Below are 57671 nucleotides of genomic sequence, written 5' to 3'. Positions count from 1 at the left end.
ACGATGATCCCCTCATCGGTCTCGCGTACCACGTGGACGTTGACATCGCGGACGTCGTCGGCGGCCCGGTTGCGGTCGATCGGCGGGTTGACGATCGCGTGGTTGAAGTACAGGCACTTCTCCTGCGCCTCGCGGTACCAGCGGCGGGCGTTGGCGTCGTACGGGGCGTAGAAGTCGGTGTTGGAGCCCAGTGTGGACAGGAAGCTGGCCTTGTAGTCGGGGCTGCGCCCCAGCCAGCCGTAGGTGAGCCGGGAGAACTCCGCGATGGCGTCGGCGGAGGCGCGCAGATCGGCGGAGCTGTACGGGGCCTTGAAGAACGCGTGGGTGTAGCCGTTGCCGCTGTCGGTGGGCACCACGATCTTCTGGTTGCGCTCGGGGTCGTGCAGCGCGTCGTACATCCGCGCGATCATCCGGGCGCTGTTGCGGAACGCCGGGTGGGTGGTGACATCCTCGACGCGCTCGCCGTAGATCCAGACCTCGCGGCCGTCGCGGATGCTCTCCAGGTACTCCTCGCCGGTCAGCGGCCGCGTCGCCGCGCCCGTACCGGTCTGCGCCGGCGCCGTATCGGTCGACATGGTTCCTCCTAGATGGGTGTGGGCGGCCACCGGCGCCGCCGCGGGGTGCGGCACCGGGAGCGGTGGACGGTGGGTCAGCTATGCCTGGCGCAGCAGCTGGGCAGGTTGAACTGGTGGGCCTCGCCCAGCCAGCCGGGATCGCCGACGAAGGTGGGCTGCAACAGCGCCTCGGCGAACCCGCCGACGGAGCGGAAGCGGCCGCCGTAGAAGATCAGCGGTTCGCTGTCCTCGTTGACGTCGACGGTCTCGACCTCTCCGAGGAACAGCACGTGGTCGCCGCCGTCGTAGCAGCGCCACGGGCGGCAGTCGAAGTACGCCGCGCAGCCGGCCAGCCGGGGCGGCCGCCCGGGTATCGCATCGCCCCAGCCGACGACCAGGTCGCGCTGCGGCCGGCCGGCGAAGTGCAGGGCGAGCTCGTGCTGGCCGGCGGCGAGGATGTTGACCGCGAAAGGCCGGTCCTCGAGCTTGCCGCAGGCCCGGCTGCGGCGGTCCAGCGAGACCAGGACCAGGGACGGCTCCAGCGACACCGCCGTGAACGCGTTGACGGTCAGGCCGTGGACCTCACCGTCGGCCTCGTAGGTCACCACCGTGACCCCGGTGGCGAAGCGACCCAGACAGTTGCGCAACATACGACCGTCGATCGTCATGCGGTCGCCTCCTCGCTCCGATTTGTACGGCCAAACCGTTGCGAGAAAGGTAGGGTGACCGGCGTCACTCGGAAATCCGTGACGCGCAGGTTTCATCCGGATTACGCGCCGACCTCACGCCGTACCCGATCGGGTCGCGCCCCTACCCCCTACATCGTGGAGGGCTCTCCGTGCTCGGAGCACGGAGAGCCCTCCACGATCACGGAAAACGGGACCGTCACATGGCGCGTGTGCGCGACGGGGACACCCCGTACCGGCGGCGGTAGTCGGCCGCGAAGCGACCCAGGTGGTGGAAGCCCCACCGGTACGCGACCTCGGCGACCGACGCGGTGCCGTCCGCGGCGGACAGGTCCTCGTGCACCCGCTGCAGGCGCACATCGCGCAGGTACGTCATCGGCGGCACCCCGACGTACCGGCGGAACGCCTCCTGCAGGCTGCGCACACTGCAACCGACCAGCTCGGCCAGCTCGGGCAGGGTGAACGGCCGCTCCGGATTCGCCTCCATCGCGTCGATCGCGCGCTTGACCGTACGCGGACGCACCGGCGCCGTCCGCCCCCGCAGCAGCTCCTGGTACTCGTGCCCGGTGGCGAGCAGCAGCCCGGTGGTGACCGCCCGGGCCAGCTGGTCGGCCATCAGGGGGTCGTACAGCATGCTGGTGTCGAGGTCCAGGTCGGCGGCGAGGGTCTGGACCAGCCGCAGCCACTCGGCGGCCGCGCCGTCGGTGACGTCGAAGGTGAACGGGAACCTCACCGGCGAGCGGACCGGACGACCGATCATGGATTCGAGCACCGACTCCAGGTACTCGCGCTCGATCTTCACCCCGTACTGGACGCAGTCGGCGCTCCACCGGGTGATGGTGGTACGGCCGGCGGGCAGGTAGACCGCCGCGCGCTTGCAGGTCGAGACGCTGGTCTCGCCGCCGCACACCGCCTCCACCCGGCCCGAGAGCGGGATGCTGACATGGTAGGCGTTGCCCAGCTCCCCGAAGTCGAGGCTGACGTCCGCACCGTACCCGAGCCGGCCGAGCATGATGGGGCCGAGCTGGACGGTCCGCAGCGACATGCTCAGATCCGGCGCCCGCTCCAGCGGGGCGAGGCGGTGCGGGTAGAAGGTCGTCCCGACGGCCGCACGGGCCTCGTCGAGGTGGGATGCCTGATAACGCGTGACATGCCGGGTGCCCGGCTTACTCGCCACGTCGGCCATTCGCCGATCACCTCCAACACGAGGGAACAACGAGACGCCCGTCGGCGCAGTTTGTACGGCCAAACGGTACGGGAGGATGCCGGAACGGTCTAGTGCCCGCTTCGGCGCAGCCTCACCCGGTAGGAGTACCGCTCCGGCACGAAGTAGCTCACGGCCAGCTCGACCGGCTGGCCCGCCGTCGAGTAGTACACCCGGTCGATCCGCAGCAGCGGCTGGTCGGGCTCGCAGCCGAGGTGGGCGGCGACAGCCGGCGGCGCCAGCACCACGGTGATGCTCTGCTCGGCCTCGGCGATCGGGTCCGCCAGCCGGGTGTCGAGCAGGCCGATGACGGTCAGCCGGCTGCTCGACCCGGTCGCGGACAGCTCCGGGACCTCCTCGACCAGCTTGCCGACGGCCGGCGGGAGGTAGACGGTCGTCAGGCAGAACGGCACCCCGTCGTGCAGCCGCCGGAACGCCAGGCTGTGGACGATGTCGGCGCCCAGCCGCAGCCGCCCGGCGGCGTCCACGTGGACCGTCCGGTGCAGCCCCGTCACCAGCTCCATGCTGGTGTCGATGGACAGTCCCATCAGGTCCTCCACGGACCCGAACTGCCGCAGGTACTGGTCGGAGCGCGGGGCCGCGAAGGTGCCCCGGCCGGGAACGCGGTAGACCATGCCCTCGGCCACCAGGTCCTGGAACGCCCGACGCACGGTCTGTCGGCTGACCCGGTGCCGCTCCGCCAGCTCGGCCTCGGTCGGCAGCCGGACGCCCTCCGGGTACTCCCTGCGCAGGAGGGCCGTGCGTAGCTCGCGGGCGAGGGACTGGTACGCGCTCTGCTCGCCGCCCGGCTTACGGATCGCCGCAGCCCCCGCGGTGCGCTCCGGCATGACCCTCCCTCTGGCAAGACACTGCCGGCAATAGTAACGGTGGTGTGCCGTTTACAGCCCGCCCCGCGCGATGAGCTGGCGCACGATCACATTGCGCTGGATCTCGTTCGTGCCCTCACCCACGATCATCAGCGGGGCGTCACGGAAGTAGCGCTCCACGTCGAACTCGGTGGAGTACCCGTACCCGCCGTGGATGCGCACGGCGTTGAGCGCCATCTCCATGGCCGTCTCGGAGGCGAACAGCTTGGCCATGCCGGCCTCCATGTCGACCCGCTCCCCCGCGTCGAACAGGCGGGCCGCGTACAGGGTGAGCTGGCGCGCCGCGGTCAACTTGGTCGCCATGTCGGCGAGGTAGTTGCCGATCGACTGGTGCATCCAGATCGGCTTGCCGAAGCTCTCCCGCTCCTGCGCGTAGCGCAGCGAGTCCTCCAGCGCCGCCCGCCCGACGCCGAGGGCCCGGGACGCGACCTGGATCCGGCCCGTCTCCAGCCCCTTCATCATCTGGGCGAAGCCCCTGCCCTCCACGCCGCCGAGCAGCGCGGTGGCCGGCACCCGGTGGTCGTCGAAGGACAGCTCGCAGCTCTCCACGCCCTTGTAGCCGAGCTTGGGCAGGTCGCGGGAGACGGTCAGCCCCGGCCCGTGCTCGACGAGCAGGATGCTCATCCCCTTGTGCGTCGGGTCGGCCTGCGGGTCGGTCTTGCACAGCAGCGCGATGAGCTGGGACCGGCGCGAGTTCGTGATCCAGGTCTTGGCGCCGTTGACCACGTACCCGTCGCCGTCGCGCACGGCGCGGGTGCGCATGGCCTGCAGATCCGAGCCGCCACCGGGCTCGGTCAACGCCATCGTGGCCCGGACCTCGCCGGTCGCCATCTTCGGCAGGTACCGCTGCTTCTGCTCCTCGGTGCCGAACGCCAGCAGCAGCTTGGCGACGACGGTGTGGCCGCCCATCGCGCCGGCCAGGCTCATCCAGCCGCGGGCGAGCTCCTCGGTGACCAGCACGTAGCACGGGGTGGAGACGGGTGCCTCGCCGTACGGCTCGGGAATGGCCAGCCCGAAGATGCCGAGCTGCTTCATCTTCTCGATGAACCGCTCCGGGTACTCGTTGGCGTGCTCGATCTCCCGTACCGCCGGCTTGACGTCGGTGTCGACGAAGTCGCGGACGGTCTCGACGACGGCACGCTCTTCCTCGCTGAGGTCTGCCAGGATGCTCACTGTTGTGTTCACTCTCTTCGACGAAGGGTCAGATCACGCCGGCGGCGCGCAGGGTGTCGATGTCGTGGGCGGACCGGCCCAGCTCGGCGAGGATGGCGTCGGTGTGCTCGCCGGCCGCCGGGACGGGGTCCATGCGGGGGTCGACGCCGCTCAGCGTGGCCGGCGGCAGCAGCGCCGGCACGGTGGCACCGGGGATCGTCACCGGCCGCCACCGGTCACGGCCGGCCAGGACCGGGTGGTCGACGAACTCCGGGATCGACCGCACCCGCGCGTTGGCGACGCCGGCGGCGTCCAGCAGGGCATGCGCCTGCTCCCCGGTCAGCTCGGTGAACCGCTCGGCGACGATCGCGTTGAGAGCTGCGCGGTTGGACACCCGGGCGGAGCCGGTCGCGAAGCGGGGGTCCGTGGCGATGCGGGCGTCGCCCAGGAAGCTCGCGCACAGCGACCGCCACTCGCGCTCGTTCTGGATCGCGAGCAGGACCACCGCGCCGTCGGCGGCGGTGAAGGGACCGTACGGGGCGATCGTCGCGTGCTGCGCGCCCAGCCTCGGCGGCTGCACGCCACCGTGGGCGGTGTAGTACGCCGGTTGGCTCATCCACTCGGCGAGCGACTCGAACAGGGAGATCTCGACCGCCGGTGCGCGGCCCGTGGTCGCGCGGGTGTAGAGCGCGGTCAGGATGCCGGAGTACGCGTACATGCCGGCGGAGATGTCCGCGACGGAGATGCCCACCTTGACCATCTCGTCGGGCAGCCCGGTCACCGACAGCAGCCCGGCCTCGCACTGCACCAGCAGGTCGTACGCCTTGCGGTCGGACCACGGCCCCTCGTTGCCGTAACCGCTGATGTCGCAGACCACGAGCCGCGGGTACCGCTCGTTGAGGGTCGGGGCGTCCAGCCCGAGGCGCCGCGCCGCGCCGGGGGCGAGGTTCTGGACGAACACGTCGGCGCCGGCGAGAAGCTCCGCGACGATCTCCCGGCCGGCCGGCGACTTGACGTCGAGCGTCACCGACTCCTTGGAGCGGTTGAGCCAGACGAAGTAGCTGGCCTGGCCGTGGACGGTCTCGTCGTAGCGGCGGGCGAAGTCCCCGCCGCCGGGACGCTCCACTTTGATCACACGGGCCCCGAGGTCGGCCAGCTGCCGGGTGGCGAACGGCGCCGCCACGGCCTGTTCGAGGCTGACCACGGTGATGCCGTCGAGCGGCCGCGGGTTTCCGCTCATGCGTGGCTCCTCAGCTGTTCGCTGAGCAGCTTGCCGGCCGTGGACCAGTCCGGTGTGGACAGCAGGTCCGGCACGCCGGGGCCGCAGTCCGCGAGCTTTGCCGCCAGCTCGGCGTCCGCGGGCGGGCGCGCCGGCGAGCCGGGCGGGTGCTTCATCGACCCGGTCACCACCTCGCCGGAGTCCAGCGCGATCTCGATACCGACGTCTCCGTCCAGCAGCCAGTCGCCACCGGGGGCCGGGTCCACCCGTACCTTCTCCATGAGCGCCCGTGCCGCCGGGCGCCGGACCGCCCCGTCGGTGAAGGCGGCGAAGCCCGGATAGTCGTCCAGCAGCGCGGTGGCGACGGAGTACGGCAGGCTGAACTTCCCCTCCAGCCCCGTGTCCGGCCGGTCATGGATCAACGGGTGGATGGTGCCCGCCGGGGTGCGCACCGTGATCGCCGTGATCCGGTCCGGATCGATGTCCGCGCGCTCGCGCATCTCGCGTACGGTCGCGATCGGCCGCTGCATGGCGTAGCAGCACGGAAAGACCTTGATCGCGAGCCCGCCGGGCACCGCGGGGCCGGACAGGCCGACGGCCTGCGGGTCGCCGCCCACCAGGCCCATCCACTGGTCGAGCGCGGTTGGGTCGGCGCTGGCCCCACGGGCGGCGAGCCGGGCGGCCCGCACTCCCGCCTCGGCCGCGAACCCCACCTGCAACGACTTGCCGTGGGTGCCGAAGGACCGCTGCACGCCGCCGGCCGCCGGTACCGCCAGCGCGATGGCCGAGGCCAGAGCCCGCTCGGACAGGCCGAGCGCGATCCCGGCGGCGACCGCCGCCGCCGGCGCCCCGGCGGTGCAGGTGGCGTGCCAGCCGGCCGTGTAGTGCCGCCAGCCGAGCGCCGCACCCAGCCGCGCCATCACCCCGGCCCCCGCCAGGTAGGCGCGCGCGTCCCCACCGGCGGCCAGCACGGCCGGGACGATGACGACGCTGATGTGCGTGGTGGACTCCATGTGCAGATCGTCGAAGTCCAGTACATGCCCCATGGCCGCCCAGCGCGCGGCGTCGGGCAGCTCGGCCGCGATCGGACCCAGCGGGTGGGCGCGCGCGGCCAGGGTGACGGCGACGGTGTCGGTCAGCGAACGCTGCGCCAGCGCCAGGTCGTCGTCGGTCGGTGTCAGGGTCGAGGCCCACCTGGCCAGGGATTCCGCGGTGCTGGGCATGACGCCTCCGAGGTCCGGCGTGGATCGTCGTAACGCGCTCCATCGGGCTCGCTGCACCTCGACGTCAGCTACGACTCAGATTTGTACGGCCATATTAGGGAGGCCGGTGGTGCCGGTCAATGGAGTCGATTTCTAGCCCCTGAAGGGGTTACGAGCCGCATGATGACGATTGACACCGGACCAACGGAGCACCATGATTCCGACATTGGCAGGCCAAATTGAGGGCCCGCCACGGCCACCTCCCGCGGCACCGCCATGTCCATGCGCCGCCACGCCCGCGCCCCGCGGATGGAAGCGAGGTCTCCCATGACCCGGTTCGACCACCCCCCTCCTCCCCGCCGATCCTGCCTGTCCGTACCCGCCTCGGACCACCGCAAGCTGTCCAAGGCCTGGACCTCGGGCGCGGACGAACTGGTCTGGGACCTGGAGGACGCCGTCGCGCCGGCACACAAGGACGAGGCCCGGCGCGCGGTGCTGGCCGCCCTGCGCGAGGCCGGCCGGCACGGCGCGCGGATCGCGATACGGGTGAACGCGCCCCGGACGAAGTGGTGCCACCGTGACCTCCAGGAGCTGGCGGCCTCGCCGGTACCGCCGTCGTCCATCGTGGTGCCCAAGGTGGAGAGCGCCGGCGACCTCGCCTTCGTCGACCGCCTCCTCGACGGCGTGCGGGCCGAGGCGGGGACGAACGCGCCCATCGGCGTACAGGCGCTCATCGAATCGGCGTCCGGGGTGGCGAACCTGCGCGAGATCGCCACCGCGACGCCCCGCCTGGAGTCGCTGATCCTGGGCTACGCCGACCTCGCCGCCTCGCTCGGCCGCTCCGGCGCCACGGCCGGCGAGCCGGCGTCCTGGCTCGCGATCCAGGACGCGGTACTGGTGGCGGCGCGCACCAACGAGCTGCAGGCGATCGACGGCCCCTACCTCGGCGTCGACACCGGCTCCGACTTCGCCGCCGCAGTCGGCCACGCCCGCGACCTGGGGTTCGACGGCAAGTGGGCGATCCACCCGCGTCAGGTGGCGGCGGTGAACGAGGCCTTCTCCCCCACCGAGGAAGAACTGGACTGGGCCGCCGCCGTCCTGGACGCCCTGAGTGGGGCCGGCGCCGTCGCCCTCGACGGGCAGATGCTCGACGAGGCGGTGGCGGTGCGGGCCCGCCGGCTGCTGGCCAGGAAGGTGGGTGCGCGGCCATGACCGCCGAACTCGTCGTCGGTGGACCGTACCTCGACGACCTGCGGGTCGGGGACGTCTTCGACACCGCCCCAGCCGTGACGCTGACCGACGGGCTCGCCGCCGCGCACCACGCGATCGTGGGGAGCCGGCTGCGGCTCGCCCTGGACGAGCGGCTGTCGCGACGGGTGACCGGTGGCGACCAACGGTTCGCCGACCCCGCCCTCGTCTGGGACATCGCGATCGGACAGTCCACCCTGGCCACCCAGCGGGTGCTGGCGAACCTCTTCTACCGGGGTTTCGCCTTCGGACGGGCCCCCTCGATCGGCGACACCCTGTACACCAGGACCGAGGTGGTGGGGCTCAAGCAGAACCGGTCGCGCCCGACCGGCCTGGCGGCGCTGCGGATCACGACCACCGACCAGGACGGCCGCACCGTCCTGGACTTCTGGCGCTGTGCGATGCTGCCGCTGCGGGATGCCCGGGCGCAGACCGGCCACGCCGACGACCTGTCCGGCATCGGGACGCCGCCGGGCCCGGCGGTGCTGGCCGGTGTCACGGCGGGCTGGGATCTCGCCGGCTTCCGCGACCACGTCGCCGGCCCGCACTTCGCCGATCTCCACGCCGGTACCACCTGGCGGATCGACGGCGGTGACGTGGTCTCCTCGGCGCCGGAGCTGGCCCGGCTGACCGGCAACCTCGCCGCCGTCCACCACGACCGGACCGCCGCCGAGGGCGACCGGCGGCTCGTCTACGGCGGGCACACCATCGGGCTCGCCCTGACCCAGGCGACCCGGGCGCTGCCGAACCTCGTGACCGTCGTCGGCTGGCACGGCTGCGACCACACCGGCCCGGTCCACGAGGGCGACACGCTGTTCTCCACCGTCACGGTGGAGAACACCGAGCCGCTGCCCGGCGGGGGCGGGCTGGTCCACCTGTGGTCGCTGGTACGGGCCAGGGAGTCGGCCACCGACCATGCCCGCGACGTACTCGACTGGCGCTACGTCGCCGTGCTCGCCTGAGGAGGATCACCATGCAGCATTGGCACGGGTACGAGGCGACGCCGACCGGGTGGGGGCGCTCGGTGGCTACCATCGGCATGTTCGACGGGGTGCACCGCGGCCACCAGGCGCTCATCGGGCAGGCGGTGGAGCGCGCCCGCCACCTGGGGCTGCGGTCGGTCGTCGTGACCTTCGACCCGCACCCCGCCGCGGTAGCGCGCCCCGGCTCGTACCCGGCGATCCTCACCCACCTGGAGCGCAAGGCCGAACTGATCGCGGCGCTGGGCGCGGACGGGCTGTGCGTCATCCCGTTCACGCCGGAGTTCTCCCGGCTGCCCGCCGAGGAGTTCGTCCGCGACGTGCTCGTCGGACACCTGCGCGCAGCCTGGGTGGTGGTGGGCGAGAACTTCCGGTTCGGGCACCGGGCGGCCGGAGACGTGGCCCTGCTCGACCGGCTGGGCCGGACGTTCCGGGTGGAGGGCGCGCCGCTGGTGGTGGCGGACCGGACGACCTTCTCCTCCACGTACGTCCGGTCGTGCCTCGCCGCGGGCGACGTCGCCGGGGCGGCGGCCGCGCTCGGCCGGCCGCACCGGATCGAGGGCATCCTCGCCCCGAGCGGCCGGGCGAACTGCCACCCCACGGCGGTCCTGCGGTGCGACCCCCGCGCGGCGATGCCGGCCGACGGCGTCTACGCCGCCCGGCTGGCCGGCCCGAGCGAGAACCTCCCGGCGGTCGTGTCGATCGACACCCGATCGGACCTGTCGGGGCCGGAACGCCGGATCGAGGTGCGGCTGCCGGATGTCGGCGGTCACCTGCACGGCGAACGGCTGGGCCTGGACTTCGTCGCACGGCTACGGCAGACGACCCAACGTGGCGCGGTCGGGTCACCGATTCACCAGTCGGGACAGGATGCGGTGGGCATGCGCGCCGTGCTCTCGTGATCAGATGCGTCCGGCGCGGTGCTGGGGGATCGTCGCGCCGGGGGTGGCCGGGCGTACGCTGACCTGCGTGGATCAAGAAGAGCGTATCGCCCTGTTCCTCGACTATGAGAATCTGGCGATCGGTGCGCGCGAACACCTTGGTGGTATGACGTTCGACCTGCGGCCCATCGCGGATGCGCTCGCCGAGCGGGGGCGGGTGGTGGTGCGTCGGGCGTACGCCGACTGGTCGTACTTCGATGAGGACCGCCGGATGCTCACCCGGTCACACGTCGAACTCATCGACATACCGCAGCGCATGGGCGCTTCGCGTAAGAACGCCGCCGACATCAAGATGGCCGTGGACGCCTTGGAGCTGGCCTTCGAGCGTGACTACATCTCGACGTTCGTCTTCGGTACCGGCGACAGCGACTTCACTCCGCTGGTGCAAAAGCTTCGCGAACTCAACAAGCGCGTCATCGGCGTCGGCGTGGAGAATTCGACCTCGGCACTGCTACCGCCGGCGTGTGACGAGTTCCTCTACTACGACCGTCTGGAGGGTGTCGAGGTCCCATCGGCGCCTATCCGGCGAGGCCGTCCGGCCCGTGTCCCGCAGGCAGAACCACAATTGCCGGAGCAGGAATCCCAACCCCAGGCGGCCGCGGACGGATCCGGCCGCGATGCCGACGGGCTCGCCGCCCTCGTCGCCCAGACCGTGGCCGGTCTCCAGGGCAGTTCCAGCGGTGCGGTGACCGCCTCGACGCTCAAGCGGACCCTGCTCAGGAAGGACCCGACATTCAACGAAGCCGACTATGGGTTCCGCGCCTTCGGGGAGCTCTTGCGCCACCTCGCCGCGCAGAACGTGGTCGAGCTGAGCGAAGGCCCCGCCAGGGGCGACCTTGAGGTGACGCTCCCCGAGCAGGGCGACCGGGAGGAGGCGTTCAACCTGCTGCGCTCGGTGATCCTCGACCTGGCCGGCCGCGATGGCTCGGTGCCGCTGTCCGGCCTCAAGAATCAGCTGCGCAAGGTACGGCCCGACTTCGGCGAGAAGAAGCTCGGCTACCGCAGCTTTCTCCAGTTCTGCAGGGCGGCGGCGACCACCGGAGCTGTCGACCTACGGTGGAGTGCCGACGCCGACGACTACCTGCTCACCGCCGAGACAGGAAGCTAGGTGCTGCCCCGCATCACCCCGCAGCCGTCTCCGACCGATCGGGCGTTGCCGCCTACCCGGCCGAGCTGTCCGCCCGGCCACCTGGAGTCGAGTGCGCTCCCGTGCGATTGGGTGGCTGGCAACGCTGAGTCGCCGCCACCTCAGGGCAGCGGGACGACGTAGGAATCCACGCGGGCGATAAGCCCGTCGCGGAACGTGAACAGGTCGTTGAAGGCGAACCGGAACCGCCCGTGGTCGACGCTGACGCCGCGGCCTTCGCCGGTGGTGACGACGACCGGGCCGTCCTCGTGGATACGCTGGACGTCGAGTTCGGGGCTGCCGGTGAACGCCGGATTCTCGATCTCGCCGTCGAACTCCGCCTTGCCGCAGGTGGTCCGGTGGCCGTGGATGACCCACTCGACGTCGTCGGTGAGGGTCGCGAGGATTCGCTGGTGGTCGCTCGTCCGGAATCCTTCGAAGTACTCCGCGACGAGATCGCGCTGGGTCTGCTGCGTCATGGCGTTCTCCATCCGAGCGTGGCATCGCAATGCCGCAGGTGTGCGGCGAGAGCGTCGAGGATCGAGGCGAGCCCGTCGGCCGCTTGGGCGGTCCGGAGCTCAGGGGGAAGCCGACGCTGGTGGACCGTGAGATCCGTGCCGCCGCCGGCGGGGCGGACGTTGACGGTTGTGCGGAGGCCGGTGACGGGCTCGTCGAACACGAGTTCATGCGGGGCGGCGACGCTGACGTAGACGAACCGGAGCCGGCGGGTCGCGCCGTCCGGCGCGCGGGTGTCGAGCGTGAACTCGCCGCCGGGACGCAGGTCGACGGTCACGGACTCAGCGGGCACGGTGGCGTGCGAACCGCCCCAGAACGCCGCGATGCTTGCCGGCGAGATGAAGGCGGCCCAGACGAGTTCGGGTTCGGCCGGGAGGTGGCGCTGAGCGATCAGTTCGTCGCCGCGGAGCTCTGAGCTGGCGGTCAACGGACCGCTCCGTCGTCAGTGAGGTGCTGCTCAAGGGCGTCGAGCCGGTCGTCCCAGGCGCGGCGCTGGTCGTCGATCCACGTGCCTAGCAGCGCCAGCTGATCGGCCCTCAGCCGGCAGGGGCGCCTGGTGCCCTCGCGCCGCTGCTCGACCAGGCCGCACCGCCGCAGCACGCCGACGTGGTGGGAGATCGCCTGTGGGGTCAGGTCGAACGGTTCAGCGAGCTCTCCCACCGTGGCGTCACCCCGCGCGAGACGAGTCACCAAGGCGCGACGGACGGGGTCGCCGAGAGCAGCGAAGGCCGAGTCGAGGTCTGGGGCGGGTGCCACGAGCGAGGGAGGCATGGCTTCATGCTAACGCAAATTGTCATTTGCGCAAGCCGTCTTTTTCAAAGGTAAGCTTGTGCCAGCCTGCGCCGAGCAGCACCGGTGCACTGCGACGAGGCGGCGCAGCGGGGGAATTGGAGCCGGTGGGCCTGTGCCCGGCCCGAAGCTCCCGTGATCAGAGTGCAGCAGACGCCGCAGCGACCAGTACCACGCCTGGGCAACGCATCCACGCCGGCATCGCCTACGCCGGCCGCACCGTCACCGTCGAGACCGCCGACGCCACCTTCCGCGCCCACGACCGCGACGAGCTGATCATCGAGGTCCCGCGCACGACACGCTTCAAGGCCCACAAACCCGAACCCCGACGGCGACCGGCACCAGCCGCCACTGCATCAGGGACACTGCCAATCGTGAACCGCCTCAGCCCCAGCACGATCGAAGAGATCGAGGGCGTTCGGGAACCCGATCCAGGTCCCGACGCCACTGCCCTCGTTCGGCGTTGCCTGACACTTCGACGAAAGCCGCTATCCGAGTTCACCACCGAGGACCTGCGGATCTTGCTCGGTCAGCAGATCGCCGTACCGATCCTGGTTCCGATGGCCGCGGCGGTCCTGGCCGACGATCCCCTTGCCGAGGGCGACTACTACCCCGGCGACCTGCTCTACACCGTGCTCCGGCTCCCGGACAAGCAATGGCACGGCGCCGAGCGTCACCGTGAACGACTGGTCGAGGTACTGCGCACGACGCCGCTATCGAGCGAAGGCGCTCCCGCCGACCTGCGTCGTGCCGTCGCCGCGTTCATCGGAATCCCCCAGACCGAGCGTCACGAACCGTCGGCCTGAAGTCGGTACAGGCACCTCACCATCCCAAGAACTCAAGATCGTCCAGCCGGACGTGTTGGGGATCAATCGACGCTGATCAGGAACGCATCAACCGGAGCCCGACCCTCAACGTCGGAATCATGGGGTCGTCAATGGACGAAGCTCTATATTGTGAACCGTCGATGCATTGTCACGCCTGACGGCAACCATGACGGCAACGCAGACGAACGGCCACGCCCTTCAGCACCCACCGCAACGGCGGAGACACACTCCGCAACGAGAATCACCACGGTGACACCAGCCCTTTTTCACACTCGGTCGATGTTGGCACCGTAAGTCTGACCCAATTCTTCAACCAGACGCACGCCAGCGTAACTCACGATTCCACGATTCCACCATTCCTGCCCGGAAGCTCCCAGAAAGACATCGGGGCGCAGGATCTTACGGAACTTTGCATCTATCTCTAGAACTGCTCGCCGCAGGTCATCCAGCTCAGGAAAACGAGCAAGTATAGGCTCTCGCAACGCGCGCTCCAGGCCATCACGCGCAGTCAAGTCGTTGAAGTAATCCTCAGCGTCACCTTCATAGCTACGGATACAGGACTCCACGAATATCGACCATCGCGCCAGAAGCGCCTCGGGCTCGCAGTCCCGCCAGCGTCCCGTGTCGCGCATGAACTGCGCGAACACCCGAGCGAAGCTCGCATCACCTGCCGTCATCGAGCGGCCTCTCGTGCGAAGTATGCCGCTGGGTCGTCAGGACACAGCAAGGAGGAACCCGAACAGCTCCCAGGAGAAGACGCTACGCGGGCAGCTGGTCCAAAACTGCTTCACGAAATCAAGGCGGCCCGGAACGGGCCGCACGCGCCGCCGGCTGGGCGCCTGGCCGCCGCTGCCGCTGTCGCTCCGCGGCGGTACGCCGAACGCCCGCCGTCTGGCGCGGATAGCAGAAAGCCCTCAGGGCCGCCGACGGATGGGCAGCGCCGAGGGCAGCTGATCTGGGTGGGCCGGCAGCCGGCCGGTGGCAAGCTGAACGCGCGGCGCAACTGGCACGCCGGGCCGTAGCGCGAGTCGCGGACCGTCGGCGCGGTGGTTGCGATGGGCGTCCCCCGACGCCTGACTCTCCTCGCCACTCGGCCGGCGTCAAGGGCGCTTCGCGTCGGCTACGCCGATGGCCTACGGCCACCCTTGACCCCGGCCGGGCAACGAGGACCTCAGCACCTATCCGGGGACGGGGCAGTCCGACCCCGCCGCACTTTGACGGCCACGGCGACGGCAACGGAGGCAAACAACGAGCACCTTGCACAAGTGCCCGCCACCCTCCGTAGCCACGACACCAACCCCACCTTATGCAAGCCCCCGAACGGTGGATCGCATTATCAATCGGAGAAACTAAGCCCGAATAGCCGCAACAGCCGATCCGGACACTATCCGTAATAGCCGGGAACGGCAACAAGAGCCGCCTCGAAATATCTACCATCCTCGTCATCTGGCCCCTCTGGCAGCACCGACCGCCACAACGAGAGGAGGAGTTCCGGCGCGAGCACCCGCATGCCGTCGTCTTCGACTTGGATCGGCGCAATCTCCGAAAGTCGACGTATTACCTCTTCAGCCGGAAAGTCGAAAACTGCGATGTCACGGTAAAGAACGGTGACATCGCGGCTCGGCCCGTACACCTCCACGGCCTCCACATTTCCGTCTCGGCCACGCCCCACAGATACCGACAGCCCCGACTCGAAGTCGGCAAAGCCAGCATTAACACGCTCGCCTGGCGCGGGTGGCCGATATCCCTCGAGCGAGTGGAGTACGCGTTCAGCCTCCGCGAAGGGCATGCCAATCCTGATGGGACCGGCCGCACGGAGTGGGCCGAGGACCAAATCCATCCCTACTCCTTGCACCCATGCAACGTAGCCATTTCGGAGCAAGTCACGAAACGACTATTACATTAGAATCCAGAAATAGTCGGTACTTCCTCAGCCCGCCCCCACGTCACTACCCTCGGGAACACCTCACCAAATCGGCGAAGCGAGTCGTCATCAACTTGCAGGTCAACTTCGATGTCCCGATCGAGGCCTAGGATGTCAGCAGCGCCCGGCTTCAGTTTGATGCTCAGTCGAGCACCTTCCAGCGCTACAGCCTCCAAACCACCGTAGTGGGTCTTTCCATCACCGGTAGTGAGACAGTAGGTGTCCCATCCCAGCTCGGTTTCTTGTTCATTTGGCTCATAGGTTGGGCGCTGAAAGAGCAGGGCAAATCCGGTGCCGTCTTCAAATTCCGAGAATCCAGCTTCCAGGACTTCGTCATCATCGTCCTGTTCACCGCCCATTGCACGTGCGGTCAGTTGAGTTGTCATCGACTACCGCCCCCTTCGCCCAGTAGCGTTCCAAGTGCCAGAACCCTTCGGCCCATCATATTCATATGTGACACTCACCCCAAGCTCGTCGACCATTCGGTTCATCGCCCCCCTGCACCGCGAACATGGGGGAAGTTGGCCGCTGATGGTAACATTCTCCCCTCGTTCAACTGGAATGAGACCGGAGTAGGGGTCATCCGGAATGGGGTTTCGACCTGCGGATGCACCGGACATCCGGGAAACGCGGTTCTCAGTGTGAGTCGCAGCCTGGGAGTTATAGCCCTTTCCCAACGATGCTTCTTCTGGAGTCATCTGACCACTACGGACGGAGTACTCGACACGAGGTCCCTCGGAATTCGAGACCGCGACATCGACGGTATGCCCTGGCCCGTCGTCACCGCAGTTGTGTACGAGTACCGGCTCGTCGCCGGCGAGTACATAGTACGTATGGATGTCCGCGACGGTGAGGTTGTAGACGGTCGCCGCCTGCGACCAGGTCCGGATCTCGAGGATCCGCACCACCTCGCCGCTGGAGGTCCTGAGCGACTGGCCGGCCTTCAGGTCGACCGCGTCGACCCACTTCTGCTGCTCGGGAAGCCAGAAAGGGTGCTTGTCGGTGGACGTCACGACGCCGGTCCGGTCGCCGCTGTCACCGTCGGTGTCGACGGTGATCTCGACGAGGTTCTTCGAGCCCTTGCCGATGATGGTGGCCACGACCGTCTTCGGCACGGTGTGGCCGGTCACGGGATCCGTCGCGAGGACCACGTCGCCCACGTCGACGTCGTCGATCCTCTTCTTCTCCCCGCTCGCGAGGACGACCAGAGCGCCGGGCACGAAGCTGTTGCAGCCCTTGCTCAGTGCTTTGACGAGCTTGGTGTTCTTGAACCAGTCCCGGATGCCGTCGACGAGCTTGGCACCGAGGTCCCAGATCTTCTGGCCGAGCTCGTACGCCTTCTTCCACTTCCACGGCGCGCCGTACTTGGAGGCGAGCTTGCCGGCCAGGCCGCCGACAAAGCTGCTGGCGATGTTGAGGACCGTCTCGCCGCACGCGCCGAGGTCGCCGGTGGTGAGGCAGTCCAGGGCCGCGGTGATGCCCAGCTCGTCCATGGCGACCTTGCCGAGCGCCTTCGCCGCGTTGATGAGCTGCTGCTTGGCATGCTCGGCCTTCGCCCGCGCCTCTTTCAGCCGCAGGTCCTCGGCCGGTGGCTGCGGCGTGGTCGGCGCTGCCGTCCGCAACGGGTTGCCGTAGCGGTCGTAGCCGGCCGCTCGCATCGCGATGACGTCCTCGTCCGGCAGGCGGGTACCGGTCGGGTCGCTGTAGGTCGCTGGGTTGTTGCGCCCGTACTGGTAGCCGTTGAACTGCGTCGGGTCGTCGGACACGAACACCGGATCCGGTGACATGAACCGGCCGAGCGTCGGGTCGTACTCGCGGGCGCCGAGCCGGGTCAGGCCGGTGACGGCGTCCTGCGTACCGCCGACGAAGCCCTTGTCCGCGGGCCAGCTCGACGGCGTGGTGCCGCGTGGCGCGCCGAACGGTGTCATCCGTCGACGGGTGATCGTGCCGGTCGTCGCGTCCACCACGGCGCTCTGGGTGCCCTGGTGATCGGAGGCGAGGAACTTCACCTCTCCCGCCTCGCGGACCGCCACGGTCTGCCCGCCGAACGAGTAGAACCGGGTCCCCCGCACCGTGTCGGTGGCGCGGTCGAGCTTCAGCTCGTGGTCGCCCATGTAGAGGGTGATGCTGTTGGCGTCCTTGCGCAGCAGCCGGGCCCCGTCGGCGTCGTACGTGTACTGCGCCGACGTGGATCCCTCGGTGACCGTGGCGAGGTGCCCTTCGGCATCCCAGGAGAGCGTCTGCTTCACGCCCACCCGGTCCCGCTCGATCGTGTTGCCGGCCTCGTCGTACTTGTAGGTGTGGAGCCGGTCGCCGCCCGCGGTGTGCTCGACGACGCCGGACAGGTCGTGCCCGCGCGCCGCGCCGGTCGGGTACTGGTAGTCGCGGACGACGTCCGCCGCGCCGTTTACGCCGTGGACCGTCTCCTTGCTGCGGCCGCCGGTCACGTCGTACTCGTAGCTGTGGTGGTACGGCGCGGGACCCGACACGCCCGTGACCTCCGGGCCGCCGGCGCACTCGTCGTCGGCAACCCGGTCGGTGGTCCAGGCCTGGGCCATCCGCCGTGACGCGTCGTAGTCGAAGCACTGGATGTCGCGCTGCCCGCCGGCCGGGGTGTCCTTGATGGACAGGACGTTGCCTGCCGGGTCATAGCTGTACCGCGCGTGGATGTCGATCGCCGCCGCGCCTTCCCGGTCGAGCCGGGAGCTGGACAGGCGCTTCGTGCCCTTCTCGTACGTCCAGGTCAGCCAGGCCTTCTTGGCCCCGGTGCTCAGCTCCACCTGCAGCAGGTCGCCGGTCTGGCCGTACTTGGCGTCGGTGACGACCGACGTCTGCCCGGCCAGCGTCTTCGGTCGCTGCAGGTCGTCGTATTTGTAGACGAGGCCCTCGGCCGGTAGCCCGCCGATGGCCGGCAGTCCCCGGCCCTGGAGCGAGCCGTCCCGGTTGTACGTGGTGGTGAACTCGTACTGTCCGGCCAGTTTCTCCATTCCGGACACCGATGGGATGGAGTAGACCACGGACTTGACCCGGTAGGCGTCGTCGAGGCTCTTGTAGACGACGCCGTACGTCTTACCGTCCACATACCGGGCCGCCGAGTAGAGCTGTCCCTTGGCGACGGTGTCGTAGCGCCAGTTGGCGAGCTTGGTACCGGTCGCGGCCGTGCCGGCGTACAGGTCGGTCTTGCGGCCGATCTTGTCGTAGACGGTGGTGAGCAGCTGGCCGCGCGCGTCGGTCGACGTCTCCTGCCGGTCCAGGTCGTCGTACGTGGAAGTGGTCGTGCCGGCGTCCGGATCGTTGGTGACCACCTTGCGGCCCCGGACGTCGTACTTCCAGCTCCACTGGTTGCCGGCCGGGTCGGTCAGCGTGGCCATCTGCCCGGCCGGCGTCCAGCTGTACGTGGTCTCCTCGTACTCGCCGGTCGGGCTGCCGCTCTTGTACCGGCGCAGCGCCGTGGTCCTGCCGCGCGCATCGATGATGGTGGTGGTGGCCACGCCGCCGGCCGGCGGGTCGACGTGCGTACGGTCGCCGCTGTAGGTGGTGGTGGTCCGCCAGCGCTCGTCGCCGGCGACGGCGAAGATCTCCGTTACCGGCCGGTCGGCGCCGTCGTACTCGTGGACGGTCTGCCCGTTGACGTCGCCGTTGTTGACCGTGAGCAGGATGTCACTCGGTGCGCCGGCGGCGTAATACGTGTCGTTGGTCTTCTTGATCTGGCCGGTCGGCGTGTAGAACGTGTCGGCGACCAGCCGGCCGCCCTCCGGCCCCTCGCTCTGCACCTGGCGCGGGCGCAGGTGGCCGTCGTAGAGCTCCCACTGCACACCGTACGTGCCGTCGTCGCGGATCTTCTCTGTCTTCACCGCGACCGGATCACCGGCGTTGCGCATCACGTACGTGTACTTGATGCTGGGCGTGACACCGCCGGACTTGGAGCGGTCCGGCAGCCACACGCTGACGAGCCGGCCCAGCGGGTCGTAGACCATGTCGCCGCGCTTGCTGTTCGGGTCGATCTGCGCGGTCGGCTGGCCCCAGGCCGGGGCGTACTCGGTGGTGGTCGTCCAGGCGCTGCCCATCGGGCCGGTCTCCACCTTCTTGGTGGTCAGCCCGTAGGTCTGGGTGTAGACGGTCGTGGTCGCCGACCCCTTGGCGTCCTTGACCGTCAGCGGCCGTCCCCACTCGTCGTAGGTCGTCTCCGCCGTGGCCACATAGCTCGCGGTGGTGCCGTTGTGGGCGGCGAGCTTCTCGGTACGGGTCGCGTCGCCCTTCGCCGGTGCGACGCCGTACGCCTGCCCGTCGTACCAGGACCGGGTGTCGCTGACCACCTGGGTGGCGCGGTCCGGCGTGCCGGCGCAGTTCACCGACACCGTCTCGGCCCGCTGCGGCAGCGACCAGATCCACTTCGCCGGGTTGTCGGCGTACTCGGTGCGGGTGCACAGGTCGTCCGCGGCGGTGCCGACGTCGCCCAGGTCGTCCGCGGCGATGAGCCGCCCGTGGGCGGTGTCGTAGGTGTTGACCATCTTGGTCTCGCGCCAGCCGCCGCTTGAGAGCGCGGTGAAGCTGCGCGTGGTACCGGGCTTGACGTACGTCGAGGTGATGGTGCCCCAGCTGCGGGCCTGCGAGCCGGTCTGGTGCCGCCACGGCACCGCGATCGACTTGGCGACCACGGCGTCGCCGTTGTAGGTGGTGGTCTCGAGCTCCTGCCCGGCGAAGTCGTCGAGGTCGGTGTGCACTCCGCCGGTCGAGTCGGTGACGGTCGCGTTCTGCGTGCCGCCGGACGGCAGGGGGTTGTCGTGCATGCCGCGGAAGAACGTGTGCTCGTCGCGGGTGGTCATGGTCTGGCCGTTGCCGCGGGTGACCCGGACCTTCCCGTAGCCGCGCCACTGCGACCAGGTCAGGTACTTCGTGTTGGTCAGCCCGTCCGGCTCGGCCTTGCGCCAGGCGGTGTCGCCCAGGTACTCGTACCGGGTCACCATGTCGTCGGCCTTCGTGGTGCGGTCGGTCTCGATGACCTCCGCGACCACGTACTTGTGGAACCAGTCGGTGACAGGGTCACCGCTGGACGGATTCCACATAACCGGGTAGCACCGCTTCGTCGACGCGCCGGGCTTCGGCAGGCTGTCCGCGGCACAGTCGACCGGGCCGTAGTTGACCTGGATGGTCGCGCCGGAATCGGTGTTGACCGCGGCCACCCGGAACCGGTTGAGCTGAGCGATGCTGTCGTTGGGCCGGTCGATGCGGTTGGGTAGCTGCCGGCCGACCAGTTCGACCGCCGGCATCGCGGACTCGCCGCCGACGTGACCCCTGTGCGTGATCTTGTTGAGCCACAGCGTCTTGCTGCCGTCGCCGTTGTCGGTGAACCAGTGGTCCAGCGTCCACGAGTCCACCGGCGCCCAAGCGCTCGCCTGCCGGATCTCGGTGGTGACCTTCGTCAGTCGCTTGCGGGTGAAGAACGACGGGGCCGCCTGGTCGAGCTTGCACTTGGTGTTCTCGGCGCAGAGGCGGTCGAACGGCACGTCTGGCCAGCTCGGCGCGGTGTCCTTGTTGAGGTCCTGCGGGTCGCAGTCCACGCTTCCGGAGGGCAGGCATCGTTCGGCCACGTCGAACCGGACCCGGGCCGGCGCGTCGGTGGTGTAGACAGCGTTGTGCCGCTCGCCGTAGTCGATCCTGGTGAGGTAGCCGCCCGCGTGGTACCTGGTGCCGTTGACGTCGGTCTTGGCGCTGCGGGCGTACCAGTTGTCCTCGCGCCCGTAGTAGTAGGACACGACGTTGTCGCGCACGTCTCGGACGTAGTCGAGGTTCCAGCGCCAGGCCTGCGTGCAGTACGCGTTCTCGAACGTGGCGTTGTAGCACGGCTCGTCGGCGTCGTCACCGAAGACCGGCAGCGACCAGGTGGAGTTGGTCTCCTCGTTGCCGCCGGCCCAGCCGGGCAGGCGGTTGAGGCCGAAGTAGTACTCGGTGCCGTCCGTCGTGGTGATCTTCCAGTGCTCGCCGTCGTTGTCGCCGTTGGCGGCTCCGGTGAGCGGCTCGATCTTCCAGTCCTGGTCGTTGTCCATCCGCCAGCGGCCGGACGCGTCCTTGATCAGCTCGCCGGAGCTGCCGGCCAGCATGATCGTGGCGTTGTCGTGGGACCAGCACATGTCGGCACTGCTGTCGTGGCCGTCCTCGGTGCAGGGCTTGTAGCGGCGCTCGATGTAGCCGGTCTCGTAGCTGAAGCCCTCGCCGATCCACGATCCCTGGTTGTTCGTCGCCGCCGTGCGGCCGTCGACGGTCTGCGACGAGTAGCCCAGCGTCACCTGCGGCAGCTGGCCACCGGGGACCGGCGGTACGCGCAGCGGGTACGACCAGTTGAACGCGCCCGACGACGGCGCGACGTTCCACTTCGACGACGGGGCCAGCTTGGTGGCGCCGTAGCTGCCCTGCGACGACGATTCCTCGGCGGCCATCGCAAAGACCGCGTCGCCGCCGCCGGCCGGCGGCGCGTCGACGTCGGCGCGCAGCACGTCAGCCTCGGTGTCGTTGACCGACGGAACCGGCGTCCACTTCGTACACCCAGGCTGGTTCGGCGTCGTCAGGGCGCAGTCGGGCAGCCGGACCAGCCGCAGCCGGGAGCCGAAGTCACCGCCGTACGCCTCGGCGAACTGCCGGTAGCTCAGGCTCACGTTCACCCGGCCGTTCGCGCTACCGGTGTCCGACCGGCGCAGCTTCAGCACCGGACCGTCGACCCGCGCGGCGGACGACGCCGAGCGGGGCAGCACCTCCACCCGTACCTTCGCCGGTACGTCGACGGCGCGGGCGGCGCTGTCGGCAGTAGGCGCGGGGGCACTGCCGCCCGGCGCGGCAACGGCACGGCTACCGGCCTCGGGGACCCGGACCCCGAGAGCGAGGCCACCCGCGGTGGTCGGGGTCTGCGCGGGCGCCGCGCCGGCCCTCGCCGCCTTCTTGTCGACGGTCACCTCGGCCGCGCCGGCCTTGGGCCACGCCACCGCCGCCGGCGCTTTGACCCTCGCCTTGACCGCCGGGTTTTCGAGCTTGGGCCGGCCGGTACCGTTGCGCCCCTTGACCGGTTCCTCGGTCTGCACCCCGGGTCGGCCCCGGCCATGGGTCGTTTGCCCGGGGGTGCAGGCCACCAGGAGGCTGGCCAGGAGCGCGAGGGCGGCGCCGAAGGCGACCGGCCGCCTGGCGGAACGGCGACGGGTACGCGTCGGAAGGACGACTGGCGAGAACATGTGCACTCCACCGGGCGAGGCGAATGGGGGTTGTCTTCGATTGGGGGGCGGCGGGGCGCTGGCCCCGCCGCCGCGCCCGTTACAGGTCGGGCAGCTCGACGATCTGGTTGAGTTGCTGGATGGTGGTGGGGTCGAGCACGCCGGAGTAGACGCGCACTTCGTCGATGGCGCCGGCGAACGGTTCCCGCCACTGCCCGTCGATGAATGCCCGGCCGACCTGCAGGCCACCGTTTGCGTCCCAGGGCGTGACGCGGGTGGCGCGGGCGGACTGGGCGAGCTGACCGTCGACGTAGAGCCGCAGCTCGCCGGTGAGCGCGTTGTAGGTCAGCGCCAGCAGCTGGCCTGACTGCTCACCGGTCGGCGGGGCCTGGTCGTCGACCGCCCGCGTCTCCACTGCGCCGACGGTGTCGGAGGCTGGCATAGCCAGCTCCCACCGGTTCGCGGCGTTGCGCCGGACGATGAAGCCGCTCGCCTGGTTGGTGCCCTTCTGGGACAGCATCGTCATGGCCGGGCCACCGGCGTCGGGTGAGGCTACCCGGGCCCGTACCGTCACCGTGAAGCTGCGATCGGTGTCGATGAGCGGCGCGGCGGTGGCGGCGTGGTCGTCAACTCCGTCGAGGCGTAGTTCGCCGTCGCCGACCATGGGCAATACCGGAGGATCGGCGAACAGGTCGGACACCGCGACGGTCGCACCGCCGCCGAGGGCCAGACCCTGGCCGCCGCCGACCTCCGGACTCACTCCGCCGGTCTGGGTGTTCAGCTGCCAGTACCCCCGCCGGGTCGGCTTGAGCTCGGCCAGCTTGGCGGCCTCGGCGGCGACGACCAGCCGGTTGAACATCGTGACTTCGGCGACGTCGCCGTCGAGGTAGTCGTAGTACCAGGCCTTGTCCAGGCTCTGGCCGATCTGGATCGCTCCGTGGGATGTCCAGGCCCCTCGCCGCGGCGCCGACGTCGTGGCCGTCCCGTTCACGTACAGCGTGATCTTCTGGGCCTTGGCGTCGTACACCGCGGTCAGGTGGGTCCAGACGCCCACCTGGGCGTCGACGTCGCTGGTGACTCTCCATTTGCCCAGCGTGTCGACGTCGTTTTTGGGCAGGCTGAAGAGCCACTTGGCTTCCGTGGCGTCGAAGCCGAGCGTGAAGCCCGGCTCGCCGGTGCCGTCCTGGGTCACCAGGGTCTGGTTGCGGTCGGCGCTTGCCAGGCGGACCCAGGCGGCGACGGCGAAGCTCTTCGCCGTGTCGATCAGGCCGGCCGTACCGGTCTGCAGGTAGGTGTCGCCGGTGCCGTCGAACCGGGCCGCCTTGTCCGACGGACCGCCGGGCCCGGGCACGCCGAACCTCACGTCACCGTGGACGGTGGCGGGCGCTACGCCGCGCTCGTCGGCGGCGGTCTTCGAGCCCGCACCGTCGCTGAGGTTCCACAGCGCCACCGGCGCCTTACCCGCGCCGACCCGGAACGCGCAGTTGGCGATCGCGCTGGCCTTGCCGGCCCGGTCGACGGCCTGCACCGTGACGAAGTTCGGCCCGTCCCGCTCGGCTAGCCATGTCACCTGGGCGGGCCCGCCCGCCGTCGCCGGCCGCACGACGTTGGACGGCGACGGATTGGTGTTGAAGCCGTAGCGGTACTCGACCACGTCGGTGGCGGCCGAGTCGAAGGTGAACGTGGTGTAGACGCCGACGCCGTCACGCCAGGTCGCGTCGGTGTAGGCGGCGCAGTCGACCAGCTCGTCGTCGAGGAACTCGGGCGAGCTGACCAATGGTGGCGTCGGTGTGGTGTTGTCGTAGACGAACTCGCACCGGCCACGTCCGCCGTCCGAGCTCCACGCCCCCCAAGCCGTGCCGTCGTACGCGCGCACGTCCCACGAGATGGTGACGTTTTGCGGGATGGTGGACGGGACCGTGTAGTCGAACCGGGAACCGCTGACCTTCCACGACGACTGCCACGTCACCGTCTGCAGCGACCCGCCGGGCGGGGTCCACTGGACCCGGAACTCGGCGATCAGGTCCTCGACGTCACCGGCCTCGGCGAGGTGGTCGGGGTCGTGGAGCACGGCGGACAGGCGGGGCGGAGTGTCCACATAGGGCGCACTCGCACCGGTGACACAGCTGCCGCCGGGCGACAGGGTCAGGTCCTGCCGGAGCGGCTGCCCCGGCGTGCGGTTCCAGTTGACCACCAGGATCGCGTTGTTGCAGAACCGCTTCCAGTACTGGTTGTTGCTCTCATTCGCCGCTTTGATGCCGAACGTGGTGGTGGTCCATCCACTCGCGGCGGCCAGGCGGGCCTCCGAGGTGGCGTCGAAGACAGAGTTGCGCGCCGACGAGGTACAGGCCTGCTCGGCGCCGAGGCTCTTCGTCTGGATGAGTCGCGACCAGGCCGGCATGTTGCCCCAGTTGGTGGCGCCGTTGATACCACCGCCCATGCCGTACAGCTGGATGTCGCGCGCGGTCGTGTTCCAGCCGCGGACCAGCGAGACCTGGAACTGTGCGCTGATGATGTCCTTGCCGGCGAGGTTGGTCGGCAGCGAGTACAACAGGCGCTTGATCTTCGATTGGTTGCAGGTCGAATCCGGCGGGCAGTAGCCGGCCCGCTCGTCGGTCTTGCCAGCGAAGTTCGGGTACTCCTCGGCCGGGTAGCCGGAGTCCACCATCGTCCAGAAACTCCGGGTGGAGGTGGTCCACACCGGGTCGATGAACAGCGGCAGGCGCGTCGATGAGTCGGCGAGCAGCGCCGCGTCAGTGGTCAGGCGCAGCGCACCGTCACCGGCGTGGACCTTCAGCTTCGCCTTGCGGGCCGTCTCCGGGGCGACCCGGCTCGGCTGGGCCGGTGACTTGCCCTGCTCGGCCGCCAGCCGCCGCTCCGCGGCCTCGTCACCGGCGTCCCACATCATCGGCTGCGGCGCCTCGAACACGCGCCCGCCGGTGGCCGTGTCGACCGCGGCCGTCCGGCCGTTGCCGGCGTCGCGCAGCGTCAGCCCACTCGTCTTGAGTCCCAGGGCCAGTTCGCGCAGCTCGGGCCGCTGCGTCGCCTCCCGCGTCTTGACGACCAGGACGTGGGAGAACGTCTCGACCCCGGCGTTGACGACCAGGTCGACACCGGGCAGCACCTCCGGGTAGGTGGCCGTGGCGCCGTCGAGTACCGGTGCAGGCAGCAGACCCGGCCAGGTGAGGCTCATCACCCGGCCGCCGCGCGTGGCGGTGACCAGCGGCCCGGAGCCGCCGCCGGACAGCCGCAGGCCGAAGGTCGCCGCGTTCGGCGTGACGCTGCCGTCGGGGTTGCGCACCAGCGTGGCGTCCGGCGTGACCCACTTGTTGTTCTTGACCGTACGGGCCGGCTGCTGGTGGATGTACTCGGTGTACGAGCCGTCCGGGTTGGCCCAGATGTCCTGCCGTTCACCGCGGAAGGCACCGATCTCGATCGGCCGGCCGACCGCCTTCGCCGTGGCCCGGGCCTCGGCCTCGGTCTGCTTCATGGTCTCCTGCTGGCCGACCCGCTGGTCCGGCCGGGCCGGGACGTCCGACCGCGCCGAGAGTCCGACGCCCATCGCCAGCACGGCCACCAGGCCGAGCCGGGTCATCAATTGCCGCCGCATCCGTGGCCCCATCCCCCGCCGTGTCGTGCCCGTCCGTACCGCTGTCGACTGCGTGGTCACCGCACTCACCCGACCTGCAGGCCGAAGGCCATCGCGTCGGCCGGGAAGCCACCCTCGCCGGGCGTCCAGGTCCGGGTCGGCGTGGCGCTACCCGCGGCCAGTGACGACCACGGGATGGCGTACACCGCCCGCTGGCCGTAGGGCGAGGCGACGAAGAGCTCGCCGGGTGTAGCGCTCAACGCCGACCCGATCAGCTCGAGCCGCCCCGGGTCGCGGGGAAGGCCGTCGTCGTCGCCGTACACGGAGGTGTCGACCAGCGCCGTCGTGGTGCCGGCGGCGAACACCCGTACCTGGCCGGCGTCCAGCACGTCACCCAGGTCCTCGCCGGGCGAGCCGACCGCGACGAGCAGGGTCTTCGCCGTCGGCGCCGCGGTCGGGTTCGTGTTGACCACCGCCACCTTCTGTCCGAACAGGTCGCCCGCCTCGTCGCCGCCGGAGATGCCGGGGGTGCCCTGCGTCACCATGGCCAGGTGGGTGACGGCGGTGTTGGTGACCCGGAACTGGTGCACCGAGCCGGCGTCCGCGATGCCGTTGGGGTCGTCACCCGGCACGCCGACCACGAGGATCGAATCGCCGGCCGGCCAGTACGGCGCCATCGCGACCGAAGCGCCGAACAGGTCGCCGGCCTCGGCGACATCCGGCACGCCGGGCGAGTCCTGGTCGATGCAGCCGGCCGCGACCGGCAGGGCGGTGCCGACGGGATGGACGAACGCGCACACCGACCCGGCGTAGGAGGTACCCGGGGCGGAACTCTCGCCCGGCTGGCTCACCGCGAAGTGCGAGCCGGTGGCAGCCATCGCCGACCCGAAGCGGTCATCGGCCTCGACCGGGCCGGCGCCGACCTGGCTCTGGTCGAACATGAGCTTCTGCGTGCCGCGGAAGTAGTGCACCACCCCGGCCTCGTTCTGACCGTTGATCTCCTCACCGGGCGCGCCGACGATGAGGAACGGTTCACCGCGGGTCGTCTCGCCGGCCGCCAACGCGTAGCCGAACCAGTCGAACGAGTCGGGGCTGCCGGGCACGCCGTTGCGGCCCTGGGCGTACAGGATCGCAGCCGGGCCCTTGCCCAACCCGGCCGGCGATCCGAACAGGACGAACACCTCACCGGCGTCCATCACGCCGTCGACGTCCCGGTTCGGCGCCCCCACCGCCACGTCGGCGCAGCCGTCGCGGTTGGCGTCGTAGACGGCCATGGACTGGCCGAACCGGTCGTCCGACTCCGCGTCCCCAGGGATCTCCGGCAGGTCCTGGTGGACCGTCGTGACCGCCCCGCCGGCGCCGTCGACGACGTACAGCGCACCGGCGTCGTAGTTGTCGTTGACCCTGGCCCGCGGGTCGGCGATGGCGACGTCGCGGACGCCGTCGCCGTTGATGTCGCCGGCCACGCCCTTCTCGCAGCCGGGCACGGGCGGTGCGGTGAGGTAGACGGAGAACTCGCACGGCGCCGTCGCGGTGGTCGCCGTGCCGTCGTCGGCCAGCACCCGCCACGAGTATCTGCCGCCCTCTGCCAGGTCGCCCGGGGCGAACGTGTGGGACGTGGACGCGCCGGAGGCGACCGACGTCTTGACCGCGGTGCCCAGCGGCGCGTCGGCACCGACGGTGCGCCACTCGAAGGTGACCGTCATGGCCGAGCCCTCGCCGTCGGACACCGTCGCCGACAGCGTCGGGGTCAGGGTCTGCAGGCCTGGTCGGCTGTTGCCGGTGACGCAGGTCGTCGCCGGAGTGGTGGAGCGCGCCGTCACCGTCGGGTAGGCGTTGTAAGTGACGTCGACGTACGGCCGGTGGGCGGTGTTCGACGTCCAGTTCAGGGAACGGACCTGCTTCCAACCCATCGACGGATCGGTCGTCTCGTCCGAGGCCCGCAGACCCATGTGCGCGGTGTTGTCACCGGCGTCCGCGGCGAGCTGGAAGAACCTGGTCGCCGGGCCTTGGATCCAGTTGTCGTCGCACGTCGAGTCGAAGCCGCGGGTCTCGGTGGAGGTCCCGGCCGGCTGGTCACCTGGCGTCTGCGGATCGGCGTCGTACCAGACCGGTTGGCTGTCCCACCGGGTACTCGTCGACGCCGGGCCGGTGCGCCAGATCTCCCACGGTGCGGGGGTACAGCTGACCGAGTAGAAGTTGAAGAAGTGCACCGACGCCGACACGATCTGCTTGCCCACGAACGTGCTCGCCGGCCAGTCGACGAACGCGCGCGCGACCCGCAGGTCGCTGCCTCGGCTCCGGCCGAACCACAGGTCGCCCTGCGTCGACATGTCGGTGGTGGTGCCCTGGGCGACCGTGGTGGAGAACGTCGAGGCCGCACCGTTGAGCACCGGGTCGACGATGACCGGGAACTGCGTCTTCGGGTCGAGCATCCACGCCGTGTCGGGCGTGAGCGACAGCAGGCCGCCGACGCCCGGGGCGATCCGGGCCGCGTCCTGCTCGACCGTCACCGGCACACGCTTGGTCCGCACCGGCATGCCCGGCACCGCCGGGTCGACGGTCGAGTCCCACATGACCGGCACCGGCACCCGAGCCAGCACCGCACCGGCGGCGCTGCGCAGCGAGACACCGCCGTCCGGCTCGACCCGCCGCTCGACGGCGCCGTCGGCGCGCACCGGCACCGTCAACCTCCCGATGTGCGCGACGGCGGCCCGGTGCTTGACGACGAAGAACTGCTCCACGCCCTCGGACGTCGACTGCAGGACCAGGTCGACCCCGGGCCACACCTCCGGGTACGTCGCCCGAGGCCCGTCCAGTACCGGCGCCGGCAACGGGCCCGCCCACTCGAACGCCGCGCGGCCGCCAGGCGTCGTGATCGACGCGATTTCGTGCGTACCGTTCGGCTTGCTACCGGCGAGGACGAGGTCGCGGGGGTGTGCCTTGGGTGCGATCCGCCCGTCGGAGCGCACGACGAGCGTGTGGTCGACGTCGACCCAGGCTCCGTCGCGCTTGAACCGCTCGACGGCGGGCGACACCCGAGCCTGGAATCCGCCGCCGGGCAGGGCCCAGACCAGCGTCTGCTCGGTGGTGAGCTCGTCGACGGGGACGCGCTGCCCGGACCGCTTCGCCAGGATGGCGGCCTGCTTCTCCGCCGGGGAGAGGTCGGTCCGCTTGGCGTCCGCCGCCGGAGCGGCCGCGGCGGCGCGCCCCTCACCCGGGTCCGCGACCGACGGGCCGCCCCACACGGCCGCCGACATCGCCATCGTGGCGGTCAGCGCCCCGGCGACTCGGGCACGACGCCGGCCCTCGAATCGTGCTCTGATCCACTTCGCCGACCAGCATTGCGCCCGCATCGATCCCCTCCCCAGGCAAGATCATTGGCGGGGGAACGGTATGGCGCACGGGTGGAAGGAGTCAACGCGTCGGCGACCCACCCGTTGATCACCGCCCGTAAGCTATGCAGATAAATCTATGGATGGCCCCCCGGTCGGCTGATAATTAATAACCGTTCGGCCGACCGCACAGCGCGACTGTCCAGTGTGTCCATGACCGGGGACCGCATCCTGAATGCCATGCCGCATCGCAGCGCCCGAACCGGCCCTGATCGTCGTTGATGGCTGATCGTCGTTGTGGCGCTGATCCAACCGGCGGAGCGCTGGTCTTCCATTGTGGACGATGAGATCATCGCCGGATGGGCGCCCGACTCGCTGCGGCAGACAGCTGCCCATCATGCTCTACGGCCGGCTCACCCTCACTAACCAGAACGGCTTCCTCATGGTGTGGGACTTCTCCCGACCGGACACCTCGGAAGCGTTCGCGGCCAACCTGCACCGAACGACCGGGCCCCCTGCCGTTCATGGGCGACAAGGGGAACCGCCCGTGCCCACCACGGACAACACCATTGTGGGACGGACTCACAGGGGCATGCCGCCACAGGTAGCGACTTCGCCAGCCGGAGATCATTCGGAACACGCGGCACAGGCGGAACAGCCGTCACCGGCGAGCCCCACGGCGGAACACCATCCGGTCGCGGCAGCGCTTGACCACGTCGTCGGCGGCCCGGTCGTGCCGGCCGTCAGCCGCTCGACCGGGCGAACAGTGCATTGACCTCCGGGTACGTCAAAGCCTGCTCCATCGAGCCGTACGCCCCCGTGTCCAGCAGTTCGCGGGCGGCGCGGTCGGCCAGCCCGTACGCCGCCTGGGCGATCGCCGTACCGACGCTGATGCGCCGCACCCCAACGGCGGTGAACTCGGCGACGCTCGGTCCGCCCGGACCGGCCATCGCGTTGACCGGCAATGGAACGGCGGCGGTCAACGCCGCAAGGACATCGAGGTCGAGCAGGCCGGGCACGAACAGGCAGTCCGCCCCCGCCTTGGCGTAGCTCTCCGCACGGGCCACCACGTCGTCCATGCGGCCCGCCGCCTCGCCGATCTGCAGGAGATACACGTCGGTCCGCGCGTTGATGACGAAGTCGGGCACGCCCGCCGCGTCCGCGGCCTCCCGCCCTGCCCGGATCCGCGCCGCCTGCTGCTGAGGCGACAGCAGCGCCCCGTCGGTGGCCCGCGAGTCCTCGAGGTTGATGCCCACGGCGCCGGCTTCGATCGTCGCCCGGACGGTCTGCGCGACGTCCTCGGGCTCGGGACCGTAACCGCCCTCCACGTCCGCGGTCACCGGTACGTCAACCGCCGCCGAGATGCGGCGCACCGCTTCGACCATCTGCGCACGGGTCAACCCCTCGCCGTCCGAGCGCCCCAGCGACCAGGCCACGCCGCCGCTGGTTGTCGCGATCGCGGCAGCACCCGCTCGTACGATCACGGCCGCACTCGCGGCGTCCCAAGCGTTCGGCAATACCAGAATCGGGGCATTGCTCAACTCACGGAACCGACGTGCCTTCGCGTTCAGCGCTGCACTGGTCATACCGTCACTCCTCAGGTGGCGTAGTAGTGGTGCCCACGTCGTTGGTTCGTCTGCGTGCTGCCGCTTCATCGGCTCGTCCGTGGTGCCGGACGGCGCTGCCGCACCGGTCGGCGCCGCCGCGGACGGCTACAGAGAGAGGGTCAGCTGCTCCGAAGCGGGCCGCTCAGCGTCGGCATGGTCGCGGCGGGTGCGGCCTCGACGACGGGAGCGAGCCCGGCACCTCCGACATGGGCACCACCGGGCACCCCCAGAGTGCCCGACAACCGGGCGGTATCGGCGGTGAATCCGGCGGCTCGCAGCACGCCGTCTGCCACAACGATGCTGTGCGGCCCGATCGGCGTCTCGATCGTCTCGCAGGCCATCCAGCCGATTTCCGCATCGCCCTGTTCCGACACCCGCATTCGCACCGGATCAGTATTCGGCCCCGAGCGAAGCTCGGCTGGCGGTAATCGGACGTAACCGTTAAGGGCCGCGCCATGCGAGCGGGTGGTCTCGGGATAGTTACCGGTCCGCGGCCCTCGCCGCGTCCGCGACGATCCGCGCCACCTCGGCCCGCAGCCGGGCCGAATCGGATCCATCCAACGTGGACACATTCCGGGCTGCCGCGCCGCCGACGGCGTAGAAGCGTGCGCCCGGGAACCGCCCGGCGATCGTCGGTACGGCCGCGATGGGCCCCTCCCCCGCGACGAAGACGAGGTCGCAACGGCCCTGCGCGAGGCTTGCGAGGAAGGGCGCGGCGTTGTCCGCGGTCTGCGGTCCCACCACGGCCAGGTACTGCACCTTCGCCCGGGTGGCCCGGGACGCTTCCTGCATCCCACCCCAGACCGGACCGGCGGCGGGCTCGGCGATTCCCCGCGCCCCGGCCAGAAGGCACGCCGTGAACTCCAGGTACTGCCGGGCGCGGGGCGGCGGTTCGGTGGGCCACAGCGCCCACACGCCCAACAGCGCCACCACGCAGACCCCACCGGCCACCGGCCAGCGGTGCCGGCGTATGGCGCTCCGTAGCTGGGCCCACCGCGCCGCGATCCCGTCCCGCTTCGCCATCACGCCCCACTCCGGACCTCGCGGCGCGCCCGGCCGCGTTCAGCGACGATAGCGCGACCGCCACGCCGGCGGTACCCGGCCGACCGGCTACGTCGAATTTGCGTGCTGCGGCAACGGATTGCGCATTATCCACATCGGACTTTCGGCTCGCCGACGCACCATCCTTTCGGCTCATGCTTACCACCGTCGATATATGAAACCCTCTTGCTCAAACAGTCAATTCCGACCGGGGAGGCCGGCCATGGGTCGTACCAGGACGAGAAGATCAACCGGTATGACTCGGGCGGTCCGCCGGGTCGCCCTGGCCACGGCCGTGGTGTTCGTACTGAGTGTGGCGGTGCCGCCGGGCGCCGTTCCGGCCGGCCGGCCCTTCCCGTTGTCCTGGCTGTGGTCGTGGTTGCCGCCGTCGATCGCGTCGGCGAGACCGCTGCCGGACTCGCCGGTGCAGCCCTCGGGCACGGCCGCGGGCAAGCAGCACTATGCGCCGACGGCACAGACCACCGCCGGCGGGGGCGCGGGCCGGGCACCGGACCTGCCGACCGGGGCACTGGCACCGGCCACCCGCTCGGCGCCGGGCCGGCCGAACAGGACGGTCCCGCCGGCCACCCCTTCGGGGCCGGAGGCGAAGCAGGACCGGACCCGGCAGATCACCAACGGCGACAGTTTCCGGCCTGGGCAGAGCCGCCGGATCGCCGCGGCCGCCTCGGCCAACTCGGACGTGTACGAGAACCCGGACGGCTCGTACAGCCGCAAGATCTTCCAGAACCCGGTCAACTTCCGGGCGGCCGACGGGACCTGGCAGCCGATTGACCGCACCCTTGTCGCGGGGGCGGACGGGAGGCTGCGGCAGAAGGCGAACTCGCCGGGCGCGGAGTTCGCCGGCCGGGCCGACGACCCGAAACTGGCGCAGCTGAGCCTGGGTGACGGCCGGTCGATGGCGTACTCGCTGGCCGGCGCGGCGCCGGTCACCGCCCGCGCGCAGGGCGCCGCGGTCACCTACCCGGGCGTGCGGCCGGGCGTCGACCTGCGCCTGTCAAGCGTGCCCACGGGGGTCAAGGAGTCACTGGTCCTGCACTCGCCCCCGGCCGAGTCCTCCTGGGTGTTCCCGCTGCGGTTGGAGGGGCTCACCCCGCGCCTGGAGAGCAACGGATCGGTGACCCTGGTGGATGGGGCGGGTGCGGTGCAGGGCCGGATACCGGCCGGCTACATGGAGGACTCCGCGTTCAACCCGCGCTCAGGCGGGTTCGCCCGTTCCGAGGCCGTGAAGTACGAGTTGACCAGCGTCGACGGGGCGCCCGCGCTGCGGGTGAGCGCCGACCAGGCCTGGCTGCGGGACCCGGCCCGGAAGTACCCGGTGACGGTGGACCCGACGACGCTGATCGCGAAGATGCTCACCACCGGCGACACGTACGTGATCAGCACGTCCATCATGGACAAGTCATACGAGAACGACCTGCAGACGGGTACCTGGAACGCGGGCGGCGAGAAGGCGTACAGCTTCCTGAAGTTCTCCGGGTTCGACTCCGTGTTCCAGGGCGCGAAGATCGCCTCGACGTCGCTGAACCTGTACCTGTCCTGGGCCTACACCTGCACCCCGAAGCCGTTCAACGTCAACCCGGTGACTCAACCGTGGACGATCTGGGACATCACGTACCCCGGTCCGACGTTCGGGGCCTCGATCGGCTCGCTGACCCCGGACCCCGGGGTGGCGTGCACCAACACGGCCGGCGACCGCACCGTCGGCAAGTGGGTGCGGGTGCCGCTGACCACCACGACTTTCCAGAACTGGGCGCTGGGCGACAGCAACTACGGCCTGGCCGTCACCGCGTCGCAGACCGACTCCACCCAGTGGAAGAAGTTCACCGCTTACGACCAGATCGGCCCGTACGAGCCGTACCTGCAGGTGGAGTACACGCCGAACGTCCTCCCGCAGGTGGACGAGCAGTACCCGACCGACGCCTACTCGGCCACGTCGCTGACCCCGGAGCTCATGGCCACCTCCCGTGACCCCGACGCCTGGCCGGAGCCGATGCAGTACTACTTCCGCGTCATGAACAAGGACGCCACGGCGATCGTGGTGGACTCGGGCTGGCAGACGGCCCGCAACTGGACGGTCCCGGCGGGGAACCTGAAATGGGGCCAGGCCTACACGTGGACCGTCTGGGCCTATGACGGCGGCCACCTGAGCACCTCCCAGACCGTCAACACCCTCGCCACGCCGGTGCCGCAGCCGCTGATCACCTCGGCCCTGGCCCAGAACGGCGGCAAGGGCTTCGAACCGAGCGTCGCGAACTACACCACCTCCGCGACCGACGCCGTGGTGCCTACGGTGGGCCCGAAGCTGGCCGTGCAGCGCTCGTACAACAGCCAGGACCCACGGGTGAGCGGGGCATTCGGCGCCGCCTGGTCGACCGTCTTCGACGCAGCCGCGACGGAGCAGAAGGACGCGGCCGGGGCGCTGCACAGCGTCGTCGTGACGTACCCGGGCGGGCAGGAGCTGGCGTTCGGCCGCAACGGCGACGGCACGTTCGCACCGCCCGCCGGTCGGTTCGCGACGTTCACGCCGGTCTCCGGCGGCGGCTACACGCTGGCCGACAAGGACGGCACCACCTACAAGTTCACGGCCGCGACGTCGACGGCCGGCCGGTTCGGCATCACGTCGGTCGCGGACGCGCAGGGGCGTGCCCAGACGTTCAGCTACGACGCGTCCGGGCGGCCGACCAAGGCCACCTCCGCCGCGGGCCGGTCGCTGAGCCTGGCCTGGTCGACGCCGTCCGGCGCGACCGCGGCGCACGTGGCAACGGTGACCACCGACCCGGTCACGCCGGGGACCGCCGGCACGACGTTGACCTGGTCGTACTCCTACGACGGCGACCACCTGGCCAAGGTGTGTCCGCCGACCTCGGCCACCGCGTGCACCACGTACACGTACGGCACCAACTCCCGATACGCCAGTGCCGTGATGAACGCGGGCCCGCGCTCCTACTGGCGACTGGGTGAGAGCGGCGGCGCCACCGCGGCCAGCGCGGTCCTGGACCAGCAGGGCGTCGACAACGGCGCGTACGCGAACGTGAGCCTGGGGCAGCCCGGCCCGCTGCCGGGCTCGGCGGGGACGGCAGCCGGCTTCAACGGCACCTCCTCGTCGGTGCGCCTGCCGGCGAAGCTGATCTCGACGGTCAGCTACCAGTCGATCAGCATGTGGTTCAAGGCGAACGCCGGTGACCAGGGCGTGCTCTTCAGCTACCAGGCCGACCCGGTCACGAACACCACCACCCCGCGCAACTACACGCCCGCCCTCTACGTGGGCACCAGCGGCAAGCTGTACGGCAAGTTCTGGGACGGCAACACCACACCGATCGCCACGAGTGGTTCGGTGACGGATGGGAGCTGGCACCACCTGACGCTCTCCGGCGCGGGCAACTCCCAGGCGCTGTACCTGGACGGGGCCCTGGTGGGCAGCCGCACCGGCCAGCTGCAGATCTGGGCCCCGGACGGCACCAACAACGAGTACATCGGGGCCGGGTTCATCGGCGGCTCGTGGCCGGACAACCCGTACTACAACGGCGGCGGCAGCGACCACACCGGGCACGCCTCGTTCTTCAAGGGCTCCATCGCCGAGGTGGGCTTCTTCGACCGGCCGTTGACCGCGCCGCAGGTGGCGGCCATCCACCGGACCGGCACAGCCGCCGCCCGGCCGCTGACCTCAGTGGTCCGCCCCTCCGGGAACCCCTCGGCGAAGGTCGCCTACGACCCGGCCGACGGTACGGTCACCCAGGTGACCGACACCGACGGCGGGGTCTGGAAGCTGAACAAGCCGTCGGTCTCCGGCTCCAGTCAGGCGTACGTCGGCGCGGTGCTGGGCGGCGGCCCGGTGGACTACTGGCGGCTGGCCGAATCCGGCACCACGTACGCGATCAACGAGGTCAATGGCAACACCGCCACCTACAACGCTGTGACGCTGGGCGCCGCGGGCGGCCCGTTCGGCGACCGGACGGTGGCTGACTTCGACGGCGCCTCCTCGTTCCTGCAACTGCCCACGGCGGATATTCCGGCCACCGGTCCGCACTCGGTGAGCATGTGGTTCAAGGTGCCGGCCGGCGCCGCCACCGGCGGGGTTCTGTTCAGCTACGAAACGGAGGCGATCACCGCCGCGAACCCGGCGACCGGGAGCTGGACGCCGGCGCTGTACGTGGGCGCCGACGGCAAGCTGCGCGGCCAGTTCTGGGCCGGCAGTGTCAGTAACTCGATCACCACGGCCGGGAAGGTCAACGACGGCAACTGGCACCAGGTCGTGCTGGCCGCCGCCACCAACACGCAGACGATGTACCTGGACGGGGCGCAGGTGGGCACCCTGTCCGGCGCGCTGGTCAAGACGACCGCCGCGTACGCGTACGTGGGGGCGGGCAACGTCACCGGCGGCTGGCCGTCACCGCCCACCAACACCCGCGGTTACTTCAAGGGCCAGATCGCCGAGGTCGCGTACTACAACGCACAGCTGTCCGCGGCGCAGGCGGCGGCACAGTTCGCGGCGCGCGACCGCTCGGCCGGCACGCCGGTGCGTACGGTGAAGCTGACCGACCCGACCGGCAAGACCATCACGCACGTCTACGACGTGGCGACCGGACAGGAGTTGGCCGAGACCGACGCGCTGGGCAACAAGACGCAGTACGGGTACGACACCGGCGGATTCCTGCGGACGGTCACCGACCCGAACGGCAACGTCACCACCACCGAGCACGACGTCCGCGGCAACGACCTGTCCACAACCACCTGTCAGGACCGGTCGGCGAACAAGTGCTCCACTGTGTACTACACGTACTACCCGGACGCCACGACCGCGGTCCTGACCCCGGACCCGCGCAACGACCAGTTGCTGACCGTGCGCGACGGCCGGTCGGCCTCGGCCACCGACAACACGTACCTGACCAGGTACACGTACGACGCCAAGGGCAACCGGACCGCGGTGACCGACCCGCTGGGTCGGGTGACCCGGACCGACTACACCGACGGCACCAGCGTGGCGGCGGCCGACGGCGGGTACGCGCCCGCGGGCCTGCCGATGACGCTGACCACGGCGGGCGGCGCGGTGCAGCGGGTCACCTACCTCCGCAGCGGCGATGTGGCCTCGGTCACCGACCCGGTCGGCAAGGTCACCAGCTACGGCTATGACGGCGTGGGGCGGGTGACGACGCAGAAGGAGGTCACCGACAGCTACCCGGCCGGGCTGGTCACCTCGAGAAGCTACGACGGCCAGAGCCGGCAGGTGTCGCAGACCGACCCGCCGGTCACCAACCGCGTGACCGGCGCGGTGCACACCCCGCTGACCACCGTCGTCTACGACGCCGACGGTCTGGTCACGTCGCAGACCATCGCCGACACCACCGGCGGGGACGCCTCGCGCACGGAGTCCTCGACCTACAACACGTACGGCCAGCAGGTCAGCACGACGGACGAGGCCGGCAAGGTCACCCGGTTCGAGTACGACGCGTACGGCAACGTGGTACGGGAGGTGGAGGCCGACGGCGGCGAGACCCGCAGCGCGTACGACGCCGAGGGCCAACTGCTGACCACCACCCTCGTCGGCTACACCGGGGACCCCAACGCCCCCTCGCCGGCCAAGGACGTGGTGCTGGAGTCACAGGCCTACGACCCGGCGGGGCGGCTCGCCTCCGAGACCGACGCGATGGGGTGGGTGACCTCCTACAGGTACACCGACAACGGGCTGACCGCGAAGGTCACCCGCAGCGACCCGGCGACCGGCGCGAGCTTCGTGCTCGAGGAGAACGGCTACGACGCGGCCGGGAACCTGATCTCGCAGGTGACGAACAACGGCGCGACGACAACCACCGCGGTCTACGACGCCGCCGGGCGCACCACGTCCAGCACGCTGGACCCGGCGGGCCTCAAGCGGACCACCAGCGTGACCTACTCGGCCGACGACCACGTGGTCAACGAGACGCTCTCCGACCCGGCCGGCACGGTGTCCAACACCGACACCATGTACGACCCGCTGGGCCGGGTCCTGGCCACCACCGAGAACAACGGCTCGTTCACGCCGGTCAACCGCTGGCGGCTGGCGGAGTCCAGCGGCAGCATCGCGGCCGACTCCGCCGGGAACAACCCTGGCACCACCGGCAGCGGCGTCTCCTGGTCGGCCGACCGGGGCGGTTCGGCGGTCCTCACCGGCAGCGGCGCGATCACCAGCGCCGGACCGACCGTCGACACCGCGCGCAGCTTCACCGTCGCCGGCTGGGTAAACCTGGGCGACAACGGCGCGGTGCGCAAGGCGTTCGCCGCCACCGGAGCGCAGCAGAGCTCGTTCGACGTGCGCTACGACAAGACCGCCAACCGGTGGCAGTTCACCATGCGGCCGAGCGACAGCGCCGGCGAGACAGGCCTGACGACGGCGACCTCGACGAGCACGCCGGCGTTGAACACCTGGACCCATCTGGCCGGCGTGTACGACGCGGCGGCGGGCACGATGACCCTCTACGTCAACGGCGCCGCCGAGGGCAGCGCCACCTTCGCCGCGGGCTGGACCGCGCGTCGGTCGCTGCTCATCGGCGCCGGCCTCACCGGTGGCGCCCAGGACGGCTACTGGAACGGCCGGATCAGCGACGTCCAGGTCTACTCCCGGGTCCTGAGCGCGAGCGAGATCGGCAGCGTCCGGTCCGGTACCGCCCCGGAGGCCGGCGTCGGGGTGGTCCGCACCACCTACGCCCTCGACCAGGACGGCCTGGCCACCGCGGTCATCGATCCCGGTGGCAACACCACGAACTACGAGTACGACGAGGCCGGCCAGCAGGTGGTCAGCGTGGAGCCGGCGGTGTCCACGGAGAGCGGCGGCGGCGCCGTGCTGACCCGGCCGGTGACCTACGTCGGCTACAACACCTTCGGCGAGCAGGTGGAGGTCAAGGATCCCAACGGCAACGTGACCACGGACGAGTACGACGCGGCCGGCCGGGTGGTCGCCACGCGGCGGCCGCCGTACACCCCGCCCGGCTCGTCCACGCGGATCGACGCGGTGGAGCGCGACAGCTACGACGAGCGCGGCCAGCTCGTCTCCGAGACCGACCCGCTCGGCAACACCACCACCTACACCTACGACCAGATGGGCCGGCTGGCCAAGGTGACCGACCCGAACGCCGCGGTCACCACGTACACCTACGACCTGCTCGGTCACGAGCTGTCGCAGACCGACCCGACCGGAGCGGTGTCCCGCTCCACGTACGACTTCCTCGACCGCGAGGTCACCTCCACCGAGGTGGTACGCCAGACCAGCAGCAACCACACCACCACCAGCACGTACGGCGCCGGCGGGTGGCTGACCTCCACCAAGTCCCCCGCGGGCGTGGTCGAGTCGCGCACGTACAACGCGGCCGGCGAGGTCGTGACCTCGACCGACGGGGCGGGCAACGTCACGAAGTTCGCCTACGACGGTGCGGGGCGGGAGATCCGGGAGACCGCGCCGGACGGGACCTACACCACCACCACCTACGACGCCGTCGGGCGCCCGGTGGCGACGAAGGTGTACGACGCGGCCGACACGCTGCTGAGCACCGACACCAACGCGTACGACAACGAGGGCAAGCTGACCGCCGCGACCGACCCGCGCGGCACCACCACGAGGTTCGGCTACGACGCGACCGGGCTGCTCATCTCCCAGGTCGAGCCGGTCAGCGCCACCGATTCCATCACCACCACCTTCGGCTACGACCAGTCCGGCCACCGGACCCGGATGACCGACGGGCGCGGAAACGCGTTCCTGACCACGTACAACAGCTGGGGACTGCCGGAGTCGCAGATCGAGCCGGCCACCACGGCGTTCCCGGACGCGGCGGACCGCACGTTCACGGTCTCCTACGACGCGGCGGCCCAGCCGGTCACGCTGCGCTCCCCCGGCGGGGTCAGCGTGAGCAACACCTTCGATTCGGTAGGCAACCTGACGCGGCAGGCCGGCACGGGCGCCGAGGCGGCCACCACCGACCGTACCTTCGGCTATGACGCTGCCCGGCGGATGACCTCCGCGTCCGGTTCGGCAGGGGCCACGACGTTCAGCTACGACGACCGCGACGACCTGCTGAGCGCCTCCGGAGCCGCCGGGAACTCGTCGTTCACCTACAACCCGGACGGCGAGATCGCCTCCCGTACCGACGCGGCGGGCACCACGACCTACGGCTACGACAGCGCGGGCCGGGTGGCGAGCGCGGCCAACCCGACCACCGGAGTCCAGGCCACGTACGCGTACAACAGCCTGTCGCAGGTGGCGAGGATCGGATACGCGGGCAGCGGCGGCAACACCCGCTCCTTCGGCTACGACGCCCAGCACCGGCTCGTCTCCGACGAACTGAAGTCCTCCGGCGGTACCTCGATAGCCAAGATCACCTACGGCTACGACGCCAACGGCAACGAGATCTCGAAGGCCGTCACCGGCTTCACCGGCTCCACCACCAACACCTACACCTACGACCTGGCCGACCGGTTGACCTCGTGGAACAACGGCTCCAACACCGTGACGTACGGATACGACCGGTCCGGTAACCGGGTGCAGGTCGGCGGCCGGTACTTCAGTTACGACCAGCGCAATCAGCTCACCGGCGACGGCACCACCGGGTACAAGTACACCGCCCGGGGCACCCTCGCCTCCACCAGCGGCAACGCGGGCACGCTGACCACGAAGTCCGACGCGTTCGGGCAGGTGGTGTCGCAGGACGCGTCGACGACGCAGACGCAGCAGTACACGTACGACGGGCTCGGCCGCCTCATCCGCCCCGGCTTCGCCTACAGCGGGCTGGAGAACACCCTGGCGTCCGACGGGTCCGCCACGTACACCCGCGACGCCGAGGACGACCTGCTCGGCGTCGCCTCGGGCAGCACCCAGGCATACGCCTGGACCGACCTGCACACCGACCTGATCGGCCAGTTCACCGCCACCGGCACCGCGCTGACCGGGTCCACCAGCTACGACCCGCTCGGCAACGTACTGGCAAGGACCGGCATGCTCGGCCAGCTCGGCTACCAGTCGGAGTGGACTGACCCGACCACCGGCCGGGTGAACATGCTGGCCCGCTGGTACAACCCCGACACCGGGCAGTTCGACAGCCGCGACTCCGCCACCCTCGACCCGACCCCGGACTCGGTCGACGCCAACCGGTTCGTCTACGCCAACCAGAACCCGCTGACGGAGATCGACCCGACCGGGCACTGGGGCATGCCGAGCTTCGTCAAGAAGGCGGTGAAGAGCGTCAGTTCGGCGGCTCGGAAGGTGGTCTCCAAGGCCTCCAACACGGTGCGCAAGGTCGCGTCGACCGCCAAGCGCGTGGTCAAGACGGCCGTCAAGAAGGTGACGACGACCGTCAAGAAGACGTACCACGCTGCCAAGCGGGTGGCCAGCAAGGTCTACAGCACCGCCAAGCGGGTCGCGAAGAAGGCGTACACCACCGCCAAACGGGCCGTGAAAAAGACCTACCACGCCGCGCAACGGGCGGTGAAAAAGGCGTACACCAGCGCCAAGAAGTACGTGGCCAAGAAGATCAACCAAGCCAAGAAGACCGCGAAAGCGGTCTTCGTCAAGGCGAAGCAGGCCGGCAAGATGGTCCTGGCCAAGACGAAACGGACGGTCCAAGCGGCCACCAACAAGATCAAGGATGCGTACCAGGCGACCACGAAGTTCGTCAAAGACCACAAGAACGCGATCATCGAGGGCATTGCCATCGTCGGTGGCATCGCCGCCGGCCTCGCCTGCACCGCGGTGACCGCCGGGGTCGGTGCGGTGGCCTGCATGGTCGGCGCCGGGGCCCTGATCAACCTGGGCAAGGACGCGGCGCAGGGCGACATCCACGACGTCGGCGACGCGCTCGGCTCGGCGGGCACAGGGGGCGTGCAGGGCCTGACGGGCGTCGTCAGCGGGTACGCCGGCGGGTACGTCGCCGCCACAGTCGCCAAAACGGTCACCGGCAGGCTGGGCGACGCCGCCGCCTCCACCGCCGGGCACATGCTCGCCGGCGCGGCCGGCGGCGTCGCCGACGCGGGCAGCCAGCTGTACGCTTCGGGGCAGATCGACCCCAGCGCGGTGGCCATGAGCATGGCCGCGGGCGCCGTCGAGGGTCGCGGGATCGCGCACTTCGGCAAGCACCGGGCCCCGCTGGTCTACAAGCCACGCCACGTGTACTCGTCCAAGGACGTGCGGCCCGCATTTTACGACGGTCAACACCGCAAGCGCAGCATCACATCGAGGATCGTCGGCCGGAACCCGATTGGTTTCAAGGGCGTCGAGAACGGCTTGTTCACGGCGTACGACTACCAGGACAAGGCGAGCGACTGGGTCGGCCGCTTCATCGACAATCCGGTGGTCGGCGCGGTGGCCCGGGGCGCGGCAGGCACAGTCGGCTTCGTCAGGGGTTACCGCGAAGGAACAAAGTGAGCGCCTGGTAGCAGACGAGGCCAACCAACCCGGGCCGTTGACGCCTACGCGGGCGTAGGCGTCAACGGCAGGTTGAACCTCCAGCAGGGTGTGGAACTGTTCGCAGGCGAGGAACTCGTCGCGGAAGCGGCCGTTGAACGACTCGCAGACCCCGTTCTGCTACGGCGATGCGGGGTCGATGTAGGCCGGGTCTACGCCCGTGTAGCGGCACCAGTCGACCGAATGCTGGCCACCCCCGCGCACTGGAGCCGTCCCTGGTCTCCCGGGTCCAGGGCGGGACGCCGTGGCCGCCGAGCCGGTCGATCTTCCGGCTGAACGGTCCCGACCTGCGGTTTTGTTGTCGGGACGGCCGGATTTGAACCGACGACCCCTTGATGGGATGAAGGAGCGGGGCCTCGCTCCTCGTGACGCCCGGCGGGATGCTCGGGGTGCTCACATCTCACGGTGAAGGAGGCCCCTCATGCACGCAGACTACGACGGCCGGCAGATCGTGGGTATCGACCTGCACCGGCGCCGGTCGGTGATCGTGCGGATGACCGAAGCCGGACAGGTACTGGACACGGTGCGCATCACCAACGACCCGGCCACGCTCGCTGCCGAGATCGCCAAGGCCGGCGAGCACCCCGACGTGGTCTTAGAGGCCACCTACGGCTGGTACTGGGCCGCCGACGTGCTCCAGGCCGAAGGCGCCCAGGTCCATCTGGCGCATCCGCTGGGCGTCAAGGCTTTCACCTACCGGCGAGTCAAAAACGACGTGCGCGACGCGGCCGACCTGGCCGACCTGCTGCGCATGGGCCGGCTGCCCGAGGCCTACGTCGCCCCGCCTGCGGTACGCGAACTACGGGAGCTGGTGCGCCACCGGGCCAAGCTGGTGGGCGATTCCTTAACGTCCCGTGTGAGGTCAGAGGGCTCATTGAGATCCCTTGTGGTCTGGTTTAGTGCGGTCGGTTGCTGTACTTCACTGCTGTACCTGCCGGGGCCTCGCGTGTGGGCGGGGACCGCGCCCAGCCAGCGCACCAACACCACCGCCCACCACAGCAGTACGAGTTGGCCACCCAGCAGGACGGCCACGGCAACCCATTGCAGCTTCGTCAGCTCACTCGCCGCCACAGCCAGGAACCACCCGGAGCCGCCGACGATGAAGATCGCATCGACGAGAAAGCACCAGGCAAGTCCTCGGCCTGCCTGGACGGCCCACCTTTTGCCGTATGCGAGTCCAACCGCGCAGACCAGGGCCGCAGGCACGCCAGAAACCGCGACAGCGGCTTCGATCAGCACTAGGACGTCACCAGAGGGCACCTTATAAAACAGGCCCGAGGCGGCCCCGAGAATCGGCCCGAACGAGCCTAGGGTGAGCATCCAGGCGATGCCGCGAACGAGCACGGCGAGCAGCCCACCCCACCACAAGCGGCGTGCCGCCCGCTGCAGTTGCGCTTGCGGCAGACGTCCGTCATTCGTCACAAGGTCATTTTGTCCGTTCAAGGGTGGACCGTATGTCGGTCAACCTGGCATTTCCCGTGGTGCCAACCCCCGGTCTGTCATGTCGCCATGACACTGTCAGCTTGGGAATCGGACTGTGGATTTAACGATTTTCCGGCCTGATCCGCCGGGCTCAATGCCCGGACGAGGTTTTCGGCACCTACAGGGTTGCCAGACCGGGGGGAGCACGAACGGAGCACACCGATCGGGACGGACGGGCGAGTGATCACAAGTGCCCACCAGTGACCCCCACTGGAGACCGCCACGTGTGCGACGAGGATGCCCTTGCGGGCCTTCGGCCGGTCCGGGCGGAGGCTTCGTCAGGCGGTGACGTCATCGATTCTCCCGGGTGTCGGCTGCGCCTGTTACGCGTCTGATCTCGATGCCCGGTCGTGTGCCTCGCCGCTGACATTGTGTTGCAGCCGGCGTAGCAACTGTTCGAGGGTGGCGATCTCTTCGTCGCTGAAACCGGTGCGCAGCCGCTGGTCGTGAGTGGACGCCGCGGCGGCGAGCTGGCGAAACAGCGTTTCGCCGCGGTCGGTGAGCTCGACTTGGTGGATGCGGCGATTGGCGGGATCGCGTCGCCGGATGACCAGGCCGTCGGCCTCCATCGTGTTGAGGTGATGGGTGAGCGTCGCGCCCCGGATGCCGATGGCTTCGGCTAGTTCGCGCTGATTGCCCAGACTCCGTGTCTTCAACGAGATCATGATTAGCCATGCCGGCAGCGAGCCGCCCGCGGCGGCCAACGCGTCGTCGAATGCACGGCTCACCGCCTTGGCAGTGCGGGTCAGGGCCAGGCCGATGGGCGGCCCGGTAGGGCGCGGCATGGGCCGAGCATACCAAGGTCGTTAGTTTTCTAAGCGTTTGACACCTGACTATTAGATATCTAATGTTTATTTCAGCGCTCTGATCCTTCCCGACCGCACTTCTGGCCAAGCCAGTCCAGGGAGGCATCCATCATGATCATCGTGACCGGAGCTACCGGACATGTCGGCGGCGAACTGATCGCCCAACTCGCCGCCGCACAGCAGCCCGTGCGAGCCATGACCCGCCGTCCCGAAGTTATGCAGGCCCCACCCGGCGTGGAGGTGGTCTACGGCGACTGCGACGACGAGGCCAGCCTGGACGCCGCGTTCGACGGCGCCGACCGCGCGTTCCTCATGTCTGCCCAAGTCCCCTGCAGCGCCAAGCGGCCAACCCACGACCTGCGCCTCGTGCGCGCCGCACGACAAGCCGGTATCCGGCACGTCGTCAAGCTGTCGGTGTACGACGGCGGCAGCGTCGACGACGCCCTCGGCGCATGGCACCGCCAGGCTGAGGCGGCGGTGACCGGCAGCGGGCTGGACTGGACGCTGCTGCGCCCCGGGCGATTCATGTCCAACGCCCTCCAATGGGCACCGGCCATCCGGCGAAGCGACACCGTGCACATCCCGTTCGCGCACCGGCCGGCCGCCCCCATCGACCCGGCCGACATCGCCGCGATCGCCGTGGCGGCGCTGACCACCGACGGCCACGACAACATGGTCTACCAGCTGTCCGGCCCCGAGATCCGCACGCCGACCGAGGAACTACGCATCCTCGCGGAGACCCTGGGCCGGCCGTTACGCCTGGTCGAACCGACGATCGACCAGGCGAAGACCGGCATGCTCCGCGCCGGCATGACGCACGCGGTGGTCGAGGCGATCGTCGCCCGCGTGCTGGCCGGAGGCGATGGTGCGGAGGTGCTGGCCACGGTGGAGCGGGTGCTCGGCCGACCGCCCCGCACCTTCGCCGACTGGACCCGCAACCACGCCGGCGCGTTCCTGGCCGCCGACTGACCGTGACCGCGCCGGTTGCGTTTCTCAGCACCGACCTCAGGCACCCACCGAAGGAGGCACAAACCGTGAGCACCACCGAGCAACGTGTCCGCGAACTGGGCAGCCGCTGGGCCGAGGCCGAGCAGCGCGGCGACAGCGACGCGCTCGGCGCGCTGTCCACCGACGACTTCACCCTCGTCGGGCCCCTCGGCTTCGTCCTCACCAAACAGCAGTGGCTCGACCGCTACCGCACCGGCGCGCTGGTCACTCATTCGCTGGTGTGGGACGAGATCGAAGTACGCGACTACGGAGACGCCGCGGTCGCCATCGGATGCCACACCCAACGGGCCGAATACCAGGGCCACAGCGCCGACGGCAGCTTCCGTGCCACTCACGTCGCCGTCCGGCGCGGCGCCGACTGGTTGCTGGCCGGCGTGCACCTCAGCCCGCTCGGCGGACCGCCCCCATTCACACCACCACAGGCATCAACGGATGGAGAGCCACGATGAGCGTCGAGCTCAACCACATCATCATCCCGGCCCGCGACAAGCACGCGTCCGCGACATTCCTCGCAGACATCCTCGACGTGCCGGTCGGCCAACCGGCGGGCCCGTTCGTCCCGGTCACCGTGAGCAATGCGGTCACGCTCGACTACATCCACCGCACGGACTTCCACTCCCACCACTGCGCGTTCCTCGTCGATGACGAGGAGTTCGACGCCGCGTTCAGCCGCATCCAGGACGCCGGGATCACCTACTACGCCGACCCCGGCCACCAGCAGCCATGGCAGATCAACCACCGCTGGGGCGGGCGCGGCGTCTACTTCGACGACCCCAACGGCCACAACATGGAAATCCTCACCCGAGTTCCCTCGGACGCCACCACCTAACGCCCTGCCTGCCCCTGCTCGTAGCCTGAACCACCGCGGCCCGTCTCATCGCGACCGCGACCGGGCCTTCCTCGCCGCCGCCCCGCACCGGTTACCCAGGCCAACGCTACGGGAGCCGCACCTGCTCGTCTCCCCCGACACCGTCCTGCGCTGGCACCGCGACCGGCTGCGCCGCGGGTTTCCAAAACCGCTTCGGCCGCAAGGGTTCGCGTACGGGCGATCCTGTCAGTGGATTCACCGGTCGGTATGCCGAACACCCTAGAGTTGATGGACCGAGCTATTTAGACACGGTTATTGGATTGATGTTGTCGGCGGTGACGGCCAGCAGTACCAAGACTCCAAGCACGGAGATTACCGCCAGGGTGATCGGGGTCAGCTTCTGGTAGTCCGCCCGCCCCGGGTCGGGATGGCCAAGGCGGGTGGCGATCTGGAACGAATCCGCTCGAACCAGGCGATCGCGATGTGGCCGCCGTCCATCGGCAGCAAATTGAAGACACCGAAGAACAGGTTGAGGAACGCGAACAGGTTGAGCACTTGCAGCCAATCCCCACTGGCGATCAGCTCCCCACCCGCGCCGACGCCGGCATCACCGTCTGCAAGATCCCACCACGCAGCCCGCGGGCCAACGCTTACGCCGAACGGTTCGTACTCACCGCCCGAACCGAAGTCACCGACCGCATGCTCATCTTCGGCGAGCGACATCTCCGCCGCACCCTCGACGAGTACGCCCGCCACTACAACGGCCACCGTCCACACCGGGCCCTACGGTTACAGCCGCCCCGGTCCGACCGTCCCAACGTCGACCCCAGTCACGAGCGGACCAGACGTCGACCCGTCCTCGGCGGCCCATCACGAGTACGAACGAGCCGCATAGAACCGCAGTTCACCTACGATGCCAGGATTTTGACACCCACACCCTCTACATCGGCCCGGACACCTCAGCCCGCGACTGCGGCCGCGCCCCCGGCATCACCGCCGGCATCACCGCCGGCTGGGCACCCTGGATGGTCCACTTCCACTACTCGACCCGCCCCACCTGAGCAAAGACGACCTGCTCGACTGGACCCGCCAGCTCGGCCTGCGCCCACCCCGCCTCTACGACCTCGGCATGCCGCACAACAACTGCGGCGGCACCTGCGTAAGCGCCGGCAAACGCCACTGGGCCCGCGTCCTCGAGGTGCTCCCCGACCGGTACGCCGCCGCCGAACGCGCCGAGCAACCTGCGTGACGAGCCCGGAGACGTCGTGATCCTCACCGAACAACGCGGCAGGCAACGCCACCGACTCCCGCTGCGAACTACGCCAACGCATCGCCGCCGGAGGCAAGCGGTCGGCGGATCGCAGTCACAGGTCTTTGGCCATGTTGCGGGCGGTCTCGGTGAAGCCCAGCTGCTCGTACAGGGCCCGGGCGCCGGTGTTGTGGGTGAAGACGCGCAGACCGATTCTGGTCAGCGCGTTGTCGTGGCACCAGCGCTCGGCGGCCAGCATGATCGCACGGCCGTAGCCCTGGCGGCGGACCTCAGGCTCGACCGCGACGTTGTAGATGAACGCGGTGCCGCGGGTGACTTTCACCCAGAGGAAACCGACCCGGTGGTCGCCGTCGTAGGCGTACCAGAAATGGTGGTCAGGGGTGGCGAACTCGTCGGGGAGCAACTGCGCGTAGGTGTCGGCGGCGTCTCGGGCCGCGTCCTCAGCCGACTGACCCAACGCGGCGACGCTCTGCGCGTAATGCGCCTCGGCCTCGGCCCTCCACGGCTTGTACTGATCCTCGGTCATCGGCTCCAGCCGCACGTCCGTCATGACCGACAACATACCGAGTCAAAGCGCCCGCGCCCCGCTCCGCCGAAGGCGGTCAGCCGCAGCCTCACCGTCGCCACCTACACCGGGTGGTGCTCCGCCACGACGTTCAGCATTCCGGTCGACTACCGCGCCGTCATTCCGGTCGGCTCCGCTGTGCCAGGCGCCATTCGTCGGCGAGCATGGCGAAATCGAGTCTCGTCCTCCACCCACCCTTGAAAATCTCGTTGTGCACGAGTCGGGACTCCTGGCGCATCCCCAGGCGCCACGCCATCCGGGCCGAGGCCTCGTTGCGCTCGTCGATCCGTGCCACGATCCGATGCAACCCGAGCACGTCGAAGCCGAGGCTCAGCACCGCACGCGCGGCCTCGGTGGCGTACCCCTGCCCCTGGAGGCCGGGATGCAGCACGTACCCGATCTCGCCACCGCGGTGTTCGCGGCTATGCCAGAAAAGCACCACATCGCCGATAAGCTCGCCCGTCGCGGCGAGTTCGACACCCAGTCTCAGTTCCTGGCCCTCGTCGGTCAGCCAGGTCCGGGCCCAGCGCGACGCCAGATGCTGCTCGATGTCGGTGCGGGTCATCGGCTCGAAGGGCAGGTAACGGCAGACCTCCGGGTCGACCCGGTAGGTGAGCAGAGCGTCGATGTCCCGGCCGGTCAGCGGGCGCAGGAACAGTCGCCGCGTACGCAGGGGGTAGGCCGGATGTGACGGTGCCGGCTGCGGCCGATCGATCATATCGATCATCATCCCAAACCGGGGGCGTGCACGGGTCGTAGCCCCGCCACGGACCGACTGCACCCGGCCGGTCCGGCTCGCCTACGCCTACGCCTACGCCTACGCCTACGCCTACGCCTACCAGATCGTGCGCAGGCTGCTGGTGAGCGGCAATGGCGTGCCGGAGACCGTGGACACCCACCCGGCGGTGTTCGTCACCCTCACCGCCCCGCCCTTCGGCCCGGTGCACACCCGGGTCGTCCGCCGCCACACCCGCGGCACGCGCAGCGCGTGTCCCCACTTACCCGGCGGTGCTTGCGTTGTCCGCTCGTCGAAACAGGAAGTCGAAACAGGAAAATCCTCCAGGGATGACCTGTACGGACGAGATTTTCGGCGGGCGCAACGCCATCACTGTCTGCGTAGGACTGTAGCGTGTGTACGCGCACTCACACGATCTTGGTCACAGCCCGTAATCCGGTATAACTAGTCGACGCGTTGGCACACGATTAGGAGCGTAATAACTATGTATTCTGCCCTTCCCGACATTCTGCTCTCGGACGGCGCCCAGCAGCAGATTGCCGCCGACTGTCGGGTGCTGGTCGAGCAGGAGCTTTCCGCCAAGTCCGGCGTGTCTGCCAGCGCTCTCAAGGTCGCCTACAAGGCGGTGACCACCTTCGCGGCCGGCTATTACCAGTCCACGGTCGAGAGCATGGTGCCGAACCTGCTGCACCGGCTCCAGCCCTTCTGGGCGGACTTCCGCGCGGCCGGGGGTGGGCAGTTTGGCGACTACCTCGTCAAGCGGAGCGAGGAGGTGTCGGAGTCCGTGCTCGCAGTGACCGACGATATGGCGCAGTGGTCCCAGCGCGGCTCGATCGTGAAGGCGTACAACGCGGTACGCGGCGGCGCGGGCAAGCATATCGAGGCGGCGCTGCCCGCCGTCGGCGCGCTGGTGGAGAAGTACGCAGCCTGACCGCGGGCCCACCCGCGCCGCTTAGCTTTTCGTTTAACCTGTCGGGTCCGTCCATGTGACCCTGGCCGATCGTCAGCGCAGCCCTTGCGTGATCATGGTTCTTGCGAAGGAAGGCTCCGATGCCCCTATGTTTGTCAAGCCGTTGCAGGGGGCTGGGTCACGAGGTCGAGTTGTTGGATCAGGTGGTAGATCTCGCGGGCGATATACCGTTTGACGCAGCGGATGGCTTCGCGGCGGGTTAGGCCTTGGGCGGTGCGTCGGTCGAGGTAGTCGCGGGTGCGTTGGTCGCAGCGTGATCGGGTCAGGGCGATGCGGTAGAGGGCGGCGTTGGCGCGGCGGTCGCCTCCGCGGTTGAGGCGGCGTCGGCGGGTCTTACCCGAGGACGCTTCGATGGGGCTGACGCCGCAGAGGGCGGCGAAGGAGGGCTCGCTGTTCATCCGGTCGGGGTTGTCGCCGGCGCTGATGAGCAGGGCTGCGGCGCTGTCGGGGCCGATGCCGTGGCGTTGGAGCAGTTGCGGGGCGTGCGCGTCGAGGACGGCGGTGATCTGTTGTTCCAGCTCGCGGGCTTCGGTGGTGAGTGCCTGGATGCGTTGGGCCAGGCGGCGCAGGGTGTAGGTGGTGGCGGTGGCCACGTCGGTAGGCGAGGCCGGGGGTAGGCCGGCGCAGTGGCGGATCAGGGCCGTCTCGGTCAGGCCGGCGAGGGCGTCGCGTAGTGCCTCAGTCGGCGCCGACGATGACGGCCTTGAGCTGGTTCATAGCTTGGGTACGGGATTTGACTGCGGACGTCCTGGCCAGCTTGAACATGCGCAGCATCTCCACCGGCCCGTCGCCGGTTTTGGCGGTGGTGGTGGCCCGGGCGGACAACACCGCGTGGGCGGCGGCGGTGGCGTCGATGGCGTCGGTCTTGCCGTGGCGGCGACGGGCGGCCCGGTCGGGCCGGTTGACCTCGACGACGGTGATGTCGTAGCGGCGTAGGTATCGGGTCAGGGCCGCGCCGTAGGAACCGGTGCCTTCCACTCCGGCGCGGTCCGCCTGGCCTCAGCCTCAAGAAGATCTACAAACTGCTGCTTGACAAGCAAACCTGATGGGATGTCTGCCTCGAACGTGCAAACGCTCAATGCAACAGCGCCCCCGCCAGCGCTACGCGGCGGTCCAGCAGCTGGTGGCCGAGGGGCACTGACTGAACCATATCTGCCAGCAGTTTCGCCTCGGCCATTCTCAACCCCGCGACCGAGTGCACCCGCCGTCCGACAGACATCCACGAACCCCGACCGATCGGATGTCACGGCACCGTCGCTCGGCAGCCGATCATCGATGCCACGCCCGAGTCCCACTCCATCGGGGAGGCATCGACCATTAGCGAGCCGGGGTGCGGCAAACCGTACGCGTCCGCGAAGGAGAGCAGTGACACGACAGCGGTCTCGATGCAGCGGCGCGGGAGCGTCAACCCTGCTGTGGGCGGCAGGACTCGTCGTACCACTGATGATGGTCGGCGGCTGCGCAGGCGGCGGACAGGACCAGGTACCGGGCGCCGACATGGCCAAGGTCGGCCCGCAGTCGCTTCCGGCGCAGGCGCCGGTCCCCGACGTTGCCTCAGCCGGGCCGGTGACGACCTCGACGGCCCCGTCTCCGCACAACCCCGTACGGGACGTGGAGAACTCGCTGGCCGGAGCGCTCGGCACCGTGGACCCCGCCGCAGCGGCCAGCATGAAGCTGGACGTGCGTCCAGCTGCCGGCAACCAACTGGTCGTCACGTGGACGGTCAGCAGGGATCCCGGCGACGCAGCGGCGAAGAACCGGCTGCGCCGGGAAGCCATCGCGGCGCTGGCGGCGGCGAAGCCGCACCTGTCGTCGTACGGTTCCGTACTGCTCATCGCCGACGCCACAGTCCGGGACGCCACCGGCCAGCTGACCGACGCCAGCGTCTTGCGCGCTAAGTACTCCCGCGCTCTGATCCAGCGGACCGACTTCGCACAGCTGTCGATCGACCGGGTCTTCACGTTGCCGGACGACAAGCCCGCAGAGATCCACACCTCCTACCGCTGAAACCGCGCCAGGCCGGGCCGGCGGCCTAGGGGAATCGTGAACTGCCTGTCCACACCACCGCCCACCGCCGCGTGAGCGGCCAATGGCGACCGGCATCTCGCCCTCACAGCGTCGGACGATGTTCGGGTCGCCGACCACATGCGAGGAACAGTCCTTGCCCGCGGCCGACGTCATGGCGCTGGGAAGACCTCGGCCTCGACGTTCCCGTCAACCTCGGTGAGTACTACACCGCCGCAGTAGAGGCCAATGGCAATCTGACGCTGGCCCATCGCGACGACGATCGGCTCCTTCTCTTCGCTCCCGATCACGCTTTTACAGGTGTCACGCCACTGGCCGGTTCGCCACCGTACTCGCTGCTTACCGTCGATGACGTGTCTGACCTCGCCACCTGGATAGAGATGTGCGCCGCGGCGTGGCGACGTCAGTGAGCGACAGGTATCCGGATCTGCCGCTGATCGCGCGGCCATGCCGAGATGAGTACGCCCGGCTACCAGCCGCCTGACCGCGTCGAAGGGCCAGCGAGCAAGGTGTGGTCACCCGGGCGCAACGTGGCCGGCTGGGTTCCGCGCAGAGATCCGTGGCAAGCCGGGTGCGGCTTCACACGAGCCGTTTCATTCCCGCCGCTGCTGCCGTCAAGGGCGACGAGACGCAGAGCGGGCGCTGGGCGCTGAGGATCCGCTCATCCTCAGCGCCCAGCCGGAGAGCCGCTCGGCCGATCCGGGACGGCTACGGGGTCGTACCGCGGGAGAACTCGCAGCCCAGGCTATGGCCGTACCCGCCGAGCGGCGTTTTTCCAGCAACCACCGCGTCGGCGGTCTCCCACACCGCATCCGGCCAGGCGCCCTCGTCCTTCATGTCGTTCAGCACCTTCCAATTATGGCTGCTGCGCAACGCGTCGGCGGCCCGCTTGAGGGCGGCTTCGTCGCCGGCCTTCTTCGCGCGCAGCCACTCGGCGATCCACCCGCAGCTGACCCGGCCGGTCACTTCGGCGCCGAACTGATAGGGGTCGTTGGTGCCGAGGTCGTTCAGCGCGGCGGTGTCGAAACCCGGAGGAAGGGGCACGTCGGCGAGCACCTTGGCAGCGCGCTCGGCCACCCGCTGGGGGGTGACGATCTCCTCCGGGAGCGCGTCCAGCCAGGTACGGACGTCGACGTGGACCACGGCGGCGAGCACCCGGTCGAACTCGCTACGCGTCCAGGTGCCCCCGGTACGCAGTTCGACGAAGGAACCGTCGCGGGGCGCGAGCATGACGGCGAAGTCGCTCTCGCTGTACCGGAACAGTTCGCCCTGCCGGCCGTCGACCTTCACCTGCTCGGGCTTGCTGACCCTGAGCCGGTCGGAGTGGAAGTCGTCGTACTGGTCGGCCGGGTACCAGTTCATCCCCAACTGCCGTCCACCGTTGCTGAACCCGATTTCGCCCTCCTTCTCGGCGAACCCGTGGACGGTGGTCGCCTTCCAGCCAGCTTCATCAATCAGCAGCCGCGGGTTCTGCTCGGCCGCCTTCAGCACCGCCGCCGAGTAGGAGACGGCTCTCCTCCCGTCGGAGGTGGTCGCCGGGGAGGGCTTTCGGCCGCCCGACTGGTGGGGGCTCATGATCGAGACGACCAGGGCACCGACGAGAACGGCAGCCGCGACGCCCGCGCCGGCGAGGCTGCGCATCACGCCGCGGCGTGCCCAGCGGTGCCTGACCGGCGGTTCGGCGACGCGATCGAGGGTCGGCACGGACATGATCTCCTCCAGGAGGTTCTGCGCGACCCCGTCGAGGTGCCTGACGACATCCGGTCGGTAAGGGTCGGCGTCTCGGACCATCTGGTCGAACTGCTCGTCGGTCATCTGCCCTCCTTAGGGGTGCGTACGGCGATGACATCGAGTACATGTCCGGGCGGGCCGAGGTCGTCACCGACGAGATCTCGCAACCGGGCCCGGGCACGCGACAGCCGGGTACGGACCACAGCCGAGCTCACGCGCAGGACCGCGGCGATCTCGCGCGGCTCCAGCCCCTCCCAGAAGGTCAGCATCAACACCTCCCTATCCAACTCACCCAGCCGGGCCAGCGCGGCGTGGACCGCGAGCCGCTCGGGCACCTCGCTGCCCGGGTCGACACCGAAGGCGACCCTGAGCCGTTGCCGCAACCGTTCGCCCAGCCGCTCCCGGCGCACTCCGCCGCGGTGGTGGTTGGCGAGCACCCGTCGGGCCACGCCGTACAGCCACAGCCGGGCCTCGGCCTCCGGCGGCATGTCACGGCTGCGCCGCCAAGCGACGAGGAAGGTCTCGGCGACCACGTCGGCCGCGTCTTCAGGCTGCTCGACGCGCCGCATCGCGTAGGCCAGCAGCGGCTCGAAGTTGACCGCGTAGACGCGTCGGAAGCGGTCCTCGTGCTCAGTCCCGGAACTCACGTCTACTCCATGTCCAGCCGAGCGCCCATCGTGACAAGCCCGATCCGAAAACCGCGGAGTCGCCGGGCGGCCTCGACCACCAGCGTCTTGGCACCAACCCGAGCTCAGCCAACTGCTGGCATCCACGGGTCCAGGCGGCCCGGACCCTCGGCGCACCGCCCGGTGGCTGGCCGCCCACCCGCCCCTGCTGCTGCTCGAAGGCGCCCGCTACAGCCCACAGGACAACCCCGTCGAGCGCATCTGGGCCGCACTCAAGACCTGGATCGCCAACACCGCCCCGGCCACCGGGGTCGACCGCATCCGCCAGGCCCACGCCTTCTTCCGCCACCGCACCCCCGACCAGCTGCTGACCACCGCCGCGCCCTGGAGCTCGCCGTGGCTGCCCGACGGTTACGGACAAGACTTCCGGTCGGCCGCTAAGGCCTATCGACGGCAGGGTAACCACCGGCGCGCCAAATCCCAGCTGCCGCTGACGTGCACACAACGGTCAGCCGGACAAAAGAGCGTGTGTATGGACCGAGCAGTGTGAGCAGCGCATCACGCCCAAAATCTCGATGAACAATCACGGTGCCGCTACGTCGCATTGTGTCCGGTTTCTAACCTCGACAATCGGACTCCGAGGCCATGAACGGGCGTGCGCTGCTGCAACGCTCTCAACATGCAAGAACGTCAGTAGCCCGGTCTCCGACCCGGCCGGGCAGGGCAGGGGTTGTCGTTGGCGAACGTGTTTTGCAATAGTCGGCTAGCTTCGATGTGATCGGCAAAAGTTCGGGGGACGGGGTCAGCATGTCCGATCATCGTCAGGACGCGTTGGAGCGTCTCGTCGACGAGACTGCCTTGCTCGAGCGGCGGGCCCGGGCCGCCGCTGGTGCCGCGGCAGGCGCCAGGGGTGAGGACGCCACGGGCACGGTGAACATCACGTTGGACGATGCCGGTCGGGTCTCAACCGTCCAGGTCGCAGCACGCTGGAGTGAACGGGTCGGCGCAGAGGCGCTGGGCGATGCGGTGCGCGAGGCGGTGCAGGCCGCAGCGGTCGCGCGGTTGTCGGCTTGGGGCGAGACGTTCGTTGACGACGCCGCCGAGGCCGTCCCCGGTCCCGGTTCCCTCGACCGCGACGGTCTCGCCGAGCGGCTGCACCAGCTCACGTCGTCGGGCCGGATGACCGCCGAAGACACCCGGGTCGCGCTGCTGGAACTCCTGGCGCTCGTCGAGGACATGGAGCGCGGCATCGACGAGGTGGGCGAGCGGCTCCCGGCAGTCGAGTCCGCAGTGCACACCGGCCACAGCGCCGACCGACGCGTCACCGTTTCGCTCACCGGCGGCGGCGACGTGCGCGAGATCCGCTACGACCGTCGCTGGCTGGCGCAGGCACATGAAATCAACATCGGCAGGCAGACGGCGTCGGCATTCGCCGCGGCGTACGAGGCCGCCGCGCGCGCGGGCGCCGCCCAGTTGATCGCCGGCAGCCGCCTCGGGCAGGTGCAGCGGGCTACACAGGACCCGCTCGGCCTGGCCCGCCGGCTGCGACTGACGGATTAACCACGGGGAGGAGACCGGAATGACGTTGAAAGCGGCGGAGGAGGCCCTGCGCAGCGACGCTGCCATGTGGGACGGCGTGGCGCACACGACCGACCTCGCCCGTCAATCCGCGCAAGGACTGACCCTCACCGAGCACGATCTGTCGTGGGCGTCCGCCCACACGGAGCTGCAGAACACGTACGACGAGATCCAGCAGAAGATCGTGATGCTGCTCGGCGAGGCCACCGAGGTGTTCAACGGCCTGAGCACCGCATTGGACCAGGTCGCCAACGCCTACCAGACCAACGACGAGGCCGCCGCCAAGAAGTTCAAGGGGGTGTGGGACGTCCGTGGGTAGCACCGTAAGCCCGGCGACGGAGAGCGAGCTGATCAGCAAGATCCTGTCGACCGTCGACCGGATCAACGGCAAGACCACCGAGCTGCAGAATCGCATCAACGACAAGATGCACTGGCTGCCGTCCGGCCTGCAGGACAAGGTCGTCTCCGGGTGGAACAAGTTCGTCGGCGTACTCAAGGAGATCTGGGACTTCTGGTACGAGGTCGCCACACATCTGGGGTCGCCGTCGAAGCTGTCCGCCACCGCCGACGCCTGGAGCGACAGCGTCGGCGGTCCGGTCAGCGCGCAGGTGCAGACCGCCGACGCCGGCACGTTGCTCGTCGACGACAACTGGGACGGCGACGCGGCCAACGCCTACCGGCAGACGCTGCCGCAGCAGAAGGCCGCCCTCGACAAAATCAAGAGTTCGTTCACCGACGGCATAGCCAGCGCCCTCTCCGACGTGTCGAAGGGGATCATCGCTTTCTGGGTCGCCCTCGTCAGCGCGCTCGCGGCATTCGTCGTCGGCATCATAGGGGCGCTGTCCTCCGCGGCCACCATCTTCGGACTGCCCGCATCGCCGTTCATCGCTGCCGGCGCAGCCCTCGTCGCCTCGGCCGCCGTCGTCGGCGGCATGCTGATCCTGAAGTCGGTGTGCATGTCGGCGGCCACCTCGATGCGGCAAAAACTCAACGACAACGGCGGCTTCCGCGACGGCCACTGGCCGCCCGCAGCGAAGTACTGATCCGATGATCGACCGCCGAATCGCCCGGGCACTGCAGATCGCGGTGTTGCTCTGCGCCGATGCCACGATCGTCGCCATCCTGCTCGTCCAGGCGCAGGGAAAGGAGCAGGCGTTCGGCCTGCTGTGCGCCGGCGCCCTGGCTGGCGTCGTCATCTCAACGTTGGCCCTGGCCGCCGTGCTGACCCGCAGTCGAAGTCTGGGCGGGACGGCGCCGCTGCTGGCCGGGCTGCGCCTGATCAGCGTGCCGGTCGCGGCCGGCGTCATCGCCGTGTGGGCCGGTGCCGATGCCATCGTCGGTCCGGTGGAGACGTTCGCCGTCGCCCTCGCGGTGCTCGACGCGATCGCCGGCCTGGCCGCCGGAGTCGCGGCGAACCGATACACGCGCGGTTGATCCCATTGGAAGCGGCGGTCATCACCGGCTCCGGGCTATTCTGCGCCCTCGTCGTCGGCCTGGTCATCCTCGTCACCGTGGCCGCCCGCCGCCGCGAGCGACGCCGCATGGACGGTCTGCGGTCCTGGGCGCAGGCGAACGGCTGGGCTGTCACCGAGCGCC

General features: G+C 69.6%; 45 protein-coding genes and 2 pseudogenes (2 of these 47 cut by a window edge). 20 read left to right on the top strand and 27 right to left on the bottom strand.

The window, feature by feature from the left end; all coding sequences use genetic code 11:
- The 7 genes from Pme01_RS14400 to Pme01_RS14370 form a co-directional block, all read right to left on the bottom strand.
- Positions 1–575: the beginning of a 4-hydroxyphenylacetate 3-hydroxylase N-terminal domain-containing protein gene (locus tag Pme01_RS14400; RefSeq protein WP_168117747.1), read on the bottom strand. 994 nt of this gene lie to the left of the window's left edge; only the first 575 of its 1569 coding nucleotides appear in the window; its start codon is at positions 573–575; the stop codon falls past the left edge of the window.
- 74 nt (positions 576–649) lie between these two features.
- On the bottom strand, positions 650–1222 hold the full coding sequence (locus Pme01_RS14395) for a flavin reductase family protein (RefSeq protein ID WP_168117748.1): 573 nt from the start codon (positions 1220–1222) through the stop codon (positions 650–652).
- 217 nt (positions 1223–1439) lie between these two features.
- The gene (locus tag Pme01_RS14390) at positions 1440–2426 is read right to left on the bottom strand and encodes an AraC family transcriptional regulator (RefSeq protein ID WP_168117749.1); all 987 of its coding nucleotides are present in this window, start codon (positions 2424–2426) and stop codon (positions 1440–1442) included.
- A gap of 89 nt (positions 2427–2515) precedes the next feature.
- Positions 2516–3292 carry a GntR family transcriptional regulator gene (locus tag Pme01_RS14385; protein WP_168117750.1) on the bottom strand — a complete coding sequence of 259 codons (777 nt, stop codon included), beginning with the start codon at positions 3290–3292 and terminating at the stop codon, positions 2516–2518.
- 51 nt (positions 3293–3343) lie between these two features.
- Positions 3344–4504 (bottom strand): acyl-CoA dehydrogenase family protein, encoded by a 1161-nt coding sequence (locus Pme01_RS14380; RefSeq protein ID WP_168117751.1) that lies wholly within the window; start codon positions 4502–4504, stop codon positions 3344–3346.
- Positions 4505–4532: 28 nt separating this feature from the next.
- Positions 4533–5723 carry a CaiB/BaiF CoA transferase family protein gene (locus tag Pme01_RS14375; RefSeq protein ID WP_168117752.1) on the bottom strand — a complete coding sequence of 397 codons (1191 nt, stop codon included), beginning with the start codon at positions 5721–5723 and terminating at the stop codon, positions 4533–4535.
- Positions 5720–6925: an MmgE/PrpD family protein gene (locus Pme01_RS14370; protein ID WP_168117753.1), complete on the bottom strand. Its 1206-nt coding sequence runs from the start codon at positions 6923–6925 to the stop codon at positions 5720–5722. The genes Pme01_RS14375 and Pme01_RS14370 overlap by 4 nt, the downstream gene beginning before the upstream one ends.
- Before the next feature lie 306 nt (positions 6926–7231).
- Between Pme01_RS14370 and Pme01_RS14365 the strand changes: the two genes are divergently transcribed.
- From Pme01_RS14365 to Pme01_RS14350, 4 genes are read left to right on the top strand one after another with little or no spacing between them, the layout of a single operon-like run.
- Positions 7232–8116 (top strand): HpcH/HpaI aldolase/citrate lyase family protein, encoded by an 885-nt coding sequence (locus Pme01_RS14365; protein ID WP_168117754.1) that lies wholly within the window; start codon positions 7232–7234, stop codon positions 8114–8116.
- Positions 8113–9114 carry a MaoC family dehydratase gene (locus Pme01_RS14360; RefSeq protein ID WP_168117755.1) on the top strand — a complete coding sequence of 334 codons (1002 nt, stop codon included), beginning with the start codon at positions 8113–8115 and terminating at the stop codon, positions 9112–9114. The genes Pme01_RS14365 and Pme01_RS14360 overlap by 4 nt, the downstream gene beginning before the upstream one ends.
- Before the next feature lie 11 nt (positions 9115–9125).
- Entirely contained in the window at positions 9126–10034 is a 909-nt protein-coding gene (ribF, locus tag Pme01_RS14355) for a bifunctional riboflavin kinase/FMN adenylyltransferase (RefSeq protein WP_168117756.1), read from the top strand.
- 43 nt (positions 10035–10077) lie between these two features.
- Positions 10078–11181 (top strand): PIN domain-containing protein, encoded by a 1104-nt coding sequence (locus tag Pme01_RS14350; RefSeq protein ID WP_239088225.1) that lies wholly within the window; start codon positions 10078–10080, stop codon positions 11179–11181.
- Positions 11182–11321: 140 nt separating this feature from the next.
- On the opposite strand, the gene Pme01_RS30985 is transcribed toward Pme01_RS14350, so the two are convergent.
- From Pme01_RS30985 to Pme01_RS14340, 3 genes are read right to left on the bottom strand one after another with little or no spacing between them, the layout of a single operon-like run.
- Complete coding sequence (locus tag Pme01_RS30985; protein ID WP_168117757.1) at positions 11322–11678, bottom strand: nuclear transport factor 2 family protein; 357 nt, start codon at positions 11676–11678, stop codon at positions 11322–11324.
- Positions 11675–12142: an SRPBCC family protein gene (locus Pme01_RS30980; RefSeq protein ID WP_168117758.1), complete on the bottom strand. Its 468-nt coding sequence runs from the start codon at positions 12140–12142 to the stop codon at positions 11675–11677. The genes Pme01_RS30985 and Pme01_RS30980 overlap by 4 nt, the downstream gene beginning before the upstream one ends.
- A complete protein-coding gene (locus Pme01_RS14340; protein ID WP_168117759.1) occupies positions 12139–12486 on the bottom strand; it encodes an ArsR/SmtB family transcription factor in 348 nt (115 codons plus the stop codon). The genes Pme01_RS30980 and Pme01_RS14340 overlap by 4 nt, the downstream gene beginning before the upstream one ends.
- Positions 12487–12611: 125 nt before the next feature.
- Between Pme01_RS14340 and Pme01_RS30975 the strand changes: the two genes are divergently transcribed.
- On the top strand, positions 12612–13310 hold the full coding sequence (locus tag Pme01_RS30975) for a contact-dependent growth inhibition system immunity protein (protein WP_239088224.1): 699 nt from the start codon (positions 12612–12614) through the stop codon (positions 13308–13310).
- Positions 13311–13597: 287 nt separating this feature from the next.
- Here Pme01_RS30975 and Pme01_RS14330 read toward each other — a convergent pair whose 3' ends face one another.
- From Pme01_RS14330 to Pme01_RS14290, 9 genes are all read right to left on the bottom strand, one after another.
- Positions 13598–13978: a hypothetical protein gene (locus tag Pme01_RS14330; RefSeq protein WP_168117760.1), complete on the bottom strand. Its 381-nt coding sequence runs from the start codon at positions 13976–13978 to the stop codon at positions 13598–13600.
- A gap of 737 nt (positions 13979–14715) precedes the next feature.
- Positions 14716–15171 (bottom strand): hypothetical protein, encoded by a 456-nt coding sequence (locus Pme01_RS14325; RefSeq protein ID WP_168117761.1) that lies wholly within the window; start codon positions 15169–15171, stop codon positions 14716–14718.
- Between the two features lie 62 nt (positions 15172–15233).
- Positions 15234–15641, bottom strand: a complete 408-nt coding sequence (locus tag Pme01_RS14320) for an Imm10 family immunity protein (protein ID WP_168117762.1) — start codon at positions 15639–15641, stop codon at positions 15234–15236.
- 3 nt (positions 15642–15644) lie between these two features.
- Entirely contained in the window at positions 15645–22475 is a 6831-nt protein-coding gene (locus Pme01_RS14315) for a polymorphic toxin-type HINT domain-containing protein (protein ID WP_168117763.1), read from the bottom strand.
- 79 nt (positions 22476–22554) lie between these two features.
- Positions 22555–26064, bottom strand: a complete 3510-nt coding sequence (locus tag Pme01_RS14310; protein WP_168117764.1) for a LamG domain-containing protein — start codon at positions 26062–26064, stop codon at positions 22555–22557.
- Positions 26065–26129: 65 nt separating this feature from the next.
- The gene (locus Pme01_RS14305) at positions 26130–29399 is read right to left on the bottom strand and encodes a hypothetical protein (protein ID WP_168117765.1); all 3270 of its coding nucleotides are present in this window, start codon (positions 29397–29399) and stop codon (positions 26130–26132) included.
- 722 nt (positions 29400–30121) lie between these two features.
- Positions 30122–30964: an isocitrate lyase/PEP mutase family protein gene (locus tag Pme01_RS14300; RefSeq protein WP_168117766.1), complete on the bottom strand. Its 843-nt coding sequence runs from the start codon at positions 30962–30964 to the stop codon at positions 30122–30124.
- Positions 30965–31104: 140 nt separating this feature from the next.
- The gene (locus tag Pme01_RS14295) at positions 31105–31371 is read right to left on the bottom strand and encodes a hypothetical protein (RefSeq protein ID WP_168117767.1); all 267 of its coding nucleotides are present in this window, start codon (positions 31369–31371) and stop codon (positions 31105–31107) included.
- A 94-nt stretch (positions 31372–31465) separates the two neighbouring features.
- Positions 31466–32011 carry a BMP family ABC transporter substrate-binding protein gene (locus Pme01_RS14290; protein ID WP_168117768.1) on the bottom strand — a complete coding sequence of 182 codons (546 nt, stop codon included), beginning with the start codon at positions 32009–32011 and terminating at the stop codon, positions 31466–31468.
- Positions 32012–32282: 271 nt separating this feature from the next.
- Here Pme01_RS14290 and Pme01_RS14285 point away from each other — a divergent pair, with 271 nt between their 5' ends.
- Both Pme01_RS14285 and Pme01_RS14280 read left to right on the top strand, forming a co-directional pair.
- Positions 32283–42431, top strand: coding sequence for a LamG-like jellyroll fold domain-containing protein (locus Pme01_RS14285; protein ID WP_168117769.1), 10149 nt, complete (start codon positions 32283–32285; stop codon positions 42429–42431).
- A gap of 460 nt (positions 42432–42891) precedes the next feature.
- Positions 42892–43737 (top strand): IS110 family transposase, encoded by an 846-nt coding sequence (locus tag Pme01_RS14280; protein WP_203935620.1) that lies wholly within the window; start codon positions 42892–42894, stop codon positions 43735–43737.
- 538 nt (positions 43738–44275) lie between these two features.
- Here Pme01_RS14280 and Pme01_RS14275 read toward each other — a convergent pair.
- Positions 44276–44737 carry a MarR family winged helix-turn-helix transcriptional regulator gene (locus Pme01_RS14275; RefSeq protein WP_168116729.1) on the bottom strand — a complete coding sequence of 154 codons (462 nt, stop codon included), beginning with the start codon at positions 44735–44737 and terminating at the stop codon, positions 44276–44278.
- Positions 44738–44878: 141 nt separating this feature from the next.
- Here Pme01_RS14275 and Pme01_RS14270 point away from each other — a divergent pair, with 141 nt between their 5' ends.
- The 3 genes from Pme01_RS14270 to Pme01_RS14260 all read left to right on the top strand — a co-directional run bounded on the left by Pme01_RS14270 (position 44879) and on the right by Pme01_RS14260 (position 46595).
- Positions 44879–45727, top strand: coding sequence for an NAD(P)H-binding protein (locus tag Pme01_RS14270; RefSeq protein WP_203935619.1), 849 nt, complete (start codon positions 44879–44881; stop codon positions 45725–45727).
- A 65-nt stretch (positions 45728–45792) separates the two neighbouring features.
- Complete coding sequence (locus tag Pme01_RS14265) at positions 45793–46215, top strand: nuclear transport factor 2 family protein (RefSeq protein WP_168116731.1); 423 nt, start codon at positions 45793–45795, stop codon at positions 46213–46215.
- Positions 46212–46595: a VOC family protein gene (locus Pme01_RS14260; RefSeq protein ID WP_168116732.1), complete on the top strand. Its 384-nt coding sequence runs from the start codon at positions 46212–46214 to the stop codon at positions 46593–46595. The genes Pme01_RS14265 and Pme01_RS14260 overlap by 4 nt, the downstream gene beginning before the upstream one ends.
- Positions 46596–46967: 372 nt before the next feature.
- Here the strand turns inward: Pme01_RS14260 and Pme01_RS31665 are convergent, their stop codons facing one another.
- A complete protein-coding gene (locus Pme01_RS31665; RefSeq protein ID WP_308441055.1) occupies positions 46968–47297 on the bottom strand; it encodes a site-2 protease family protein in 330 nt (109 codons plus the stop codon).
- On the opposite strand from Pme01_RS31665, the gene Pme01_RS31660 reads away from it, so the two are divergent.
- Positions 47181–47843 carry an integrase core domain-containing protein gene (locus tag Pme01_RS31660; RefSeq protein ID WP_308441086.1) on the top strand — a complete coding sequence of 221 codons (663 nt, stop codon included), beginning with the start codon at positions 47181–47183 and terminating at the stop codon, positions 47841–47843. The two genes, Pme01_RS31665 and Pme01_RS31660, sit on opposite strands and share 117 nt — an antisense overlap.
- Positions 47844–47938: 95 nt before the next feature.
- On the opposite strand, the gene Pme01_RS14245 is transcribed toward Pme01_RS31660, so the two are convergent.
- Together Pme01_RS14245 and Pme01_RS14240 are read right to left on the bottom strand one after the other, a co-directional pair.
- The gene (locus Pme01_RS14245) at positions 47939–48394 is read right to left on the bottom strand and encodes a GNAT family N-acetyltransferase (RefSeq protein ID WP_168116733.1); all 456 of its coding nucleotides are present in this window, start codon (positions 48392–48394) and stop codon (positions 47939–47941) included.
- Between the two features lie 133 nt (positions 48395–48527).
- On the bottom strand, positions 48528–49127 hold the full coding sequence (locus Pme01_RS14240) for a GNAT family N-acetyltransferase (protein WP_168116734.1): 600 nt from the start codon (positions 49125–49127) through the stop codon (positions 48528–48530).
- Between the two features lie 115 nt (positions 49128–49242).
- Here Pme01_RS14240 and Pme01_RS31655 point away from each other — a divergent pair.
- A pseudogene (locus Pme01_RS31655) lies at positions 49243–49593 on the top strand (replication initiator); the annotation flags it as partial.
- Positions 49594–49629: 36 nt separating this feature from the next.
- Positions 49630–50076: a DUF6918 family protein gene (locus Pme01_RS14235; RefSeq protein WP_168116735.1), complete on the top strand. Its 447-nt coding sequence runs from the start codon at positions 49630–49632 to the stop codon at positions 50074–50076.
- Positions 50077–50210: 134 nt separating this feature from the next.
- Here Pme01_RS14235 and Pme01_RS14230 read toward each other — a convergent pair whose 3' ends face one another.
- Positions 50211–50708 (bottom strand): transposase, encoded by a 498-nt coding sequence (locus Pme01_RS14230; RefSeq protein WP_168116736.1) that lies wholly within the window; start codon positions 50706–50708, stop codon positions 50211–50213.
- Between the two features lie 85 nt (positions 50709–50793).
- Positions 50794–51093 carry an IS110 family transposase gene (locus tag Pme01_RS14225; protein WP_168116737.1) on the bottom strand — a complete coding sequence of 100 codons (300 nt, stop codon included), beginning with the start codon at positions 51091–51093 and terminating at the stop codon, positions 50794–50796.
- Between the two features lie 387 nt (positions 51094–51480).
- Between Pme01_RS14225 and Pme01_RS14220 the strand changes: the two genes are divergently transcribed.
- Positions 51481–52122 (top strand): hypothetical protein, encoded by a 642-nt coding sequence (locus tag Pme01_RS14220; protein ID WP_168116738.1) that lies wholly within the window; start codon positions 51481–51483, stop codon positions 52120–52122.
- A gap of 726 nt (positions 52123–52848) precedes the next feature.
- On the opposite strand, the gene Pme01_RS14215 is transcribed toward Pme01_RS14220, so the two are convergent.
- Together Pme01_RS14215 and Pme01_RS14210 are read right to left on the bottom strand one after the other, a co-directional pair.
- Complete coding sequence (locus tag Pme01_RS14215) at positions 52849–53955, bottom strand: hypothetical protein (RefSeq protein ID WP_168116739.1); 1107 nt, start codon at positions 53953–53955, stop codon at positions 52849–52851.
- The gene (locus Pme01_RS14210) at positions 53952–54518 is read right to left on the bottom strand and encodes an RNA polymerase sigma factor (RefSeq protein ID WP_168116740.1); all 567 of its coding nucleotides are present in this window, start codon (positions 54516–54518) and stop codon (positions 53952–53954) included. The genes Pme01_RS14215 and Pme01_RS14210 overlap by 4 nt, the downstream gene beginning before the upstream one ends.
- A 154-nt stretch (positions 54519–54672) precedes the next feature.
- Between Pme01_RS14210 and Pme01_RS31650 the strand changes: the two are divergent.
- The 6 genes and pseudogenes from Pme01_RS31650 to Pme01_RS14185 all read left to right on the top strand — a co-directional run.
- Positions 54673–54924: pseudogene (locus Pme01_RS31650) on the top strand (IS630 family transposase); the annotation flags it as partial.
- Between the two features lie 380 nt (positions 54925–55304).
- Positions 55305–56057 carry a hypothetical protein gene (locus Pme01_RS14205; RefSeq protein WP_168116741.1) on the top strand — a complete coding sequence of 251 codons (753 nt, stop codon included), beginning with the start codon at positions 55305–55307 and terminating at the stop codon, positions 56055–56057.
- Between the two features lie 19 nt (positions 56058–56076).
- Positions 56077–56394, top strand: a complete 318-nt coding sequence (locus tag Pme01_RS14200) for a type VII secretion target (protein WP_168116742.1) — start codon at positions 56077–56079, stop codon at positions 56392–56394.
- Positions 56387–57118 carry a hypothetical protein gene (locus Pme01_RS14195; protein ID WP_168116743.1) on the top strand — a complete coding sequence of 244 codons (732 nt, stop codon included), beginning with the start codon at positions 56387–56389 and terminating at the stop codon, positions 57116–57118. Before Pme01_RS14200 ends, Pme01_RS14195 begins: the two co-directional genes overlap by 8 nt.
- A 4-nt stretch (positions 57119–57122) precedes the next feature.
- A complete protein-coding gene (locus Pme01_RS14190; RefSeq protein WP_168116744.1) occupies positions 57123–57509 on the top strand; it encodes a hypothetical protein in 387 nt (128 codons plus the stop codon).
- Positions 57506–57671: the 5' end (the start) of a hypothetical protein gene (locus Pme01_RS14185; RefSeq protein WP_168116745.1), read on the top strand. It continues 542 nt past the right edge of the window; the window shows 166 of its 708 coding nt (coding positions 1–166); the start codon lies at positions 57506–57508; the stop codon falls past the right edge of the window. The genes Pme01_RS14190 and Pme01_RS14185 overlap by 4 nt, the downstream gene beginning before the upstream one ends.

Origin of the sequence: Planosporangium mesophilum (assembly GCF_016863255.1) — a bacterium.
Taxonomy (GTDB): domain Bacteria; phylum Actinomycetota; class Actinomycetes; order Mycobacteriales; family Micromonosporaceae; genus Planosporangium; species Planosporangium mesophilum.
Note: the sequence above shows the minus strand (reverse complement) of the source record. Positions and strands in the feature narration are given on the sequence as shown.

Coding starts and splice junctions, on each gene's coding strand:
- Pme01_RS31665 (WP_308441055.1), bottom strand. CDS start 47,297: ATGTCGCTCGCCGAAGATGAGCATGCGGTCGGTGACTTCGGTTCGGGC.
- Pme01_RS14275 (WP_168116729.1), bottom strand. CDS start 44,737: ATGCCGCGCCCTACCGGGCCGCCCATCGGCCTGGCCCTGACCCGCACT.
- Pme01_RS14375 (WP_168117752.1), bottom strand. CDS start 5,723: ATGAGCGGAAACCCGCGGCCGCTCGACGGCATCACCGTGGTCAGCCTC.
- Pme01_RS14310 (WP_168117764.1), bottom strand. CDS start 26,064: ATGCGGCGGCAATTGATGACCCGGCTCGGCCTGGTGGCCGTGCTGGCG.
- Pme01_RS14305 (WP_168117765.1), bottom strand. CDS start 29,399: ATGCGGGCGCAATGCTGGTCGGCGAAGTGGATCAGAGCACGATTCGAG.
- Pme01_RS14205 (WP_168116741.1), top strand. CDS start 55,305: ATGTCCGATCATCGTCAGGACGCGTTGGAGCGTCTCGTCGACGAGACT.
- Pme01_RS14245 (WP_168116733.1), bottom strand. CDS start 48,394: ATGACGGACGTGCGGCTGGAGCCGATGACCGAGGATCAGTACAAGCCG.
- Pme01_RS14285 (WP_168117769.1), top strand. CDS start 32,283: ATGACTCGGGCGGTCCGCCGGGTCGCCCTGGCCACGGCCGTGGTGTTC.
- Pme01_RS14370 (WP_168117753.1), bottom strand. CDS start 6,925: ATGCCCAGCACCGCGGAATCCCTGGCCAGGTGGGCCTCGACCCTGACA.
- Pme01_RS14320 (WP_168117762.1), bottom strand. CDS start 15,641: ATGACAACTCAACTGACCGCACGTGCAATGGGCGGTGAACAGGACGAT.
- Pme01_RS14280 (WP_203935620.1), top strand. CDS start 42,892: ATGCACGCAGACTACGACGGCCGGCAGATCGTGGGTATCGACCTGCAC.
- Pme01_RS14360 (WP_168117755.1), top strand. CDS start 8,113: ATGACCGCCGAACTCGTCGTCGGTGGACCGTACCTCGACGACCTGCGG.
- Pme01_RS14340 (WP_168117759.1), bottom strand. CDS start 12,486: ATGCCTCCCTCGCTCGTGGCACCCGCCCCAGACCTCGACTCGGCCTTC.
- Pme01_RS14190 (WP_168116744.1), top strand. CDS start 57,123: ATGATCGACCGCCGAATCGCCCGGGCACTGCAGATCGCGGTGTTGCTC.
- Pme01_RS14300 (WP_168117766.1), bottom strand. CDS start 30,964: ATGACCAGTGCAGCGCTGAACGCGAAGGCACGTCGGTTCCGTGAGTTG.
- Pme01_RS14390 (WP_168117749.1), bottom strand. CDS start 2,426: ATGGCCGACGTGGCGAGTAAGCCGGGCACCCGGCATGTCACGCGTTAT.
- ribF (WP_168117756.1), top strand. CDS start 9,126: ATGCAGCATTGGCACGGGTACGAGGCGACGCCGACCGGGTGGGGGCGC.
- Pme01_RS30985 (WP_168117757.1), bottom strand. CDS start 11,678: ATGACGCAGCAGACCCAGCGCGATCTCGTCGCGGAGTACTTCGAAGGA.
- Pme01_RS14325 (WP_168117761.1), bottom strand. CDS start 15,171: ATGGATTTGGTCCTCGGCCCACTCCGTGCGGCCGGTCCCATCAGGATT.
- Pme01_RS14240 (WP_168116734.1), bottom strand. CDS start 49,127: ATGATCGATCGGCCGCAGCCGGCACCGTCACATCCGGCCTACCCCCTG.
- Pme01_RS14215 (WP_168116739.1), bottom strand. CDS start 53,955: ATGACCGACGAGCAGTTCGACCAGATGGTCCGAGACGCCGACCCTTAC.
- Pme01_RS14315 (WP_168117763.1), bottom strand. CDS start 22,475: ATGTTCTCGCCAGTCGTCCTTCCGACGCGTACCCGTCGCCGTTCCGCC.
- Pme01_RS14395 (WP_168117748.1), bottom strand. CDS start 1,222: ATGACGATCGACGGTCGTATGTTGCGCAACTGTCTGGGTCGCTTCGCC.
- Pme01_RS14365 (WP_168117754.1), top strand. CDS start 7,232: ATGACCCGGTTCGACCACCCCCCTCCTCCCCGCCGATCCTGCCTGTCC.
- Pme01_RS14385 (WP_168117750.1), bottom strand. CDS start 3,292: ATGCCGGAGCGCACCGCGGGGGCTGCGGCGATCCGTAAGCCGGGCGGC.
- Pme01_RS14260 (WP_168116732.1), top strand. CDS start 46,212: ATGAGCGTCGAGCTCAACCACATCATCATCCCGGCCCGCGACAAGCAC.
- Pme01_RS14200 (WP_168116742.1), top strand. CDS start 56,077: ATGACGTTGAAAGCGGCGGAGGAGGCCCTGCGCAGCGACGCTGCCATG.
- Pme01_RS14235 (WP_168116735.1), top strand. CDS start 49,630: ATGTATTCTGCCCTTCCCGACATTCTGCTCTCGGACGGCGCCCAGCAG.